General features: G+C 61.8%; 41 protein-coding genes. 17 read left to right on the forward strand and 24 right to left on the reverse strand.

The window, feature by feature from the left end:
- Positions 1 to 309: 309 nt before the first annotated feature.
- Both typA and OB03_RS00785 read right to left on the reverse strand, forming a co-directional pair.
- A complete protein-coding gene (typA, locus tag OB03_RS00780; protein WP_242912783.1) occupies positions 310 to 2,139 on the reverse strand; it encodes a translational GTPase TypA in 1,830 nt (609 codons plus the stop codon).
- Between the two features lie 161 nt (positions 2,140 to 2,300).
- A complete protein-coding gene (locus tag OB03_RS00785; RefSeq protein ID WP_461342891.1) occupies positions 2,301 to 3,368 on the reverse strand; it encodes a YeiH family protein in 1,068 nt (355 codons plus the stop codon).
- Between the two features lie 62 nt (positions 3,369 to 3,430).
- Between OB03_RS00785 and OB03_RS00790 the strand changes: the two genes are divergently transcribed.
- On the forward strand, positions 3,431 to 4,321 hold the full coding sequence (locus OB03_RS00790) for a LysR substrate-binding domain-containing protein (RefSeq protein ID WP_461342892.1): 891 nt from the start codon (positions 3,431 to 3,433) through the stop codon (positions 4,319 to 4,321).
- 5 nt (positions 4,322 to 4,326) lie between these two features.
- Here the strand turns inward: OB03_RS00790 and OB03_RS00795 are convergent, their stop codons facing one another.
- Positions 4,327 to 6,390, reverse strand: a complete 2,064-nt coding sequence (locus tag OB03_RS00795) for an OPT family oligopeptide transporter (RefSeq protein WP_461342893.1) — start codon at positions 6,388 to 6,390, stop codon at positions 4,327 to 4,329.
- Between the two features lie 149 nt (positions 6,391 to 6,539).
- Here OB03_RS00795 and mutM point away from each other — a divergent pair, with 149 nt between their 5' ends.
- The 4 genes from mutM to dnaA all read left to right on the forward strand — a co-directional run bounded on the left by mutM (position 6,540) and on the right by dnaA (position 10,655).
- A complete protein-coding gene (mutM, locus tag OB03_RS00800) occupies positions 6,540 to 7,403 on the forward strand; it encodes a bifunctional DNA-formamidopyrimidine glycosylase/DNA-(apurinic or apyrimidinic site) lyase (RefSeq protein WP_242912775.1) in 864 nt (287 codons plus the stop codon).
- Positions 7,404 to 7,490: 87 nt separating this feature from the next.
- Entirely contained in the window at positions 7,491 to 8,276 is a 786-nt protein-coding gene (locus OB03_RS00805; RefSeq protein WP_461342894.1) for an enoyl-CoA hydratase, read from the forward strand.
- Positions 8,277 to 8,443: 167 nt separating this feature from the next.
- A complete protein-coding gene (gene rpsT, locus OB03_RS00810) occupies positions 8,444 to 8,713 on the forward strand; it encodes a 30S ribosomal protein S20 (protein WP_242912771.1) in 270 nt (89 codons plus the stop codon).
- 496 nt (positions 8,714 to 9,209) lie between these two features.
- A complete protein-coding gene (gene dnaA, locus OB03_RS00815) occupies positions 9,210 to 10,655 on the forward strand; it encodes a chromosomal replication initiator protein DnaA (protein ID WP_461342895.1) in 1,446 nt (481 codons plus the stop codon).
- Between the two features lie 63 nt (positions 10,656 to 10,718).
- Here dnaA and OB03_RS00820 read toward each other — a convergent pair whose 3' ends face one another.
- Positions 10,719 to 11,129 (reverse strand): hypothetical protein, encoded by a 411-nt coding sequence (locus OB03_RS00820; protein WP_242912769.1) that lies wholly within the window; start codon positions 11,127 to 11,129, stop codon positions 10,719 to 10,721.
- A 273-nt stretch (positions 11,130 to 11,402) separates the two neighbouring features.
- Between OB03_RS00820 and dnaN the strand changes: the two genes are divergently transcribed.
- Positions 11,403 to 12,521, forward strand: coding sequence for a DNA polymerase III subunit beta (dnaN, locus tag OB03_RS00825; protein ID WP_242912768.1), 1,119 nt, complete (start codon positions 11,403 to 11,405; stop codon positions 12,519 to 12,521).
- Between the two features lie 19 nt (positions 12,522 to 12,540).
- On the opposite strand, the gene OB03_RS00830 is transcribed toward dnaN, so the two are convergent.
- A complete protein-coding gene (locus tag OB03_RS00830; RefSeq protein WP_461342896.1) occupies positions 12,541 to 12,840 on the reverse strand; it encodes a SemiSWEET family sugar transporter in 300 nt (99 codons plus the stop codon).
- Between the two features lie 276 nt (positions 12,841 to 13,116).
- Between OB03_RS00830 and OB03_RS00835 the strand changes: the two genes are divergently transcribed.
- From OB03_RS00835 to gyrB, 3 genes are all read left to right on the forward strand, one after another.
- Positions 13,117 to 13,572, forward strand: coding sequence for a hypothetical protein (locus OB03_RS00835; protein ID WP_461342897.1), 456 nt, complete (start codon positions 13,117 to 13,119; stop codon positions 13,570 to 13,572).
- Between the two features lie 78 nt (positions 13,573 to 13,650).
- A complete protein-coding gene (gene recF / locus OB03_RS00840) occupies positions 13,651 to 14,820 on the forward strand; it encodes a DNA replication/repair protein RecF (protein ID WP_461342898.1) in 1,170 nt (389 codons plus the stop codon).
- A gap of 139 nt (positions 14,821 to 14,959) precedes the next feature.
- Positions 14,960 to 17,398, forward strand: coding sequence for a DNA topoisomerase (ATP-hydrolyzing) subunit B (gene gyrB / locus OB03_RS00845; RefSeq protein WP_242912745.1), 2,439 nt, complete (start codon positions 14,960 to 14,962; stop codon positions 17,396 to 17,398).
- A gap of 133 nt (positions 17,399 to 17,531) precedes the next feature.
- Here the strand turns inward: gyrB and OB03_RS00850 are convergent, their stop codons facing one another.
- The 4 genes from OB03_RS00850 to OB03_RS00865 all read right to left on the reverse strand — a co-directional run bounded on the left by OB03_RS00850 (position 17,532) and on the right by OB03_RS00865 (position 20,728).
- Positions 17,532 to 17,741, reverse strand: coding sequence for a cold-shock protein (locus tag OB03_RS00850; protein WP_242912743.1), 210 nt, complete (start codon positions 17,739 to 17,741; stop codon positions 17,532 to 17,534).
- Between the two features lie 213 nt (positions 17,742 to 17,954).
- A complete protein-coding gene (locus tag OB03_RS00855; RefSeq protein WP_242912740.1) occupies positions 17,955 to 18,935 on the reverse strand; it encodes an alpha/beta fold hydrolase in 981 nt (326 codons plus the stop codon).
- On the reverse strand, positions 18,932 to 19,834 hold the full coding sequence (locus tag OB03_RS00860; RefSeq protein WP_461342899.1) for a class I SAM-dependent methyltransferase: 903 nt from the start codon (positions 19,832 to 19,834) through the stop codon (positions 18,932 to 18,934). Before OB03_RS00860 ends, OB03_RS00855 begins: the two co-directional genes overlap by 4 nt.
- Positions 19,835 to 19,921: 87 nt before the next feature.
- Positions 19,922 to 20,728, reverse strand: coding sequence for a class I SAM-dependent methyltransferase (locus OB03_RS00865; RefSeq protein WP_242912736.1), 807 nt, complete (start codon positions 20,726 to 20,728; stop codon positions 19,922 to 19,924).
- Between the two features lie 254 nt (positions 20,729 to 20,982).
- On the opposite strand from OB03_RS00865, the gene OB03_RS00870 reads away from it, so the two are divergent.
- Entirely contained in the window at positions 20,983 to 21,453 is a 471-nt protein-coding gene (locus OB03_RS00870; protein WP_461342900.1) for an Hsp20 family protein, read from the forward strand.
- Positions 21,454 to 21,517: 64 nt separating this feature from the next.
- Here OB03_RS00870 and OB03_RS00875 read toward each other — a convergent pair whose 3' ends face one another.
- Genes OB03_RS00875 through gpmA form a run of 3 tightly spaced genes read right to left on the reverse strand, consistent with a single transcriptional unit; the run spans position 21,518 to position 24,196 of the window.
- Positions 21,518 to 22,798 carry a pentapeptide repeat-containing protein gene (locus OB03_RS00875; protein WP_461342901.1) on the reverse strand — a complete coding sequence of 427 codons (1,281 nt, stop codon included), beginning with the start codon at positions 22,796 to 22,798 and terminating at the stop codon, positions 21,518 to 21,520.
- Positions 22,799 to 22,844: 46 nt separating this feature from the next.
- Entirely contained in the window at positions 22,845 to 23,480 is a 636-nt protein-coding gene (locus OB03_RS00880; RefSeq protein ID WP_461342902.1) for a bifunctional diaminohydroxyphosphoribosylaminopyrimidine deaminase/5-amino-6-(5-phosphoribosylamino)uracil reductase RibD, read from the reverse strand.
- A 2-nt stretch (positions 23,481 to 23,482) separates the two neighbouring features.
- On the reverse strand, positions 23,483 to 24,196 hold the full coding sequence (gpmA, locus tag OB03_RS00885) for a 2,3-diphosphoglycerate-dependent phosphoglycerate mutase (protein WP_242912728.1): 714 nt from the start codon (positions 24,194 to 24,196) through the stop codon (positions 23,483 to 23,485).
- Positions 24,197 to 24,399: 203 nt separating this feature from the next.
- Here gpmA and OB03_RS00890 point away from each other — a divergent pair, with 203 nt between their 5' ends.
- Together OB03_RS00890 and OB03_RS00895 are read left to right on the forward strand one after the other, a co-directional pair.
- Positions 24,400 to 25,899, forward strand: coding sequence for a phosphomannomutase/phosphoglucomutase (locus OB03_RS00890; RefSeq protein ID WP_461342903.1), 1,500 nt, complete (start codon positions 24,400 to 24,402; stop codon positions 25,897 to 25,899).
- A gap of 12 nt (positions 25,900 to 25,911) precedes the next feature.
- Positions 25,912 to 27,219, forward strand: a complete 1,308-nt coding sequence (locus OB03_RS00895) for an FAD/NAD(P)-binding protein (RefSeq protein ID WP_461342904.1) — start codon at positions 25,912 to 25,914, stop codon at positions 27,217 to 27,219.
- Positions 27,220 to 27,256: 37 nt separating this feature from the next.
- On the opposite strand, the gene glmM is transcribed toward OB03_RS00895, so the two are convergent.
- Positions 27,257 to 28,606: a phosphoglucosamine mutase gene (glmM, locus tag OB03_RS00900; protein WP_242912722.1), complete on the reverse strand. Its 1,350-nt coding sequence runs from the start codon at positions 28,604 to 28,606 to the stop codon at positions 27,257 to 27,259.
- Between the two features lie 176 nt (positions 28,607 to 28,782).
- On the opposite strand from glmM, the gene glmS reads away from it, so the two are divergent.
- From glmS to OB03_RS00920, 4 genes are all read left to right on the forward strand, one after another.
- Complete coding sequence (glmS, locus tag OB03_RS00905) at positions 28,783 to 30,597, forward strand: glutamine--fructose-6-phosphate transaminase (isomerizing) (RefSeq protein WP_461342905.1); 1,815 nt, start codon at positions 28,783 to 28,785, stop codon at positions 30,595 to 30,597.
- Between the two features lie 102 nt (positions 30,598 to 30,699).
- A complete protein-coding gene (gene galU, locus OB03_RS00910; protein WP_242912718.1) occupies positions 30,700 to 31,578 on the forward strand; it encodes a UTP--glucose-1-phosphate uridylyltransferase GalU in 879 nt (292 codons plus the stop codon).
- Between the two features lie 32 nt (positions 31,579 to 31,610).
- Entirely contained in the window at positions 31,611 to 32,822 is a 1,212-nt protein-coding gene (locus OB03_RS00915; protein ID WP_461342906.1) for an NAD-dependent epimerase/dehydratase family protein, read from the forward strand.
- A gap of 19 nt (positions 32,823 to 32,841) precedes the next feature.
- A complete protein-coding gene (locus OB03_RS00920; RefSeq protein WP_461342907.1) occupies positions 32,842 to 33,720 on the forward strand; it encodes an SDR family oxidoreductase in 879 nt (292 codons plus the stop codon).
- 52 nt (positions 33,721 to 33,772) lie between these two features.
- On the opposite strand, the gene OB03_RS00925 is transcribed toward OB03_RS00920, so the two are convergent.
- The 11 genes from OB03_RS00925 to OB03_RS00975 all read right to left on the reverse strand — a co-directional run bounded on the left by OB03_RS00925 (position 33,773) and on the right by OB03_RS00975 (position 43,011).
- Positions 33,773 to 34,399 carry a DUF1134 domain-containing protein gene (locus tag OB03_RS00925; protein ID WP_242912712.1) on the reverse strand — a complete coding sequence of 209 codons (627 nt, stop codon included), beginning with the start codon at positions 34,397 to 34,399 and terminating at the stop codon, positions 33,773 to 33,775.
- Positions 34,400 to 34,593: 194 nt separating this feature from the next.
- Positions 34,594 to 35,145 carry a TIGR00645 family protein gene (locus OB03_RS00930; protein WP_242912711.1) on the reverse strand — a complete coding sequence of 184 codons (552 nt, stop codon included), beginning with the start codon at positions 35,143 to 35,145 and terminating at the stop codon, positions 34,594 to 34,596.
- A gap of 3 nt (positions 35,146 to 35,148) precedes the next feature.
- The gene (pheT, locus tag OB03_RS00935; protein WP_461342908.1) at positions 35,149 to 37,539 is read right to left on the reverse strand and encodes a phenylalanine--tRNA ligase subunit beta; all 2,391 of its coding nucleotides are present in this window, start codon (positions 37,537 to 37,539) and stop codon (positions 35,149 to 35,151) included.
- Positions 37,539 to 37,928: a hypothetical protein gene (locus OB03_RS00940; RefSeq protein ID WP_242912709.1), complete on the reverse strand. Its 390-nt coding sequence runs from the start codon at positions 37,926 to 37,928 to the stop codon at positions 37,539 to 37,541. Before OB03_RS00940 ends, pheT begins: the two co-directional genes overlap by 1 nt.
- Before the next feature lie 3 nt (positions 37,929 to 37,931).
- On the reverse strand, positions 37,932 to 38,321 hold the full coding sequence (locus OB03_RS00945) for a hypothetical protein (protein WP_242912707.1): 390 nt from the start codon (positions 38,319 to 38,321) through the stop codon (positions 37,932 to 37,934).
- A gap of 11 nt (positions 38,322 to 38,332) precedes the next feature.
- Positions 38,333 to 39,409, reverse strand: a complete 1,077-nt coding sequence (gene pheS, locus OB03_RS00950) for a phenylalanine--tRNA ligase subunit alpha (RefSeq protein ID WP_461342909.1) — start codon at positions 39,407 to 39,409, stop codon at positions 38,333 to 38,335.
- A gap of 140 nt (positions 39,410 to 39,549) precedes the next feature.
- Positions 39,550 to 39,903 (reverse strand): 50S ribosomal protein L20, encoded by a 354-nt coding sequence (gene rplT, locus OB03_RS00955; RefSeq protein ID WP_242912692.1) that lies wholly within the window; start codon positions 39,901 to 39,903, stop codon positions 39,550 to 39,552.
- 106 nt (positions 39,904 to 40,009) lie between these two features.
- Entirely contained in the window at positions 40,010 to 40,207 is a 198-nt protein-coding gene (gene rpmI / locus OB03_RS00960; protein WP_123286286.1) for a 50S ribosomal protein L35, read from the reverse strand.
- A gap of 244 nt (positions 40,208 to 40,451) precedes the next feature.
- Positions 40,452 to 40,973, reverse strand: coding sequence for a translation initiation factor IF-3 (infC, locus tag OB03_RS00965; protein WP_461342910.1), 522 nt, complete (start codon positions 40,971 to 40,973; stop codon positions 40,452 to 40,454).
- Between the two features lie 110 nt (positions 40,974 to 41,083).
- Positions 41,084 to 42,040 carry a glycosyltransferase family 9 protein gene (locus OB03_RS00970; protein ID WP_461342911.1) on the reverse strand — a complete coding sequence of 319 codons (957 nt, stop codon included), beginning with the start codon at positions 42,038 to 42,040 and terminating at the stop codon, positions 41,084 to 41,086.
- Positions 42,037 to 43,011: a glycosyltransferase family 9 protein gene (locus tag OB03_RS00975; protein ID WP_461342912.1), complete on the reverse strand. Its 975-nt coding sequence runs from the start codon at positions 43,009 to 43,011 to the stop codon at positions 42,037 to 42,039. The genes OB03_RS00970 and OB03_RS00975 overlap by 4 nt, the downstream gene beginning before the upstream one ends.
- Before the next feature lie 70 nt (positions 43,012 to 43,081).
- Between OB03_RS00975 and OB03_RS00980 the strand changes: the two genes are divergently transcribed.
- Positions 43,082 to 43,834, forward strand: a complete 753-nt coding sequence (locus tag OB03_RS00980) for an alpha/beta fold hydrolase (RefSeq protein WP_242912678.1) — start codon at positions 43,082 to 43,084, stop codon at positions 43,832 to 43,834.
- Positions 43,835 to 43,855 lie beyond the last annotated feature (21 nt).

Genomic DNA, 43,855 nt, shown 5'->3' on the forward strand with positions numbered 1-43,855 from the left:
GCTCACCAGCAAAGGCTGGCGCGGCCTGCTAGGCCTGCGGAAGTAAGGCCAACCACATCCACCACACAAAAAGGCCAGCGGCTTCAGCCCGCTGGCCTTTTTCACGCACCCGACACACCACCTCATGCGCCCCTTGTTGCCCCTCAAGCAGCTCGCCCCCGCGGGGCGAGCGATAAGGGCTGCCAAACGTCCCTGGTAGCGGGCCGCGCAGCGGCACGCCTTAAGGAACAAAGCAAAAGCCGGAATAGGCTGACGCGCATAAAAAAAGGGCAGCTCCTGAGAGCTGCCCTTTTCTTCAAAGCGGAATGCTTATTCCGGCTTTTGACGCTTCTTGCGGAACGACGGGTTCAGGATTTCCTTGCGAAGACGGATGTTCTTCGGGGTCACTTCAACCAGTTCGTCTTCTTCGATGTAAGCGATGGCCTGTTCCAGCGACATCTTGCGCGGCGGGGTCAGGCGAACGGCTTCGTCCTTGCCCGAGGCGCGAACGTTGGTCAGCTGCTTGCCCTTGATCGGGTTGACGTCGAGGTCGTCCCAACGCGAGTTCTCGCCGATGATCATGCCCTGATAGGTCTTCTCGCCAGCGCCGACGAACATCACGCCGCGCTCTTCGAGGTTCCACAGAGCGTAGGCTGCGGTGTCGCCGTCCGAGTTCGAAACCAGCACGCCCTTCAGACGGCCTTCGATGGCACCCTTGTGCTCTTCGTAGTGCGAGAACACGCGGTTCAGCACGCCAGAACCACGGGTGTCGGTCAGGAACTCGCCCTGATAGCCGATCAGCGAACGCGACGGGCACTTCAGCTGGATGCGGGTCTTACCGGCACCCGACGGACCCATGTCGGTCATTTCAGCCTTACGGGCCGACAGCTTTTCAATGACGATGCCCGAGTATTCTTCGTCGACGTCAATCATGACGTCTTCGATCGGTTCCATCAGCTGGCCGTTCTCGTCCTTCTGATAGACCACGCGCGGACGCGAGATCGACAGTTCGAAGCCTTCACGACGCATGTTCTCGATCAGAACGCCCAGTTGCAGTTCGCCACGACCGGCGACTTCATAGGCGTCCGAACCTTGGGTTTCGGTGATGCGGATAGCGACGTTGGCTTCTGCTTCCTTCAGCAGGCGGTCGCGGATAACGCGCGACTGGACCTTGTCACCTTCACGGCCAGCCAGCGGGCTGTCGTTAACACCAACGGTCATCGAGATGGTCGGCGGGTCGATCGGCAGCGACGGCAGGGCCTCGGTCACTTCCAGAGCGCACAGGGTGTCAGCCACGGTGGCCTTCGACATACCGGCGATAGCAACGATATCGCCCGCTTCGGCTTCGTCCACCGGCTGACGCTTCAGACCACGGAAAGCCAGTACCTTGGTGATACGGCCTTGTTCGATTTGCTTGCCGTTACGGTCCAGACCCTTGATGGCCATACCCGGAACAGCCTTACCCGAGTGAACGCGACCGGTCAGGATGCGGCCCAGGAACGGATCGGACTCGATCAGAACGTTCAGGATCTGGAACGGCTCGTTGACGCGCGCTTGTGCGGCCGGTGCCGGCACGTGGTCGACGATCAAGTCGTACAGCGGGGTCAGGTCGTCGTTCGGCTTTGCCAGATCAAGCGTCGCCCAGCCCGAACGGCCCGATGCGTAGATGACCGGGAAGTCGAGTTGTTCGTCGGTGGCACCCAGAGCGGCGAACAGGTCGAAGGTTTCGTTCAGAACGCGGTCCGGATCGGCGTGTGCGCGGTCAACCTTGTTGATGCACAGGATCGGACGCAGGCCCATACGCAGGGCCTTGGTCAGAACGAACTTGGTTTGCGGCATGACGCCTTCTTCAGCGTCGACGAGGATGACGCAGCCATCCACCATGCCGAGAATACGTTCAACTTCACCGCCGAAGTCGGCGTGACCCGGGGTGTCGATGATGTTGATGCGGGTTTCGCCAGCCTTGCCGTTCCACAGCACCGAGGTGCACTTGGCGAGAATGGTGATGCCGCGTTCGCGCTCTTGGTCGTTGGAGTCCATGGCGCGTTCCGTGGTCGCCTCGTTGGCGCGGAAGACACCCGACTGGGCGAGAAGAGCATCAACCAGGGTTGTTTTGCCGTGGTCAACGTGTGCGATAATTGCGACGTTACGTAGATTCATTATTTCGGGCTCGGGCGGACTGTGTTCGGCCACGGGTAGCCCGTGCCGCTGCAAACTAGCTGCAGATGTGGGAAGGATTTCGGGGGCCTCTTACAACTCTGCGGGCCAAAAGACCAGAGCAGCGATCATCCAGCGAAGCGCTTCATCGGCGAACCGTTCGTTCAACCCATACCCAAAAGTGCAATCGTTCCTATGGCCAGAGCGGCGATCATAAGGGCGGAAATGCCTGCTACAGCCGCAACACGCGGGCCTGCCTTGGCGACAGCACGCGGGTCCACCATCAGCCCCAGAGCCGCCATAGCCATCAGAGTCATTGCCGTCACACCGTGATCCAAAGGCACCAGTACCGACGCCGGAACCCATCCCATCGAGCGAAGGGCCATCAGGATCAGAAAGACCACGATGAACCACGGCACCAGTTGCGACAGGCGCGGACGGCTGGACTTGCCTTCGATGGCAGTATGTCTGCGGGCGTGCATCAGGCCCAGCACCAGCGACACCGGCCCAAGCATGAGCACACGCACCAACTTTACCACCGCACCCGTCTGTATGGCGGCGGTGCCTGCAGGGGCCGCGGCGGCCAGTACTTGCGGAACGGCATAGACGGTCAAACCTGCCAAGACGCCGACGCCCGTCGCTTGATACCCCAGAGCCGCGCCGACAACCGGCACCAGAAGAACCACGGCGATGCCGAGGACGGCGGTGAAGCCGATGGCTGCGGCCACGTCCTCGCCCTCGGCCTCGATAACAGGCGCGATAGCGGCAATGGCCGAGTTGCCGCAGATTGCATTGCCGCATGCCACCAACAGCGCCATGGCATGGGGCAGTCCAAAGGCACGGCCAATCACATAGCCTCCGACAATAGCCACTGCCACCACACCGACAATGGCCAGCAGCAGCCACGGTCCTAACGCCAGGACCGCCGCCCCCGATACGGTCGCACCCAGCAAGGCCACGGCGACCTCGAGCAGGGTCTTGGCACTGAACCTGATGCCAGGCATCCAGCGCTGCGAGGGCGTCCACACAAGGCGCATCGCTGCACCCAGCAGGATCGCCAGTACCAACGCCTCGATCCACGCAAAGCCGACCACCGCCAGCTCGGCTCGCTGAAGGCCATAGGCGACAAGCGCGACCGCCCCCGACAGCAGAACGCCGGGGACCAACTTCGCCGAGTGGTCGAGCTGGGGGATGCTGACGCGGTTCGATACGGCAGGGTTGATATGAGCCATGGGCCCTTATCGCGCCGCACCATCAATCGATCTAATGCATAGTTTTTGACTTAATAATCGCTTTGATCGATCAATATCAGATGACACTGGAACAGTTGCGCATCTTCGTGGCCGTCGCCGAGCGGTTACATATGACCAGGGCCGCCCGCGACCTGAACCTGACCCAGTCAGCGGTCAGCGCCGCGGTGACAGCTTTGGAAACTAGGCACGGTACGCGGCTGTTTGACCGCGTGGGGCGCGGGCTGACGCTTAATAGTGCGGGCGAAGCCTTCCTGCCGGAGGCGCGCGCGGTACTGGCACGGGCGAATGATGCTCAAATGCTGCTGGAGGATCTGGGCGGGTTAATGCGCGGCAGGCTGCGGCTGTGGGCCAGCCAGACCATCGGCGCTTACTGGCTGCCACAGAGGATGTCGGCTTTCAAAAAGCAGTATCCGGGCATCGCGCTGGAACTGCGCATCGGCAACACCCACAATGTCATTGAAGCCGTTCTGAACAGCGAAGCCGAGATCGGACTGATCGAAGGCGAGGAAGAGGCCGCCCGCATCGAACGGATTGCGGTGGGGTCTGACCGACTGATCGTCGTAGCCGGTCCGGATCATCCCCTTTCGGGTCGCACCGGAATCTTGTCGGCAACAGACATCAAGTCACTGGATTGGGCATTGCGCGAAACCGGATCAGGCACCCGAAGCGAGTTCGAAGCCCATCTCCCCTCGGGCATAACTCCGACCGATCTGAGGGTGGAACTGACACTGCCGTCGAACGAAGCCATTCTGACGGCAGTCGGGGCGGGACAGATGGTCACCGCGATATCTGAACTGGCCGCCCGACCCCTGATCGAGGCCGGACGGCTGGTTCAACTGCCACTGGAGTTACCCGAGCGGCCCTTTTACCGACTGCGCCACCACGAACGGGGCATGAGCCGGGCAGCGGAGGCTTTTGTCGCCGCGCTTTAAGGTCCTTAGACCTTGGCCGAGCGTTTCAACGTCCAGCGATAGAGCGCCAACGTCAGCGCCGCAAAGGCGATCAAGCCCGCCCACATGGCCGGCCATGCGCCACCTTCGCCGATAAGGGCAAACGGAGCCTCGTTGCGGCTGCCCACGATCACTGCGGCCGTCAGAACGCCGAACAGGCTTTCACCCACGATCAGGCCCGATGCGAGCAATACGCCCATGCGACGACCAACGGCCGCAAAGCGCGTAGAAGCAATGGCGCGCTCATACAGCCAGCCGCACACCGCACCGATAACCAGCATGGTCGTGACATAGGCCGGCAGATAGACGCCGATGCCCGCTGCCAGTGGCGGTACGCTGTAACGACCGTTGCTGGCTTTGCGCACGGCGATGTCGATCAGGATGATGACTACACCGATCAGACCGCCCACGCCGATCAGATCCCAGCGCAGATCGCCGCTGATGACACCCTTGGCCAGCGCCGAGATCAGCGTCGCCTGCGGGGCGGCCAACGGTTGGGCACCCGAGACGATGGCCGGCGGGCCGCCCTCGAACCCGAAGGCCTGGTTCATCATATCCAGCACGAACGGGATCACCAGAGCACCCGCGCCCACACCGACGATAAGTGCGGTCTGTTGGCGCCACGGAGTGGCTTCGACCAACTGGCCGGTCTTGAGGTCTTGCAGGTTGTCGTTGGAGATAACCGCGACGGCGAAGACGACCGAGGTTACCACCAGCGCAAAGGCGATTACCGACGGATCGGCCGGAACGCCCGAAATCGCCAGGACACCCAGCATAAGCAAGGATGACGCCAGAATAGCCAGAATGCCGACACCGGAAACCGGACTGTTGGACGACCCGATAAGGCCCGCCATGTAGCCGCAGATAGCCGCTACCGCGAAGCCGACGACAACGACGTAAGCCAGACCGCCCACCACCAGCAGAACCGACTGTCCTGCCAATGAGGTGCCTTGGGCAAACAGCGCCAGCAAAATGGCAATGCCGACCAGTGACACCAGCGACAGCAGGCCGACCGTCTTGATCGGGATATCCTGCTCGGTCAGGTCCAACGCCTCGCCATGGCTGCGCTTGTCCTGTGCGGCAAAGGCCGAAGCCAGACCCGAGACCAGAGGGCCCGCAAGCTTGGCGAGGGTCCAGATCGCAGCAACGCCGATCACCCCTGCGCCGATGAAACGCACCTCTTTGGACCATACCGCCATGGCAAGATCCTGCGCGCTGCTTCCCGCAGGCACCGTGCTGGCAACCGAGGCCAAGCCATGGGCTGCCGACCAGTCCATAAAGCCTTGCGACGTCAGCACGGGCACAAAGACAAGCCATGCCAGGATTAGGCCCAGCAGCTGGGTCAGCCCCACAGCCAGACCGATCAGGTGACCCGCACCCAGAAGGGCGAACTGCATCGAGAAACCAAAGCCCGTCGCGCCACCACCCAGAGCAGCAGGCAGTTTGAAGAAGGCGGCCGTCTGCTCGGCGAACACCTTGGCGGCGGCCAGATAGCCAAAGAAAGCCGAGGCGATAGCTCCGCCGATCACAATCCAGAGACCGGACTTGTTCTCGCGCACAGCCTCCTCGGTCTGGCCCTCACCGGGAGAGCCGACTTTCAGAACCTCTGCCGCTGCCACGCCCTCGGGATAGGGCAGGTCGCCCTTGGTCACGAGAGTGCGGCGAAGCGGGATGGAGAAGGTAACTCCGAGAATCCCGCCCAGGGCGCAGATGGCAAATGACTCCCAGAAGTGGAAATTCATCCACCATCCGATCATCACCAGACCGGGCAGGACGAAGATGATGGAGCTCATGGCTCCGCCGACGGACGCCACGGTCTGGACCGTCATGTTTTCCCAGATGGTCGAGCCTTTGAACGCCCTCAACAAGGACATTGAAATAACGGCTGCGGGAATGGCCGAGGCGAATGTCAGGCCGACTTTCAAACCCAGATAGGTATTGGCGGCGGTAAACACGACCGCCAGCAAACAGCCAAGAATGAGGGCGCGGATAGTCAGCTCGATCCGCTTGCCCGAGGGGCGGGACGCATCCCCGCCAATGGGTGTCGTCATGGATATAATCCTTGATCCCGTGCCCCTTGCCGGGTCGGGTTGTGAAAACAACGCTAACCGCGAAAATGTCGCAGTGACAATCCAATATGCAGTGGTCGCTTCACCCTGGCCCGCAGGCACACTAGATTTCAGCCAACCAAGGAGAAGCCATGCCCGAGTTGCCAGAGGTCGAGACCGTTAGACGTGGCCTGACGCCCGTACTGGAAGGCGCGACCCTGAAGCAGACCCTCCACCGCCGGCCCGACCTGCGCTTTCCCTTTCCCGAAAGGTTCGTAGAGCGTCTGAACGGTGCCACCGTCCTGAAGGTGGATCGCCGCGCCAAATACCTGCTGATGCCATTGTCCACCGGTGAGACGTGGGTCACCCATCTGGGCATGACCGGCCGGTTCACGCTGGACGGAGATCCATTGGGTACGTTTGAAGATGTGGTGCCCACCCAAGGTCCCCACGAGCATTTCGTCGCCTGTGCGGACAAGGGAGGCGTCCTCACCCGTCTGGGTTACGCCGACGCCCGTCGCTTTGGCTTTATGGGTCTGATCCCGACCGATGAGGTGGAGACCCATCCGTGGTTCAAAGGTCTGGGCCCCGAGCCGTTGGGCAACAGCTTCTCCGCCAGCCATCTGGCCGAGGCCCTCAAGGGCCGTAAACAGAACATCAAGGTCAGTCTGCTGGACCAGAAGATCGTCGCCGGTCTGGGCAATATATATGTGTGCGAGGCACTTTACCGTTCGCGCTTTTCTCCGACGACCGCGGCAGGAGCTGTTTCAAAGCCAAAGCTGGAGCGTTTGGCGACAGAAGTCCGCAATGTTCTGAACGATGCCATCCTCGCGGGCGGCTCCACGCTCAAGGACTTCGCCAACGCCGAGGGCGGACAGGGCTATTTCCAGCATAGCTTTGACGTCTATGGCCGCGAGGGCGAACCTTGCCGCACCGAGAACTGCAAGGGCGTGATCGAACGCATCGTTCAGGGCGGCCGTTCGACCTTCTTCTGCCCTCGCTGCCAAAAAGGCTGAACGCCACACACGCGACAAACCGGTTTGAGCCATCCGACGGACGGGCTAAACCATCGCCCATACCTGTATGAATAAGGAGAGCCACCTGTGGCCGACGCCTATTCCACCCTGCTGATCGAACGTCACGCCGACGGCTACGCGATCGTTACCCTGAACCGCCCCGAGGCACTCAACGCCCTAAACTCGCAACTGCTGGGCGAACTGGGCGCCTTCCTCGAAGCCGCAGCCACCGATGACAGCATCCGCGCTGTTGTTCTGACCGGTTCGGCCAAGGCCTTTGCCGCAGGGGCCGACATCAAGGAGATGTCGGACAAGTCGTATGCCCAGATGTATCTGGAAAACTTCTTCGCCCGTGCGCACGACCGCGTCGCCGCTTTCCGCAAGCCGATCATCGCGGCTGTATCCGGCTATGCGCTGGGCGGTGGCTGTGAACTGGCCATGCTGTGCGACTTCATCATCGCCTCCGACACGGCCAAATTCGGCCAACCGGAGATCAACCTCGGCGTGGCTCCGGGCATCGGTGGCTCCCAGCGCCTGACCCGCGCTGTCGGCAAGGCCAAGGCCATGGACATGTGCCTGACCGCCCGCATGATGGACGCTGCCGAGGCTGAGCGTGCCGGTCTGGTGTCGCGCGTTGTGCCCGGCGATGAACTGCTGGATGAAGCCCGCAAGGCTGCCGCCAAGATCGCCTCGCAGTCGCCGCTGGCCGTGATCGCCAACAAGGAACTGGTCAACGCCGCGTTCGAAACCACCCTGTCACAGGGTCTGCAGTTCGAACGCCGTCTGTTCCACTCGATGTTCGCTTTCGAGGACCAGAAGGAAGGCATGGCGGCCTTCATCGAAAAGCGTAAGCCGGCTTTCACCAGCCGCTAAGCTCGTCCACAGTTGTCGGGAACCGGGGACTTGAATCCCCGTCCCGACTCAATTCGAGCCGCATTGCGTTGACCAATAAACGGGTTTCCGCTATAGCCGCGCGCTCTAAAGATTTCATCGCCGTGGGCCTTCAGGTTCGTGGCGCATATCGTTCGAAGGTTTTTCAAATGGCTAACAACGCCGGCGCCCGCAAGGCGATCCGCAAGATCGAAGCGCGGACCGAAGTGAACAAGGCCCGCCGCACCCGCGTGCGTACCTACCTGCGTAAGTTCCAAGAAGCAGTCACCGGTGGTGACGCTGAAGCTGCCAAGGCTGCTTTCATCACCGCTCAATCGGAACTGATGCGCGCTGTCTCGAAGGGCGTGGTTCACAAGAACACCGGCTCGCGTAAAGTCAGCCGTCTGGCCGCCCAGCTGAAGAAGCTGTCGGCAGCCTAAATCTCGTCTCTGAGCGGAGCAGTTCCTAAGCGATTGCTCCGCCTCAATTTTTAGACGAAATTTAAATACCCGCATTACGGGTGTTGCAAGAAAATCGAACGATTTCAAAGGCGAGGTGCCAGCAGGTGCCTCGCCTTCTTGCTGCGCGCTGTGTTCTGCGCGGAACATTTTTCGACCCTGTCAGAGCAAAAAAATCCCTTTTCTCTAGGCCCGACGGGGGTTTGCGCGAGTCAACAAATTTAAGTGCAATTCGCGACTCGAATCTGCGTTGATTCCCGCGGCGCGCTGAGTAAGTTCAAGGGGTAACGCACTTCCATCCCCAAGGATGAAGACGAGGGAAATCAAAGGTTTCCCTCGGCGGAGATGTCTGTCTGTGAGAACGACCCCACGCGCCTAACCTCGGTTTGGCGTGACAGGAGAAGTCGTCCCTGATGTCAGCTCCTGAAGTCGCGCTGCAACGGTGAACGATAAAACATTTTTGGCGGGTGACTCTATAATGATCGGGGGCGTTGCTATGGGGCAGATGACCGATCCAGATCGTATCTGGAATGAGGCTGCAGACCGCTTGAAGGCGGAAATCGGTGATGGCCCGTTCAGCTCCTATATCGCCCCTTCGGCGGTACGCGTGGATGCTCAAGGCAATCTGATACTGGTAACCCCCACCGCCTATGCGCGGGACTGGGTTCGTCAAAACGCACTGCGTCGTATGAACGAGCTGTGGCTGGGCCTGGACGGCCTGTCGCGCCGTTTGGACGTTCGCTGCCGCGCCGAGTGCGGCTCCATCCTTCCGTCGTCGGCACGCGAAGTGCCGCGCCTGAACTCCATCAGCATCGCCGCCGCTCCGGCTGCGCCTGTGGCTCCGGCTTTTGCACCGTCGGCTGACAGCGCCCGCGCTGTTCGTGCGGCTGGCCTGCAAGACCGCCTAACCTTCGAGACCTTCGTTGAAGGTCACGGCAACGCCTTTGCCCTGGCCATCGCCAAACAGGTTGCCTCGTGGGCCGATGGCCACTTCAATCCGGTGTTCTTCTGCGGCCCGTACGGCTACGGCAAGACCCACCTGCTGAACGCCATCGCCTGGGAAGCCCAGCGCCTGCGTCCGGACGCCAAGGTCATTTACCTGACCGCCGAGCGCTTCCTGTCGACCTTTGTGCGCGCCATGCAGGACCGCGCCACCGCAGCCTTCAAAGAAAGCCTGCGTTCGGCCGACATGCTGCTGATCGACGACGTCCAATTCGTGGGCGGCAAGGCCTCCACTCAGGAAGAACTGCTGAACACCCTGACCTCGCTGATCGAGGACGGTAAGCGTATCGTACTGTCGGCTGACCGCGCTCCGGTTGCCCTGACCGATATCGAGCCGCGTCTGCGCAGCCACCTTGCTGCCGGCCTGACCTGCCCGGTCGAAGCCGCTGACCGCACTCTCAAGGTGTCGGTGGCCCAAAGCCGTCTGCGCGCATTGGCCAAGCTGGGTGTCGTCTCTGGCGAAGCCCGTCCCGAAGTTCTCGAGCACATGGTTGACCGCACTCCGGGCTCCATGCGCGAACTCGAAGGTGCCGTGAACACCCTGGCCGCTGTGGCCGGTGCACGTATGGCCACCCTGACCGTTGAAGAAGTGCAGACCCTGCTGGGCACCCAGATGCGTGGTGGTCCGGAGCGTCGCATCACCGTCGACGAGATCCAGAAGACCGTCGCCGAGCACTTCAACCTGAAACAAGCCGATCTGCTGAGCGAGCGCCGCACCCGCGCCATCGCCCGCCCGCGCCAGATCGCCATGTATCTGTGCAAGCAGCACACGACCCGTTCCTATCCGGACATCGGTCGTCGCTTCGGTGGCCGTGACCACACGACCGTCCTGCACGGTGTGCGCAAGATCGAGGAAATGCTGTCGCAGGATGAACAAATCGCCCGCGACGTCGAAGCTCTCACCCGCAAGCTTCGCGGCTAAAAAACAAAACGGCCCGGATGGATTTCCGGGCCGTTTTTCTTTGCTGGGTCGAGACCTATCGGTTCACCTCGCACCCACTACCGGCCCGAACAGGTCCGGCTCCTCTGCCACCGCCTCTTCGCAAGCTTGTTGGTCATAGTCCGCCAAACCCGCGTCGGCGAAAGCCTGGCGAATATCGGGGCGATCCAGATCGACGCCGGATACAGACACGAGCGCGGCCATCTCGAACATTGTCGCATTTTCGATCTCGCGCTTGACCTCGATCGGCGTCAGTCCAGCCTGCTCTGCGCGCATGAGAAAGGTATCGATGCGGTTTTGCGCCCCTGGCTGCCCCATTTGCAAACCTCCGGCAGCATAACAAATCTGCGCCTTGACCAAGGTCTTACCCAGCGCCTTGGCCTCGTCGATCACTCGGTCTTTGGCCGATACATCCTGTGTCAGGACCATCGTCGAGAGCAACGCGACTAAAATCATACCACTTCCCCTGCGACCACCTCTGGTCGAGGCTGACCGTGGCATCGACAATACGCCTCTGCGCACTGCTGAGTTGCAAGGCCGTGATCCAATGTTGCAGTCCGAGATCCGCGACAGGCGTGAACACAGCCATTTTAGCCGGTCAGGGCTGTGGAAATCGGGGAATATGGCTGCGATTTGCACTCGACCATTGCTCAGCCCGCTCAATGCGCTAGACTTTTCACCCATAGTCAATTGGCGGCGCCAGTCAGGCCCGCACCCGGGCGAGACCACATGCAACTGACCATCGAACGTTCCGCACTTCTGAGAGCTCTTGGGCATGTTCAGAGCGTGGTCGAGCGCCGCAACACTATTCCGATCCTGTCGAACGTGCTGCTGACCGCTGGTCGTGACCGTCTGTCGTTTGCCGCGACCGATCTCGACATGGAAATGGTCGACGAAGCCGAGGCACAGGTGAACGTCGAGGGTCAAATCACGGCTCCAGCTCACACCCTGTACGAAATCGTCCGCAAACTTCCGGACGGTGCCGAAGTCAGCCTGACCTATTCGGGTGATGATCCTCGTCTGGTCGTGGCCGCCGGTCGTTCCAAGTTCAACCTGCCGGTCCTGCCCGCAGGCGACTTCCCCGTCATGTCGAATGAAGCCTCGGGCGCACGCTACACGCTGCCTAAGGAAGACTTGGCTCGCCTTATCGACAAGACCCGTTTTGCCGTCTCGACCGAAGAAACGCGCTATTATCTGAACGGCCTGTACCTGCACACCGTCTCAGACGGCGGCATTCCGCTGCTGCGTGCTGTGGCCACCGATGGTCACCGGCTGGCACTGGCCGAGACCCCTGCGCCCGAAGGTGCCGCAGGCGGTCCGGGCGTAATCGTCCCGCGCAAGACCGTGGATCAGGTCCGTCGTCTGCTGGACGATGGCGCAGGTCCGGTCGAGGTTCAGGTCTCGGCCCAGAAAATCCGTTTCGAGTTCGGTGAAGCCAGCCTGACCTCCAAGGTCATCGACGGTGCCTTCCCTGACTATCTGCGCGTCATCCCCAAGGGTAACGAGCGCACCGCCGACATCGACAACAGCCTGTTCGCCAAGGCCGTTGACCGTGTGGCCACCATCTCGGCTGAAAAGAGCCGCTCGGTGAAACTAGCCTTCGACAACGACCGCGTGAAACTGACCGTCCGCAACATGGAAGCCGGTCAGGCCGAGGAAGAAGTCGAAATCGGCTACTCCGACGAGCCGTTCGAAATCGGCTTCAACGCCCGCTACCTGCTGGACGTCGCAGGTCAGATCACCGGCGAAATCGCCAGCTTCAAATTCGCCGACGCCGCCAGCCCCACACTGGTGCTCGATCCGGCCGACGTCGGCGTACAGTACGTGCTGATGCCGCTGCGCGTTTAAGTCGCCAGCGCAAGACCTATTAGGGCCCGTCCGGTACGTCCGGGCGGTCCTTTTTGCTGTCGCGGAACTTCCATTTCATCGTCAACACGATGACCGCCATCACCAAGGCACAGCTGTTCGCAAATGTCACCGGCCAAGCCTCAGTTATCACCCCGTAGATAACCCACAGCGCAAAACACGTCACTGTCAACGAATAGGTCTTAAGGCTGACGGCCGATGCATCGCGCGCCTTCCAGATCTTGATGGCTTGAGGTGCAAAACTGGTGATGGAACAGATAGCCGCGGCGGTCCCGACTATGTTGGCGACGGTCTCGCTCATCGCGCGACCATCAGAACAAGATGTCCGATCCCATCCGGATCAGCAGCAACAGTTCGCCTATCAAGAAAGCCGATACAACCGCGATGATGCCATAGGGCGGCCGGGGGCGATGGTGAATGTCGTTCATGATTGTCTCCTCCCCCCACAAAGCGTCCGATCAAAATTCCGTTCGCCCCCGCGCCTCTAAATCCGAAATCGGACACGCGTCTGCTTCCCACAGGTTTACTATTTGCCTCGACCATCCGATCATTCTGGAGGTTGTATAAGGGGGACAGCGTGGTCCAACAGTTCGAAACGAGCAGGTTCGAATACGGCTTGATCATCGCCTGTAGCCTTGTTCCGCCCTCTATGGTTTTCGCCAGTGGGGCACCGGTTATTGCCGGCATCCTGCTGCTTGTCTGTACCCCGCCGGCTCTGTTCGGTCTAATAGGACTGAGCCGTCCGCATCGTGTGAGCCTCACCGAACATGCGTTGACCATTCGCCCGGTGTGGGGCCGCCCACGGACGATTGACCGGCGCGACATTATTGACAGCGAAGAGATCGTTTCTCCGCCCTTTGCCACTTTGATTGCGCGCTATCGCAAAGCAAACAAACGCCAAGGAGCCATCACTATCAGCCATCGCTTTGCAGCGGCAGGACTAGGCATCCGCAGCAAAGGACAGGAGGCGGGGATTAACGCTTCCAGCAAGGCAGCTTGTCTGGCGGAATGGATCCGGGCGACTGCGCCCTAGAGCCTGCGCATTTGTGAGGGGGCGCGCGCTTGGGCTATAGGCTGTCCTGACCGGATCAGGCCCTCCGGTGCCACGACCTTGTTGACGCGTTTGATTTCTTCCCTCGCCATTACGGACTTCCGCTCCTACAGCGCCGCCCGTCTGGACCTGTCCGGCGGGACCGTGGTGCTGTTCGGGCCGAACGGGTCGGGCAAGACCAATCTGCTTGAGGCCATCAGCTTGCTGACTCCCGGCAAAGGCCTGCGCGGGGCGACCGCTGCCGAGATGGGTCGACGCGAGCCAGGCGAGGCTGTGGGCCGTGCATGGGGCGTAGCCGCCACGCTGGACACCGCCGACGGTGAGGTAAAGATCGGCACTGGAATCCAGACCATGGGTCCCTCGGCCCGCCGCATCGTGCGCATCGATGGGGAAACGGCAGCCCCCGGCCGGATGCTGGAACACTTACGCCCCGTCTGGGCCACGCCGGAGCAGGACCGCCTGTTCTCCGATGCCCGCGCCGACCGCCTGAAGTTCTTCGACCGACTGGTGTTTGCGGCCTATCCCGACCATGCGGCCACCATCTCCAACTATGAGAAGGCCCTGCGCGAGCGCATCCGCTTGCTGACCCATGAAAATCAGGTGCCCGATCCCCTGTGGTTGGACGCGCTGGAGGCCCGCCTGTCCGAGGCCGGTGCCCGCGCCGCCATCGCGCGCGTGTCAGCCCTAACCGCCTTGCAGGAAGGCATCGACGCCCGTGCCGACCGCCCCTTCCCCTTGGCAGATCTGGGGCTGGAGGGGCCTGCCGAACAGATGGCGCGCGAGGGTGCCGACGAGGCCGACATCCTGTCCATGCTGGGCGAAGGCTTTGCCCGTGCCCGCACGCGCGATGGTGCCGCGGGCCGCAGCCTGTTCGGCCCGCACCGTACCGACCTGACGGCCATCCACCGCGAAAAGAACCGCCCCGCCGCCGAAGGATCGTCCGGCGAGCAAAAGGCGCTGGTGCTGAACCTCATTCTGGCCCAGACCGCGCGTCTGGCCGAAGGGATCGCCAAACCCGTTCTTTTGCTGGACGAGGCACCGGCCCACCTCGACGAGAACCGTCGCGCGGCCCTGTTCGACGAGATCGAAGCACTGGGCCTGCAAGCCTTTATGACCGGTACCGAACGTCCCCTGTTTTCGGCGCTGGAAGGGCGGGCTCAGTTCGTGGCGATCGGCCCCGACGGCCTCGGTGGCCAGCCCCCGTCGAGCCACGGGGATTTCGCGGCCTAAACGGCGTCAAAAGCTGGCTTTTTGCCGGAAAAATCCTATATGTTGGAGACTTCGGAGCGCGCTGATTTGCGCCTTCGGAATGGCGGCCGAGCCGCCGCCTTTTCCCCGTCCGACCCCCGGACCCTGAGCCGACGTTTTCATGACCGAACAGACTGCTCCCGCGCCAGAGTACGGCGCCGATTCCATCAAGGTTCTCAAAGGCCTGGATGCCGTGCGCAAGCGCCCCGGCATGTATATCGGTGACACGGATGACGGTTCGGGTCTGCACCACATGGTGTATGAGGTGGTGGACAACGCCATCGACGAAGCCCTTGCGGGTCACGCCGATCTGGTCACCGTTACCCTGAATGCCAATGGCTCGTGCACCGTGACCGATAACGGTCGCGGCATTCCGGTGGGCATTCACGAGGAAGAAGGCGTCTCCGCCGCCGAGGTCATCATGACCCAGCTGCACGCCGGGGGTAAGTTCGACCAGAACTCGTACAAAGTTTCGGGTGGTCTGCACGGCGTGGGCGTTTCGGTTGTGAACGCCCTGTCGGACTATCTCGAACTGGTCATCTATCGCGATGGCAAAAAGCATTTCATGCGCTTCGAGCGCGGCGACACCGTCAAGTCGCTGGAAGTTGTCGGCGACGCGCCGGTGCGCACCGAAGGTGCCAAGGCCGGCCAGCTCCTGACCGGCACCGAAGTCACCTTCTATCCGTCGGTGACGACCTTCAGCTTCATCGACTTCGATTTCAAAACTCTGGAACACCGCCTGCGCGAGCTGGCGTTCCTGAACTCCGGCGTTTTGATCAAACTGCGCGACGACCGACTGGCCGAGCCGGTCGAGAGCGTCTTGCACTATGAGGGCGGCGTCGAAGCTTTCGTGCGCCACCTCGACAAGTCCAAGACCCCGATCCTGAAAGACGTCATTGTCATTCGCGGTCAGAAGGACGGCATCGAACTGGATCTCGCCCTGTGGTGGAACGACAGCTACCACGAGACAATGCTGTGCTTCACCAACAACATCCCGCAGCGTGACGGCGGCACCCACTTGTCGGCCTTCCGTGCGTCTCTGACGCGCGTGATGTCGAGCTACATCGACAAGGCTGGCGCGGCCAAAAAGGAAAAGGTCAATCCGAGCGGCGAAGACGCCCGCGAAGGCCTGACCTGCGTCCTTTCGGTCAAGGTGCCGGACCCCAAATTCAGCTCGCAGACCAAGGACAAACTGGTCTCGTCCGAAGTGCGTCCGGCCGTAGAAAACCTCTGCTCGGAAGGTCTGTCGGAGTGGTTCGAAGAGCATCCGACCGAGGCCAAGATGATCGTCTCCAAGATCATCGAAGCTGCAGCTGCCCGTGAAGCCGCCCGCAAGGCCCGCGACCTGACCCGCCGTAAATCGGTGCTGGAAATCAGCTCGCTTCCCGGCAAGCTGGCAGACTGTCAGGAACGCGATCCGGCCAAGTCCGAACTGTTCATCGTGGAGGGTGACTCCGCAGGTGGCTCGGCCAAACAGGCGCGTAACCGTGAGAACCAGGCCGTTCTGCCGCTGCGTGGTAAGATCCTGAACGTCGAGCGCGCCCGCTTTGATCGCATGCTGTCGTCCGACACCATCGGCACGCTGATCCTCGCGCTTGGCACCGGCATTGGCCGCGATGACTTCAACGCCGACAAGCTGCGCTACCACAAAATCATTCTGATGGCCGATGCTGACGTCGACGGTGCGCACATTCGTACGCTGCTGTTGACCTTCTTCTATCGCCAGATGCCGGAACTGATCGAGCGCGGGCACATCTACATCGCCCAGCCGCCGCTCTATAAGGTCTCCAAGGGCAAGCAGCACCGCTACGTGAAAGATCAGGCCGAAATGGACGCCTATCTGATCGAGGAAGGCTGCGCCGACGCCACGCTGGAAACCGGGTCGGGCGAAGTCCGCGCGGGTATGGATCTGCAGGAACTGGTCCGCGAGGCCAAGGCGTTCAAGGCGGGCGTGGACCGTCTGGCCGCACGTGCTCCGGCCTTCGCCATTGAACAGGGCGCTCTGGCGGGCCTGTTCGACGAAGCCAATGGCGAACTGCTGACCCGTGCCGAACAGGCCGCGCTGCGTCTGAACCTCTACAACGAAGAGGGCGACGGTCCGTGGTCCGGCGCTCTGGCCGAACAGGGCGGTGTGGCTTTCACCCGCGTTCGCCGCGCGGTCAGCGAGACCATCGTTCTGGACGAAATCCTCGGCCGTTCGATGGACGCCCGTCGTCTGGGCGAACGCGCTGTGGCCTTCGACAAGCTGTTTGAAAAGCCGGCCATCTTCCGCCGCAAGGACAAGACGGTAACGGTACGCGGTCCTCTCGACCTGCTGGCCGCCGTTCTGGACGCTGGCAAGAAGGGCATCGCCATCCAGCGCTATAAAGGTCTGGGCGAAATGAACCCCGAGCAACTCTGGGAAACCACGCTGGACGTGAACGCCCGCACCCTGCTGCAGGTCAAGGTCGAGCACGCCGACGAAACAGACGACCTGTTCGCCAAGCTGATGGGCGATGTGGTGGAGCCGCGTCGCGAGTTCATCCAGGCCAACGCGTTGGATGCCGCCGTCGACGCCTGATCGGGCGCCAAGGCTACGAAGGAGAAGGGCTCGCTAAGGCGCGCCCTTTTTCTATGCGCGACCGACAGCGGGCATAAAAAAAGGCCGCCCCGGTTTCCCGGGACGGCCCTTTATCGTTCAGCGTCAGTGCAAGTTAGAGAACTTGCAGTTGACCGGCCGAAACCTTGCCGCTGCGGCGATCGGTTTCCAGCTCGTACGAGACTGCTTGACCGTCGTTCAGGCCGCGCAGACCAGCAGCTTCAACTGCCGAGATGTGCACGAACACGTCGCTGCCACCAGCGTCAGGAGCGATAAAGCCGTAGCCTTTGGTGGAGTTAAACCATTTTACGGTGCCGTTAGCCATTTTATGACCTCCAGTGGGTTGAGCGCGGAGAACTATTCTTCGGGCCCGTCGGGTCTAGGGAAACGGCAGATCTCAATGCGTCGCAAAGAAGAAAAGGGCGTTACGCAGAGATATCGACGCGAGTGATTTGACCCCTTTAAGCGTCCTAATCAAGACCATTCGTATCACCTGAGCGAATTTTTCGCGCGGTGTTCAACGGCCCCGAAAAGTGGCCTAAGGGGCCAAATAGTCAGCTAGCTCGTCAAATTCTCTCAGGAAAACAGCACGATGCTCGTCGACTTCCATGATGACTTCGTGCTTGGCCGAAGGGACCTCAACATAGCGCCCCCGACCAAGGCGACGGGCGGCCCAACGCGCGGTTTGCTTCCAGACGACCGTGTCTTCACCGGCCTGTACGACGCAAACCGGTACCTTCACCGACTTCAGGGCCCGCGACTTGAGAGCCCGTTCGCCTGCGTCCAGCGCAAAGCCCAGCCAACCCCAGGTCGGGCCGCCGATTGCCAAATGCGGACAGGCAAAAATCTGCTGCTGCCAGAGGCCGTAGCGGGTCGCGTCCGACGTCAGAGCATTGTCATCGAAGGTGTGAATGAAGGGGTCATCCACATTGTCGAGCACATAGTCGCCGCCCTTGCCGTTACGCAGCGCCCAGCGCACAGCCAGTTTGACCGACCACATCGAACGCTTGCCGGTGCGAATGCGCAGCATGGGGCTACATAGCAGGGCACCGGCGAACCGGTCGTCGCCACCTTCAAGCGTCAGCAGGTTGAGCGCTGCGCCCATCGAGTGCCCGACCATGATCCACGGCTTGGGAGCCTGCTGCTCATAGGCGTCCATCAGGCGGGCGTAATCGTCCAGAAACTCTTCAACTGCGCGGGCGTGGCCCTTGAGCCGGTCTGGCAACAGCCGGGCCGACAGCCCCTGACCGCGCCAGTCGTGCGCCAGAACGCAGAAGCCGCGCGCGAGGAAGTTGCCGATCAGCTCGTAGTATTTCTCGATCGGTTCGGTGCGACCCGGGCTAAGAACCACCGTGCCGCGCGGCGTTTTCGATTGCAGCACACTGGGGTGCCACAAGGCTGCGCGCAGGCGTAGTCCGCCCGCACCGCGGAACCAGTCAGCTTCGCCACCCGGAGGCGCGCTGGCCCCCGGTACTCCCATCAATGGTGCTTGAGCGGAGAGCGGAGATTGGCGGCTCACTCGGGTTTCCTGAATTTGAGAGTCATGCGGTCGGACTCGCCGATCGCGTCATATTTGCTGTGGTCGAACTCGAAGTTCGGCGGCTCGCCCGGTGCCGAAGAGCGGCGGGTCGGGGGCAGGGTCTCGACACCGAAGGGGTGATCCTTGGTATCGTCGGGATTGGCGTTAATTTCCGAGGACTCGACGAAGGCGAAGCCCGCCTCCCGAGCCAGCTGGCGCACGAAACCTTCCTGCACATAGCCATTGGCCGCTGCAGGGTCCTGATCCTCGTCCGGCCCCAAACGGTGCTGTTCGATGCCGAGGATACCGCCCGGACGCAGTGCGGCAAATGCATCCGCGAAGGCCTTTTCGGCAATACCTGCCGCCATCCACACATGGATGTAGCGCATGAACAAGACCATGTCGGCAGTACCGGGCTCGTCCACCACAGGCCCCGATCCGACGCCGAAATGGGTGAAGCCGACATCACCGTACAGTTTACGGTTCGAGTCCAGTCGGGCCTTCAGAGCATTGTTCACCGCTACCTGAGCGGGATCGGCACCCTCGCCCTCGACAAAGCCAGCGACGAAGAGCTTGCCGCGGCCCTTGGCGATATAGGGAGCCAGAATGTCCGTGTACCAGCCGCCACCCGGCCAGAACTCGACCACCTTCATGGCCGGCTGCAAGCCGAAGAAGCGCAGCGTTTCCATCGGGTGACGCCACTGGTCGCGGGCCTTGTCCTCGGTCGAGCGCCACGAGCCTTCGACGGCCCATTCCAACGAACCTTCGGGCGGACCATCCACGACCGGCTCGGGTGCCGGTGCCTGCTCTTCCTTCTTGCGGCCGCAACCCGCGACCAGAAGCAGGCTGCTGGAGGCAGCCCCGCCAAGAAACAGGCGTCGTGATGTCCATACGGTCATAAAGTTCCTCCGCCCATGGCCGGATAGTCCGGCCACAGACTTACGTCAGGTCGTGTTCGCCGCGCTTCTCGCACAGCGATTAGGCCATCATTGGGCCGTAAGGGGTTTGCGGAAGCGAAGCGTCATCCGGTCGCTTTCACCGATCGCATCGAACGCAGCGCGCTCTTCGGCAGTGAGAGTACGGCCATCCTGCTCGGAGCGGCGGATGGGCGGCAAGGTCCAGACACCAAAGGGATGATCGTGATCATCGGCGGAGTTGGCGTTCAGGTCGCTGCGGGCATCCAGTTCAAAGCCCGCCTCGCGCGCCATACGGATCACCCAGCTCTCGGGCACGTAACCGGTAGGAGCGACCGTTTCGACCGCAACACCTTCGCCGCTGCGGTGCTGCTCCACGGCCAGCACACCGCCCGGTTTCAAGGCCTTATAGAAGGCTTGAAGATAGGGGCCGACGCGGCCATCGCGCGACCAGTTATGGAATGCGCGCGCCACGACTACGATATCAGCCGTGCCATCTTCGACACCCATGCCGTCCAGCGGACGGCTCACGCCCACATAGGTCCCACCGGTCGCAGCGGCGTAGGGCTCGAGAATATTGCGCCACCATCCTGCGCGGCCCGGCTCGATCTCGACGATGGTCTGACCGTGCTGCAAGCCCCAGAACGTCAGGGTCTCCATCGGATGACGATACACGTCGCGCGCCTTGTCCGCCTCGGGGCGCGTGGGTGCGGCGATCGCAGCCTGAAGCTGGGTGTCCTCACCCACGTTCGGCATTTCCATCGACAAGCCCTGCCGGTGGGGCAGTTGGGCCGGAAATTCGGTAGGGGCGGTTTGCGCGATAGCCGATCCTGAAATCAGGACGGTGGCTGCCAAGGCACCAAAGACGAGCGGTCGCATCGAGATCTCCGTGTCGGCGTTCAAAAAGGCGTGGCGCGATTGTTAAGGTGCTTCGCGCTTACGGCAAGGCCGCATCACGTCGTTTTACCCCTTGAACGGCAAAAACGGCTTCCTAACTTGCATATTGAAGGTGCCGCTTACGGGCCTTCCGGTCCGAACGAGGCCTAGAAAGGCTCGCTCTGGCTGATCCCTCATGTGGCTCGGGGCAAAATCGCCGCGCCACCCAACCTTGCTGACCTTTCAGGAGGATGCAGATGCGTACCTATGACATTTCCCCGCTGTTCCGTACCGCCGTCGGTTTTGATCGTCTGGCCCGTCAAATCGAAACAGCCGCCCGCACCAGCCAGGAAAACGGCTGGCCGCCCTATAACATCGAGACCACCGGCGAAGATGCCTATCGCATCGAGCTGGCTGTCGCCGGTTTCGCGCCGGAAGAGCTGGAAATCGAAGCCAAGGAAAACCTGCTGACCGTGACCGGTAAGAAGGCTCCGCAGGACGAGACGGTCCAGCGCACCTTCCTGCATCGTGGCCTTGCCGAGCGCGACTTCGAGCGCCGCTTCCAGCTGGCCGACTATGTTGTGGTGAAGGGTGCCGCTCTGAACCACGGCCTGCTGACCATCGAACTTCAGCGCGAACTGCCGGAATCCCTCAAGCCGCGCCGTATCGAGATCGCTGACGGTTCGACCCTGATCGAAAGCAAGGTCGAGTCCAATAAGGCCGCGTAACCGCACCTTCCTCCCCTGCTTTACGGGCGGTCCCTCTTCGGAGGGGCCGCCTTTTTTTTAAGGGTCAGGCTTCGGCAGCCGCGCGCAAGGCCTGCGCGTCCATTCCGCGCAAGCTTTCCATGCGGGTCTGGCGGAGGTTCACTCCGCGAAGTTGGGCATCAACAATGCGGGACCGTGAGAGGTCGGCATCCGTCAGATTGGCACGGCGCATATCCGCCCCCGTCAGATCGGTGCCACGCAGATTGGCTCCTGTCAGGTCCGCAGGAAGCAATCGGTCAGCGGCCAGCAGCAGTGGCCCCAGTTGGGCATCTCGCAGGTCCGAACCGTTCAATCGCGCACCGGCCAGCCTGGCTCCGCGAAGATCGGCGCGGCGCAGGTTCACGGAGCGCAGATCGGCCCCTTCAAGTTGTGCGCCTTGAAGCTGCACACCTTCCATATCCAGCCCGTAGAAGACCGCGCCCCTTGCCGACAGGGCCGTCAGGTTCAGCCCCGCAATCGATCCCAGCACCCGCAGGTCGACACCATCGAACACCGACGGCTGACCCTCGGCACCGCCCGTCTCGCACCACTGGGCATGGACACGCAGCATATCGGCGGCGGGCAGGGCCGCGATGGGTTCGGCAGACGAGCCTTTATCGGTCAGCGCCCCGTCCATATTGGCCCCGTCGGCGCGCCACATGGTCGACTTCACCCCGACCAAAATAGCGCCCGACATATCCGCTCCAGACAGATCGGCACCCGAAAGATCGGCACCCGCGAGGTCAGCGCCGCGGAAGCTGGCTTGTTTAAGGTTTGCCCGTACCAGCTTGCAGTCTTTCATCACTGCGTCGGTGAAATCGGCCGCTATGGCGACGATGCCGGTCAGGCGCGAGCGTTGGAGGTTGGCCCCCGAAAGATTGGCCCCCTGCGCCTCGGTGTCGGCGCGTTTGCGGGCCTCAAGGACGCGATAACCCAGCTTGGCATCGGAGGCGGCAATGGCCCCTTCGCGCAGGTCTGCCTCGAACATGTCGGCCCCGGACAGATCGGCACCGCGCAGGCATGCCCCGCGCAAATCGGCGCGTCGAAGGCTGGCACCGGTGAGGTCGATATCCTGCATATCCGCGCCAAAGAAGTTGGCGTTATCCAGTTTGGCGTTTGCGAGTTTTGTGCCGATCAGGCTGGCCGCCGTGAAGTCGGCATCGGTGAGATTGCGTCCGCTCAGGTCCAGCCCGCTGAGGTCCATCCACGCAAAAACGGCGCGCGCACCACCGGGCCGCGCCTGCCACAAACGGTCGTGCTTTTGGCAGATGATATCTACCTCGGCCTGCGTCGGTCGCTTGCGGATGGGGGCGTCTGCTTCACTCATGCGGCCAATATGGCTACCGGTGCATTAAGGAAGCTTTGCCGCAACCCTATTCGGTGAGCAGACCTTGCTCGCGTAGGGCATCGGCCAACGGGCCTTCGGTGGTCCAGACGCGGGTATAGCCCGCCTCGCCCAGCCGGTTCAGTTCGTTCTTGAGATCAGCCTTGGGCGAAGCTGCAAAACGGGCGTCAAAACCCGTGCCTTCGGTTGCAACGCGCACCATGGGGCGACCGGTTTCCAGACGGTGCAAGAAACCCTCACAGAGATAGAGGGATTCTTTTTCCGCCACGCCGGCATCCACCTGAAGGCCTTCACCCCGCAGACGCTCTACGCCACGGCCCGACGCAAAAGGGGAAGGATCGAACGCACCGATGACCACGCGGGCAATACCCGCTTCGGCCAGAAACTGGGCGCAGGATTTGCGGCCCGAGGAACGCGCCCCGCAGGGCTCCAGCGTTACATAGGCAGTCGCGCCCTTGGCCGCCTCTCCCGCCGCAGGTACTGCCTGCTCTTCAGCGTGGGGACGACCGCCCGCAGCAGTGGCAGCCTCGGAAACGATCTGGCCATCTTTGACGATCACACAGCCAACCGCCGGATTGGGCCAGGTCTTGCCCATGTTTTCCATCGCCAGCTCAATGGCGCGGCGCATGAAGACTTCGTCCTGTTCCAATCCGGTGTTGCTCATGTTCAGGCGATTTCCGGCAGCGGCGTAGCGCGGCTCTGATCAAGGAAGCGGGCCGAAACCGGCTTCAGATTGGCATCCAGTTCAATGTCCAGCGGATTGCTGGTCGGGATTTCGACCTCGACGATCTTGTCGTCGGCAACGTTGAACAGCAGTTTCACGATGGCGCGCAGCGAGTTGCCGTGCGCAGCGATCAGGACGTCCTCACCGGCCTTGAGACGCGGCGCGATCTCGGCATCCCAATAGGGCTGCACGCGGTCCAGCGTGGTCTTCAGGCTCTCGGTGTCCGGAATGTCCTTGCCGACATAGCGGGCGTCGTTGGCAAAGCTGTATTCGCTGTCGGCGGCCAGCGGCGGCGGCGGCACATCATACGAACGGCGCCAGATTTTGACCTGATCGTCGCCGTGCTTGGCAGCCGTCTCGGCCTTATCCAGACCCGTCAGACCACCGTAATGGCGCTCGTTCAGACGCCAGTCTTCAATGACTTCAACACCCGTCAGGCCCGCAGCCTCCAGGGCCATCGCACCGGTGCGCTTAGCGCGGTTCAGAACCGAGGTGAACATCACCGACGGTTTGAAACCGGCCTCGGCGATCAGTTCGCCACCACGATGGGCCTGCGCCTCGCCTTCTGCGGTCAGATCGACATCGACCCAGCCGGTAAAGCGGTTTTCGAGGTTCCACTGGCTTTGGCCGTGGCGCAGCAGGATCAGACGCGACATTGAGCACTCCGTTATCTTAGGGCATGGCTATGGGCCGTGGCTCCATCGGTCAAGGCTGTATTGACGACTTAGCAGAACCGTCACCCTTGGTGCGCGCTTCTAACGGTTGCCAGACCGTCGCTGCCGATGGTCTAAGAGGCCCCATCATAACGGCGCGATCACCCCGGTGATCCAGCCCGATCCAATAGGCTACGGATACCCAAATGCTGAAACCCCGTCAGGACCTGAAGCCCAACACGGCCGCGTTCGAGACCGAGGCACTGGTCAAACCCACGGGGTTCCGCGAATACGACGCCCGCTGGATCCTTGAGAAAGAGATCAACCTTCTGGGTATTCAGGCGCTGGGTCTGGGTTTGGCGACCTATATCCACGAGCAGAATATCGAGCCCAAGATCGTCATCGGTCACGACTTCCGCAGCTATTCGCTATCGGTGAAACAGGCCCTGACCATCGGCCTGTTGCAAGGCGGTATGGAGGTGCGGGATATCGGCTTGGCCCTGTCGCCGACCGCTTACTATGCACAGTTCGCGCTGAACGCGCCCTGCGTGGCCATGGTCACCGCCAGCCACAACGAGAACGGCTGGACCGGCGTGAAGATGGGCGCGAACAAGCCGCTGACCTTCGGTCCTGACGAAATGACCCGCCTGAAAGAGATCGTGCTGGGCGGTCTGGGTGTGGAGCGTGCCGGAGGCACCCTGACCCGCGTCGAGAATTTCGCCGAGCAATACATCGCTGATGTCGCCACCAAGGCGCAGATCAAGCGCCCGCTGAAAGTCGTTGCAGCCTGTGGCAACGGCACGGCCGGTGCCTTCGCGCCCGAGGCGCTGCGCCGCATGGGCGTCGAGGTGATCGAGATGGATACCGAGCTCGATTACACCTTCCCCAAATATAATCCGAACCCCGAAGACCACGCCATGCTGATGCAGATGGCGGCCAAGGTTCGCGAAACCGGTGCTGACCTCGCTCTGGGCTTCGACGGTGACGGCGACCGCTGTGGCGTGGTGGATGATACCGGCGAGGAAATCTTCGCTGACAAGATCGGCCTGATGCTGGCCCGCGATCTGTCGGCCGTCTATCCCAACTCGACCTTCGTCGTCGATGTGAAGTCGACGGGCCTCTACAAGACCGACGAAGTCCTGAAGGCCAATGGCGCGACCACCGTCTATTGGAAGACCGGCCACTCCTACATCAAGCGCAAGACCGCCGAGATTGGTGCGCTGGCGGGCTTTGAAAAGTCGGGCCACTTCTTCATGGCGGGTGATCTGGGCCATGGCTATGACGATGGCATCGTCGCCGCCGCGGCCATCCTGTCGATGCTGGATCGCAATCCCGACAAGAGGCTGTCGGAGCTGAAGCAGGCTCTGCCGCCCGCCTACACCAGCCTGACCATGTCGCCGCATTGCGATGACGAGCTGAAGTACGACGTGCTGGCCCGCATCGTAAAGGAATACGAGGAACTGGCCGCCAGCGGTGGCTCGATCCTTGGCCGCAACATCGTCGAGGTCATCACCGTCAACGGCATCCGTGTGCATCTGGAAGACGGGTCGTGGGTTCTGGTCCGCGCCTCCTCCAACAAGCCGGAACTGGTTGTGGTGGTCGAAAGCATGCAGTCCGAAGACGACATGCGCGCACTCTTCCGTGAAGAGGTGAAGCCACGTCTGGCCAACCATCCTGAAATCGGGGCATTCAATCAGGAAATCTAAGCGGATTTTCTGATGACGACGACGCGTGCCCTTCCTGTCCTGATTATCGGCGGGGGTTTCTCCGGCTCCATGCTGGCGGCCCGCCTTGCCGAAAAAGGACAGGCCAGCGTCGTGATTGAGAGGTCAGAACAGCTCGGCCTCGGCGTCGCCTATTCCACCCAAGAAGACGTGCATCGCTTGAATGTGCGGACCGCCAATATGGGCGCGCTGGCGGATAAGGTTGGCGATTTTCAGCAATGGCTGGAAGTCCATCATCCAGACCATGCCGACCCCGAAGGCTTTGCCCCGCGTCGACTGTACGGTGCCTATATTCAGTCTCGACTGGGGGCCGTGGAGAAGTCCCATCCCGACCTGATCCGCTGGGTTCAAGGACAGGCCACCGCCATCAACGGCACCACGGTGACGCTGGCCGACGGCACGAAGATCGAGGGCCGCGCCGTCGTGTTAGCCAGCGGCAATCCACCCCCGCGAACCAGCCGAGATAGCGACAGCGCCCGCTCCATTCCCGACCCATGGGCCAAGGGGGCGCTGGAACAGATCGGTATGAGCGACGACGTGCTCGTCCTCGGTACAGGGCTGACGATGGTGGATGTCTTCCTGAGCCTGAACGCGGCTGGTTGGGAGGGTAAGGCTGTTGCTCTCTCCCGCCGTGGTCTGGCCCCGCGTGCCCATATCTATGGCCGTCACCAAGCTGCGCCTCTGCCGGATGCCGCTCTGACCGGGTGTCTTTCGCGCCGCGTAAAGGCCGCCCGCGCTGTGGCAGTCAGCAGCGACTGGCGTGATGTGATGGACGGCTACCGATCCCGCACGGCGACACTATGGGAAGCGGCGGATACAGACACCCGCGCCCGCTTCCTGCGCCATCTGCGTCCGTGGTGGGATGTCCACCGCCACCGCATCGCGCCGGATGTCGCCGCAGTCATCGATCAACTGGGCGAAGCAGGCCGTCTGGAAATCGCGGCAGGGCGTGTGAAATCCATTACCGAAAACGACCGAGGCCTCGATGTCGTCTGGAACCCGCGTGGTACCCATGGCGAGCGTATTGCGTCGGTCCAATGGGTCATCGACTGTACCGGTCCGGGCCATGATCCCGCGCGTGACCCGCTAACCGCGCCCTTGGTCGCAGCGGTCCGCCTCAGCATTGATCCGCTGGGCCTCGGACTTCAGGTTGCACCTTCCGGTCAGGCTATCGGCAAGAACGGGACCGAAGACCCGACCTTCTTCGTCCTTGGCCCACCGGCTCGCGCCGCATTCTGGGAAACCATCGCCGTGCCCGACCTGCGTCAGCGCATCGAGGAGCTGGCTCAGCAACTGGCATAGAAAAAGGGAGACCCGTGCGAGCCGCCCCTTCTTGGTTCTATCCTGCCTTTGCGACCGCGTCGGACACTTCGGCAACAACCCGTTTGACCAAGGCCTCGTCGTCGCCCTCGGCCATGACACGGATCAGTTTTTCCGTACCGGACTTGCGCACCAGTAGACGCCCCGAGCCGTTCAGCTGGGCCTCGGCTTCGGCCATGACCTTTTTGACGTTCTCGGTCTCTAGCGGAGCTTCCGAGGTGTAACGCACGTTCTTCAGCAACTGCGGCACCGGCTCGAACTGGCGGGCCAGTTCGCTCATCGGCACGCCTGCCTCCACCAGAACCGCCAGAACCTGAAGCGCCGCCATCAAGCCGTCACCGGTCGTGGCATGGTCCTTCAGAATGATGTGGCCAGACTGTTCGCCACCGATGTTGAAACCGCCCGAACGCATGCGCTCCATGACATAGCGATCGCCCACCTTGGTGCGCTCCAGCGTCAGACCCTCGGCCTTCAGGCGGCGCTCCAGACCAAGGTTGGACATGACGGTGGCCACCACGCCGTTGCCGTTCAGACGGCCGCGTTTGGCCCAGTCCAGACCGATCAGGGCCATGATCTGGTCGCCGTCGACCACATGGCCCTTTTCGTCGCAGATGATGACGCGGTCGGCGTCACCATCCAGCGCGATACCAATGTCGCAGCGATAGCGTTTCACCGCCTCGGAAACAGTCTCCGGATGGGTCGAACCGCACTCGGCATTGATATTCAGGCCGTTCGGCTCGACACCGACCGGGAAGACCTCGGCACCCAGCTCGTAAAGCGTCGTCGGAGCCACGCGGTAACCCGCACCATTGGCGCAGTCGATGGCAATGCGCAGCCCCTTGAGGCTGAGACGCTTGGGGAAGGCCGATTTGGCGATTTCGATATAGCGCGGCGGAGCATCGTCGATACGCTTGACGCGGCCCAGCTTGTTTGACGGTGCGAGGTTCTCATTCAGAGTCTCGTCCATCATGGCTTCGATCTTCAGTTCGATCTCGTCGGACAGCTTATAGCCGTCTGGGCCGAACAGCTTGATACCGTTGTCGGCATAGTCGTTGTGCGAGGCCGAGATCATGATGCCCAGATCGGCGCGCATGGAGCGGGTCATCATGGCCACACCCGGCGTCGGCAGCGGACCGAAGGTGCGCACGTCCATGCCCACCGAAGCCAGACCCGACACCAGCGCCGGCTCGATCATATAGCCCGACAGACGCGTGTCCTTGCCGATCACCACCAGATGGCGGCGGTCGTCACCGGTGCTGAAAAATCGGCCCGCAGCCAGACCCACGCGCAAAGCGACTTCGGCCGTCATCGGGTGCGTATTGGCGCGACCGCGAATACCGTCGGTGCCGAAATATTTTCTCTCGCCCAAAGGCGTGATCCTTCACAAACCGGGGTGTTCGGAAACCTTCCGAAACCCATTTTTTGATGCCCTTACGGCGCACAATGCTTATGTGCGATCCCTAAGGCGAAAAGCTGAACCTTCTCGCTTACCTCAAACTGGGGCACCGACGCAAAACCGGACCCACTTTTGTCGGAGTACAACCCATGTGCGGCATCATTGGCGTCAGCGGAACCGGTCCTGTTGTTCCTCGTCTGATCGATAGCCTGAAGCGGCTGGAATACCGTGGCTACGATTCCGCCGGTATTGCCGTGCAGGACGACACCGGCATCCGCCGTCGTCGAGCCAAGGGCAAGATCCGCAATCTTGAAGCCGTACTGGCCGAAGACCCCATCAAGGGCTCGGTTGGCATCGGCCACACCCGCTGGGCCACCCACGGTGCACCGACGCAGGCCAACGCCCACCCGCACAAGGCAGGCCGCGTCTGTCTCGTGCATAACGGCATCATCGAGAACTTCGCCGAGCTTAAGGCCGAACTACAGGCACAAGGCCATGTGTTCGAAAGCCAGACCGACACAGAGGTCGTCGCCCACCTTCTGGATCACAATATCTCCTCGGGCCTTGCACCGCTGGAAGCGTTCAAGGCTACTTTGGACCGCCTGACCGGTGCCTATGCGCTGGCCGTACTGATCGAGGGCGAGGATGAACTGATCCTCGGTGCCCGCCGTGGCAGTCCGCTGGTCGTCGGCTGGGGCGAGGGCGAGATGTACCTTGGCTCGGACGCTCTGGCCGTCGGTCCATTCACCCAGAAGATTTCCTATCTGGAAGAAGGTGACTACGTGGCTATGACGCGCACCGACGCGCGTATCTTCGACGTGACCGGCAAGCCCGCTGATCGCCCGATCGTCAAGGTCGCGGCCTCCAGCGCCCTCGTTGAAAAGGGCAGCTTCCGCCACTTCATGGAAAAGGAAATCCATGAACAGCCGGACAGCGTCCAGCACACCCTGTCCGAATACCTCGATCTGGTGACCGCCAAGGCCAAGCCCGCCACGGTCGATTTCGCCAATATCGACCGCATACAGATCATCGCCTGCGGCACCGCCTTCTATGCGGGTCAGATCGGTCGCTATGCGTTCGAGAAATATGCCGGTCTGCCGTGCGACGTCGAAATCGCCTCGGAGTTCCGTTATCGCGACCCCGCCCTGACCAAGGGCACGCTGGCCGTCGCCGTCAGCCAGTCAGGCGAGACGGCGGATACTCTGGCGGGTCTGACGTGGTGCAAGGCAAAGGGGCTCAAGACCGCCGCTGTCGTTAACGTGCACACCTCGTCGATGGCGCGTGAAGCCGACGTCCTGTGGCCGACCCATGCGGGCCCGGAAATCGGTGTCGCCTCGACCAAGGCCTTCACCGCACAGGTCGCCGCCCTGCTGTCGCTTGCTATCGCGGCCGGTGTGGCCCGTGGCCGCATCAATGCCGAGCAGGAAGCCGAACTGGTTCGCGCCCTGTTCGAGGCTCCGCGCCTGATTTCCGAAGCCCTCTATATGGATGCGCCCATCCGTAATCTGGTGCAGGAACTGGCAAAGGCCCGCGACGTGCTGTTCCTCGGTCGCGGTGCAATGTTCCCGCTGGCTATGGAAGGTGCGCTGAAGCTGAAAGAAATCAGCTACATCCACGCCGAAGGCTATGCGGCAGGCGAGTTGAAGCACGGCCCCATCGCCCTGATCGACGAATACACTCCGACCATCGCACTCGCGCCTTTGGACGAGTTGTACGAAAAAACGGCCTCAAACCTTCAGGAAGTCGCAGCGCGTGGCGGCCCCGTCATCATGATCGCGCCAGCCAATGCGCCGGAACTGCATGGTGAAGGCATCCAGCGTATCGCGGCCCCTGCGGTTCACCCGATCGCAGCCCCTCTGGTCTATGCCGTACCCATGCAACTGCTGTCCTATTTCACAGCGGTTCAGAAGGGCACCGACGTGGACCAGCCGCGCAATCTGGCAAAATCCGTCACGGTCGAATAATCCGTGAACCTCCGGTGCGAACGGCTGTTTACAGAACAGCCGTTTGACCGGGGCCAGAATGCCCCTATGACTGGCACCATCATAGGCTGCTCTGGATTATCTATGTCGAGTTCACACGCCCGCCTTCGCAAGGCGGTTTTGCCAGTTGCCGGTCTGGGAACGCGCGTTCTTCCCGGCACCAAGACCACCCCGAAGGAGCTGCTGAACGTCGTAGACAGGCCCATCCTGTCCTACATCGTCGAAGAGGCGCGCGAAGCGGGCATCGAGCACATCGTCTTTGTCACCGGGCGCGCCAAACAGGCCATCGAAGACTATTTCGACCATCAGGTTGAACTGGAAGCCCAGCTAGAGGCCAAGGGCAAGACCGAGATTCTGGACGTGATGAACGGCGAGCTGGCCCGCGCCGGCGAGATGAGTTTCACCCGCCAGATGAAGCCCAAGGGTCTGGGCCACGCCATCTGGTGTGCCCGCGACATCATCGGCGACGAGCCCTTCGCTGTTATCCTGCCGGACGTGATTGTCGACAGCCAGCCGGGTGCACTCAAGCAACTGGCAGACCTCTATGCGCAGGTCGGCGGCAATGTCATCGGTGTGGAACAGGTCCCCGACGACCAGACCCACAAATACGGCATTGTCGACCCCGCCGAGCGCAACGGTCGTTCCATGACCATGAAGGGGATGGTCGAAAAGCCGACCAAGGGGACTGCCCCGTCCAACCTGTCCATTTCGGGTCGCTATATCCTCCAGCCGGAAATCTTCGATCTTCTGGCCACGCAGGAGGCTGGTGCCGGTGGCGAAATCCAACTCACCGATGCCATGGCCCGTCTGATGCAGCAGCAGGAGTTCACAGCCTATGAGTACGAAGGTGTGACCCATGACTGCGGCGACAAGATCGGCTTGCTCCGTGCAAACGTAGCGCTGGCTCTGAAACGCCCCGATCTGGGCCAACAGGCCCGCGAAGCGATCGAGGCCCTGCTGTAGGCAGGCCCACAGGCTGAAACGGAGGTTAGTCGATGCGCGTGATGGTTCTCGGTGGTGATGGTTTTTGTGGTTGGCCCACGGCCCTTCACCTGTCCGCACAGGGGTGGGACGTTCTTATCGTCGACAACCTCAGCCGCCGCAATATCGACAACGAGCTGGGCGTTCAGTCGCTGACGCCCATCACCTCCATCCAGGACCGGATCAAGGCCTGGCACGAGGTGTCGGGGCGCAGCATCGCCTTCGAAAACCTGACCGTCGGTAAGGACTATGAGCACCTGCTGGGCCTGATCAAATCGTGGCAGCCCGACAGCATCGTTCACTTCGCCGAGCAGCGCGCCGCGCCCTATTCGATGAAGTCGGCGCGGCACAAGCTGTACACTGTCGACAACAACCTGAACGCCACCAACCACCTGCTGGCCGCGATGGTCGATAGCGGTCTGGACATCCATCTGGCCCACCTCGGGACCATGGGCGTCTACGGCTATACGACCGCCGGGCTTAAAATCCCCGAGGGCTATCTGAAGGTGACGGTCGATACGGACTTTGGCCCGACCGAGCAGGAAATCCTGTTCCCGCCGAACCCGGGCAGCATCTATCACATGACCAAAACGCAGGACGCTCTGCTGTTCCAGTTCTACGCCAAGAACGATCAGCTGCGGATTACCGACCTTCACCAGGGCATTGTCTGGGGTGCCCAGACTGAACAGACCAAGCTGGACGAGCGTCTGATCAACCGCTTCGACTATGACGGTGACTATGGCACCGTGCTGAACCGCTTCTTGATACAGGCGGCGGTCGGCTATCCGCTCACGGTCCATGGCTCGGGTGGTCAAACCCGGGCGTTCATCCATATTCAGGATACCGTGCGCTGCGTTGAACTGGCGCTCAAGAACCCGCCCGCGCGCGGCGAACGGGTCAAAATCCTCAACCAGATGACCGAGAGCCGCCGTGTGCGCGATCTGGCCCAGATGGTCGCCGACATCACCGGAGCTACCGTCGCCAACCTGCCTAATCCTCGTCAGGAAGCGGATGAAAACGAACTGGTCGTAGCCAACGACGGCTTCAAGGCCCTTGGCCTTGATCCCATCACGCTCGAACAGGGTCTGATGGCCGACGTGACCGAGATTGCGCGGCGATATGCGGACCGTTGCGATAAGGCAAAGATTCCTTGCGTTTCAGCATGGAACGAAGGCCGCGCCAAAGCACTGGACACAGATAGCGCGACCGTATCGCGCCCATCCTGATCCGAAGGTTCTTTCCTCTATGACGACGCCCGCCTCTACGCCCACCCTGCTGGTTTTTGGCACGGGATATGTCGGGGAGGCTGCGGGTCGCGAGGCATTGGCCAGAGGCTGGCGCGTTTATGGCACCTCGCGCCGCAGTGAGCGCCGTGACGCGCTGGAGGCGGCAGGCTTCATCGCGGTTGATCCGTCAGATGAAACCGCGCTGGCGCAGGCGGGCGTTCACGCCTCGCATATTCTGGTGACGACGCCACCGGATGCCAATGGATGCCCGGGTCTCGGTGCGCTTTCTCATCTGCGGGCCGCAGACGCATGGCCGGACTGGATCGGCTATATTTCCTCGACCAGCGTCTATGGTGACCGTCAGGGCGGGTGGGCGTTCGAGGGGGATGCCTTGAATGCGGCAACCCTCGAAGGTGCGCGGCGTGTGAAGGCCGAACGCGACTGGCTGGACAGCGCTCGCGGTATGGGTCTGACGGTCCAGATATTTCGTCTTCCGGGCTTCTATGGCCCGCACAGCAACATCCTGGAACGTTTGATGCAGAAGCGCGCCAAACTGGTGCGCAAACCCGATCAGGTCTTCAACCGCATCCATATCGACGACGTGGTTTCGGGACTGTTTGCCTCGATGGAAAGCCCGAGGCCCGGCGGCATCTATAACCTGACCGACGACACGCCTTCCCCGGCAGACAAGGTAACCGAATGGGCTGCGGCCCGTCTGGGCGTACCCCTGCCGCCCGAGGTGGATCTGGATGACCCCAGTGTCAGCGACGCGATGCGCCGCTTCTATCTGGACTCCAAACGCATCGCCAATGCGCGCGCCAAGGCCGAGCTGGGCTGGCGTCCGCGCTATCCATCCTATCGCGAGGGGTTGGAGGCGCTGGTGCCCACGCTTGAATAGAAAAAGGCCGGAGCATCGCTCCGGCCTTTTGATCTTTTAATCCGTGATCCGCTTAGAACGGCAGGATGTTGCGCTGGCGGCTGTAGCTCATGGTGCCGACGTTGGCACCCAGACGCAGGCCCACACCGGTGCGAACCGGAGCCAGCACGATGCCATCCGCGCGCTGATAGTTTACGCCCAGACCGGCAACGGCATAGGCCGAGCCTTCGACGCCCGGATAGCGGCGGTAAAGCATGTCGGGGTGATACAGGCCGTACACGAGGGTGAAGACGCGGCTGGCGTTGCCACCCCAGTCCCAACCGATGGACGCACCCTGCCAGAAGACTTCCTGCGAGGCCGACATGTCCTTCATGTGCAGAGCGCCGCGGCCGTAACGCAGACCGGCCACCACAGCACCGGCCGCTTCTTCACCGGCGATATAGGCGGTCGGCGCACCGCCTTGGTCCGAGAAGATGCGCTCGATTGCGCCGCCAATAGCTTCGGAGGCGATACCCAGTTCGCGCGAGCCTGCAGCGACCAGTTCATCGAAGGTATAGGCCTGTGCCGTCTGGTCCGACGCGATCGGATAGTTGGGATTGCCGGTGTTCTGGCCGCGCGTAGCGCAAGCACCCAGGCCCATCGGCAAGGCGCCCGCAGCAGCGATGCCGAAAGTGGTGCGGATCAATTGGCGGCGATGCATGTCGTCAAACTCCCGAAGATTGGACGGCGGCCCGATACGTTGGGCGGCAGGAAGGAACCGTCGCGACCTTTTGCGGCAGACTTGGGGCTTTAGGGTTAACCAATCATTGCAATCGCCAAGATGGAGCGCTGAACGCAAGAAAAAGGGCCGAAAGCGCGAGGCTTTCGACCCTGTTTTCCGACGGTGATCGGTCTTCAGTGTTTGTCGGTCTTGGACGCGACCCAGTCCATCAGGGCCAGCAACACACCCGACGTCACGAAGGTAAGGTGAATGATCACTCCCCACATCAGCGACGCCTGATTGATGTCGTAGCCAGGCTTGCCCAGGTTCATGAAGGCCTTCAGCAGGGAGATGGCCGAGATCGCCACGATGGAGGCAATCAGCTTCATCTTCAGGCCCGAGAAATCCACCGTGCCCATCCAAGGCGGACGGTCCACGTGGTTCTCGTCCAGATCCAGTTTGGAGACAAAGTTCTCGTAGCCGGAATAAATGACGATCAGCAGCAGATTGCCTGCCAGCGACAGGTCAACGAGGCTGAGAATCGCAAGGATGGCCGTGTCCGCCGTCATGTGACCTTCGCCAAACACGAAGGCCTGCGGCAGGAAATGGATCACTTCCTGTACGAATACCGAGAGCAGCATGACGAGCGCCAGCACCAGCCCCAGATAGAAGGGGGCCATCAGCCAACGGGCGCGGAACAGGTTGCGCTCGAACGTCGTCTCGGCCCAAGGCTTCTTCTCGGACATGCATCAGCTCCGCAGGACCGCGCCGGCCTTGGTGGCGGCGGCGACGATCTTGGCCACGACGGCTTCGATTTCAGCATCGGTCAGGGTGGCTTCACGCGGCTGGAGTTCGACCTCCAGAGCGATAGACTTCTGGCCTTCCGGCACGCCCTTGCCGCGATAGACGTCGAACACGCGAACGTCAGTGATCAGCGCCTTGTCGGCACCGGCCACAGCCTTGAGCAGATCGCCGACGGCCTTGGCTTCCTCGACCACGAAGGCGAAGTCGCGGGTCAGCGGCATCAGGTTCGACAGAGCTGCCGCACCGCGAGCCTTGCCGCCCTTGCCCTTGGGCTCCGGCACATTGTCGAGCACGATTTCAAAGGCCAGCATCGGACCATCGGCATCCAGCGTCTTCAGCACCGAAGGGTGCAGCGCGCCGAACTCTACGATGATGTTCTTGGGGCCCAGTTGCAGACGGGCCGAACGACCCGGGTGCCACCATTCGCGGTTCTGACCCTGAACAAGCTGCAGCGAGCCAACCGGCGCACCGATCAACTCCAGCAGTTCCACAAGATCACCCTTGAGGGTGAACAGGGCATCATCGCCTGCACCCTGCCAGTGACGGTCGGCGTGCGGGGCCACAAGGCCGGTGATGGTAGTGCGCTGATCCTTCGGACCATCGCCCAGATAGATCGGGCCGATCTCGAACAGAGCCGCATCGGCATGACCTCGCGCGGCATTGCGTGCCGCCGCTTCGATCAGGTTCGGCAGGGCCGAAGGACGCATGCAGTCGAGGTCCGAAGCAATCGGGTTTTCGAGAACCAGCTTGTCGTCGCCACCGCCGAAGAGTTGCGCCTTCGACTGTTTGGTGAACGACCAGGTCACGGCCTCGGCATAGCCCATCGACGCCAGAGCGCGACGCGCAGTGCGGACACGGGCCTGACGCGCGCTGAGGATGCCACCGGCGGGCGGTGCCACGAACGGCAGCGGCGTGGATGGCAGCGAGGCGAAGCCTTCAATGCGGGCCACCTCTTCCACCAGATCGGCTGGACCGTGGGCGTCACGACGCGCCGTCGGCGGGGTAACGGTCCACGGGCTGCCGCGCACGACCTTGAAATCGAGTGCCGTCAGGATTTCGGCGATCCGGTCTTCGGTCAGGTCCATGCCCGACAGGCGCTTCACAAAGGCCGGATTGAAGGCAAAGCCCTGCGGCGCAGCTGGCGCTTCACCTGCAACCATGATGTCGGAAGCTTCACCGCCGCACAGATCGAGGATCAGCTGGGTGGCCAGTTCCAGACCCGGCACGACCGAGTGGGTGTCGACGCCGCGCGCGAAACGATACTGTGCATCGGAGTTGATACCCAGCGAGCGGCCCGTCTGGGCGATCACAATCGGCTCGAACCAGGCGCTCTCGACGAAGACATCGACCGTCTCGTCAGAGCAGCCGGTGCTCTCGCCACCCATCACGCCACCAAGGCCGATAGCGCGGGCACCGCCGTTGTCCGCGATCACGCAGTCAGCGGCAGTCGGCGCGTATTCCTTGCCGTCCAGAGCCAGCAGGGCATCGCCGTCCTGACCGGCACGCACGACGATTTCCGAGCCTTCCAGCTTGGACACGTCATAGACATGCAGTGGGCGGGCGCGGTCGTAGGAAATCAGGTTGGTGATATCGACCAGAGTGTTGATCGAGCGCAGACCGATAGCCGTCAGGCGCTGTTGCAGCCACTTCGGCGACGGGCCGTTTTTGACGCCACGGATCACTCGGCCAGCGAAGGTCGGGCACAGTTCCGGCGCAGCAATGCGAACCGAAATGCTCGATGCACCCTTGCCGGCGACCGCTTCAATAGCCGGCGTCTTGAGCGTGCCTACACCGGCCGCCGCCAGATCGCGGGCGATGCCTGCGACACCCAGCCAGTCAGGACGGTTCGGGGTAACTTCGAAGTCGATCACCGGTTCCAGACCGAAGACGTCCGCTGCCGAGGTGCCGACAGCCAGATCGTCCGAAAGTTCCAGAATGCCGTCGTTCTCGTCCGGCAGTTGCAGTTCACCGCCCGAGCACAGCATGCCGTTCGAGACGATACCGCGCACCGGCTTTTCAACCAGCGTGACATCAAGGCCCGGCACATAGGCACCGATCGGCGCATAAATGGTGGTCAGGCCCGGACGGGCGTTCGGCGCGCCGCAGACGATTTCCTTGCGGCCGTCCTTGGTGTCCACCTGGCAGACCTGAAGGCGGTCGGCGTTCGGATGGCGTTCGGCCGAAACAATCTTGGCCACGCTGAACGGAGCCAGTTTGGAAACCGGATCGACAACGTCCTCGACTTCCAGACCCGCCATGGTCATGGCGTCCGCAACTGCGTTCACGTCAGCCGAGGTATCGAGATGATCCTTCAGCCACGAGAGGGTGAACTTCATTACGCAGCCCCTCCGGTCAGGACCTGCTGGACCTGCTCGAGGAAATCGGGCGTGCCCGTGAAACCAACGCGGATGAACTGGCAGTTGACGAACTGGCAGTCCTTGAAGGCGATGGTGCCGGTGACCTTTTGCGGGCCCATCGGTTGCAGCAGCAGATTACGGATATCGCCCTGCGCGTCGCCCATGTTGCAGCCGTCGAAATTACACGCGCCCAGCGGCAGCAGTACAGCCGGACCTTCGATCATGCAGTTGCGGTAGGTCTTGCCCTCGATCACTGAGTCGCCGGTACGGCTGGCTTCGATAGCCAGCGCCGGAAGCCAGATGTTAAGGTTTTCATAAACCGGACCGGCACCGATAGCCGGGATGGTGATGTCTTGGTTGTTGGACATAGATCAGCCCTCGCGTGCCAGCGTCAGGCCTTCGGCCATGCTCTTGATGAAGTCGGGGTGGCCGGTGAAACCGACCTGCGAGAAGCGGCAGTTGATGAAGCGGCAATCCTCGAACGGAACCGCACCCACCAGAACCAGACCCTTCGGCGCATAGAACAGCGAGTTCAGATCCCGAACGGCTCCCATGTTGCAGCCGTCAAAATGGCACTCGTTGACCGGCACCATCAGGGCAGGACCTTCGAACAGGCAGTCGGTGAAGGTCTTGCCCTTGATGACCGGCTGGCCAGCGTTCTGGTGTTGGACGGCCAGCAAAGGTAGCCAGATGGCTTCCTTCGTGAACTCCGTCTTTTCTACAACGGCGCGGCCGGCTTCTTCGGAAAAGATATCAGTCATGGAAATATTCCTCAGCTCAGGCCAGAGGCCGGGTTAGGGGCCTGGAAGGCCGAGAAGCCGTAGTGCGACAGCCAGCGCGTATCGGCATCAAACATCGGACGCAGGTCCGGCACGCCGTATTTCAGCATGGCCAGACGATCCACGCCCATGCCGAAGGCAAAGCCTTGGTATTCGTTCGGGTCCAGACCGCAGGCGATCAACACGTTCGGGTGAACCATGCCGCAGCCCAGAATCTCGAGCCAGTCTTCGCCGGTGTTCAGCACCAGCTTGCCGCCTGAACGGTCGCAACGGATGTCCATTTCGGCCGACGGCTCGGTGAACGGGAAGTGGTGCGGGCGGAAGCGGGCCTGCACATCGTCCAGCTCGAAAAAGCGGGCCATGAAGGTCTCGAGCGTCGTCTTGAGGTGACCCATGTTGACGTCGCGGTCGATGACCAGACCTTCGATCTGGTGGAACATCGGGGTATGGGTCGCGTCCGAATCCTTACGGAAGGTGCGGCCCGGCGCGATGATGCGGATCGGCGGCTTTTGCGACATCATCGTGCGCACCTGAACTGGCGAGGTATGTGTGCGCAGAACCTTGCGCTCGCCCGTCTCGGCATCCGGCTTCAGGAAGAAGGTGTCGTGCATTTCGCGCGCCGGGTGCTTCGGCGGGAAGTTCAGCGCGGTGAAGTTATGGAAGTCGTCCTCGATGTCCGGACCTTCGGCGACGGCAAAGCCCATCTCGGCGAAGATGGCGATCATCTCGTCCATGACCTGCATGGTCGGGTGGACGCCGCCCTTGCGACGCGGGCGCGACGGCAGGGTCAGGTCGACACGCTCGGCCAGCAGACGGGCGTTCAGCTCTGCGGCCTCAAGCTCGGCCTTCTTGGCATTGAGCGCCGTGGTCACACGGTCACGCAGGCCGTTCAGCACCGGCCCGCGCTCGCGGCGCTCGTCGGGGCTAAGTTGGCCCATGCCTTTCAGTAGGAGGGAGATAGAGCCGGACTTGCCGAGGGCGCCAACGCGCACCTCTTCAAGGGCCGCGACAGTCTCTGCCGCGCCGATGGCTTGGGTGATTTCGGTTTCGAGTTGGACGAGATCAGTCATTTGCGCTGTGCTTTATCGGGCCGTGGCCCGTTCGTCACCCTCTTAGCAGAGGGCATAGGGGCCAGAATGCAAAAACGCCCGCTCCGATGACCGGAGCGGGCGCTTTTTAAGCAGATCGTGCTTTCTCTTAGGCCAAAGACTTAGGCCAGAGCAGCGCGGACCTTCTCGGCGATTGCCTTGAAGCCAGCTTCGTCAGCGGCGATGGCAGCCAGAACCTTACGGTCCAGAACGATGCCAGCCTTGTCGAGGCCGTGGATGAACTGCGAGTAGGTGAAGCCTTCAGCGCGGGCAGCAGCGTTGATGCGCTGGATCCACAGAGCGCGGAAGTTGCGCTTCTTGGTGCGACGGTCGCGGTATGCGTACTGACCGGCACGGTCAACAGCAGCCTTAGCCGTACGGATGGTATTCTTGCGGCGGCCGTAGAAGCCCTTGGCTTGCTTCAGGACCTTCTTGTGCTTGGCGTGGGACGTAACGCCCCGGGTAACGCGAGCCATGTTGTTTTCCCTTTTGGGGGGTCCCTATCGTTCGTCGCTCGGCGCCGAACTGCGTCAGGGACACAAATTCAAATTCAGTGCTTTTAGGAGATCAGATAGCCGCGCCTTAGGCGTACGGCATGTAGCTCTTGATCTTCTTAGCGTCGGCGTCGGCCATAACCGAAGTGCCGCGGTTTTGGCGGATGTACTTCGAGTTGTGGCTGATCAGACGGTGACGCTTACCAGCGACGCCAGCCTTGACCTTGCCCGATGCAGTGAATTTGAAGCGCTTCTTGGCGCCCGACTTCGTCTTAAGCTTCGGCATTTTGACTCTCTCTGATTGAGGGTCGCCCCCATCATTTCCGAGGAAAATCAGGCGACGTCCGTTTCAGAACCGCCCAGGCAATGCCTATTCGCCCGGCGGTTCGTAGATACGAAGGGGCGGGTCATAAGCCCCCAGGGCCCAAAAAGCAAGCGCTTGGGGCCTATGGCGATACACAAACACCCCGCGACTTACATCGCGGGGTGTCCATGAATATCGGTCCGGAAGTTCCGGATAATCGGTGATCTTAGCGCGGAGCCAGGATCATGATCATCTGACGGCCTTCCATCTTCGGCGCGAACTCGACCTTTGCGACTTCGTCGAAGTCTGCCTGCACCTTGTGCATCAGCTTCATACCGAGATCCGGGTGAGCCATTTCACGACCGCGGAAGCGCAGGGTCACCTTGACCTTGTCGCCCTCTTCGAAGAAGCGGCGCATGGACTTGGCCTTAACTTCGTAGTCGTGGGTGTCGATGTTCGGACGCAGCTTGATTTCTTTGAGCTCGACGACCTTCTGGCGCTTGCGTGCCTCGGCCTTCTTCTTCTGCTCTTGGAAACGATGCTTGCCGTAGTCCAGAATCTTACAAACCGGCGCTTCCGGATTGTTCACGATCTGGACGAGATCCAGACCTGCCTCTTCAGCTGCTTCAAGTGCAGCGGACAGCGGCATGATACCCTGCTTTTCGCCGTTCTGGTCAATCAGCAGAACGCGAGGTGCACGGATATCTTGGTTCATCGGCGGGCCGTCCTTTACGGGCGGCGCTTGCATTGGACGGCGAATGGGCGTCGTTTCCTTATGTGGTCAAAACTGTATTGGAACCCGTCGCGCTTCCCGACAGGCCTCCAGCGGCGCGAATATGGCGATGTAAGGCCGGAAATTCAAGGCGCCGTCGTTGCGACCTTGGCCGCTCCTGCAAAGCTTTCATGCAGTTTGAGGACTTCTTCATATACCTGATCAACGCTCAGGTTCTGGATGGAGGCGAACTCGCCGCGGACCGAAGCGGCTGCCAGCACCCGGCCTTTCGGTCCCCAAGGTGCCTTGTGCCACCACTCACTGGGCCCAAACAGGCCCAGCGTCGGCACGCCCGCAGCCGCTGAAACGTGCATCAGGCCGCTGTCATTGCCGATGAAAAGCGTGGCGCGGCTGATCGCTGCGGCGGAAGCCAGAATGTCGCCTTTGCCGACGGCATCGATACCGCGATCTCCGGATACAGCCAGTGACGGTGCCGCCGCATCATGGTCGCCTGGACCACCGACCATCATGAACCGCCAACCGTCGAAACGCGGCTCGGTCATCAGTTTTTCAACCAGCGCCGCCCAGCGTTCCTTTGGCCAACTGCGATCCGCGGCGGTTGAGATTGGCGCAAAGGCGATGATGGGCGAGGTATCGTTACCGATGATCTCGTCCGCCTTGGCACAGGCAGCTTCATCGAGAAAGATTTCCGGCTCTGCGACCTGTTTGGCCTTCATCATGTTGGAGAAGGTGACGACCTTCATCTCGCCCTTCTCCAGCGCGCGGCTGTAGAGGCGGCGTTCCTTGGCCCGCAAGAACAGACTCATCGCCGATCCCCGCACATCGGCGACCATGGCCCACTTCGTGCCAACCGTCTGTTTCCACAGCGTGCGCCAGTGGCCGGAGAGCTTCTGCTTCTTCCAAGGGATGACCTTCACAACGCCGGGTGCGGCGCGGAACAGGGCGGCAGCGGTCGGGCCGACAGCGACGGTGATCTCGGCATCCGGAATCTGGCGGCCGATCTCGCGGATCGCGCCGATAGACATGATGGCATCGCCGATGCGGTCAGCACTGATGAACAGGACCTGCGGACGCTCGGTCATTTCAGCGCTCCGGCATAGTAGGTGTCGTAGAGTTTGACCGTGGCGTCGAACACGGCGTCCACCGTCAAGTCTTCAATCGGGGCGAACTGACCACGAGTGTTGTTGGACGCCACCGTCGCGGTTTTCGGCCCACGCGGACCATAGAGCCACCATTCGGTCGGACCGAACAGGCCCAGTGTCGGCGTGCCGGTGGCTGCCGAGACGTGCATCAGCCCGCTGTCATTGCCGACGAACAGTGCGGCGCGATCAATGGCGGCGGCAGAGGCGATGATGTCGGTCTTGCCCACACAGTCGATGCCGCGATCACCGGCTTCGGCCAGAGCGGGAGTGGCCGGCGGATGATCACCCGGACCACCGACCGGCATGAAGCGCCAGCCATCGAACCGCGGCTCTGCCTTCAGCTTGGCAACCAGAGCCGCCCAGCGGTCAGCCGGCCAGCTCTTGCCCTTCTGGTGGGCGATGGGCGCCAATGCGAGGATTGGACCGGCACCCGCGCCTGACCTCAGTTGCGGATCGACGACAGCCGCAGCCTCGGCGCGGGCGCGGTCGTCGATGAAGAGTTCCGGCTCCAGGCTTTGCGGGGCCGACATCAGGCGGGTGATGACCTCAACCTTCGGCTCTCCGGTTTCCAGCTTGCGCGTATAGACAATGCGCTTCTTGGCTCGCAGCAGATAGGCCGTAGCCGAGCCGCGCGTGTCGATGACAACATCCCAGCTTTGGCCGCGTACAGCGTTCCAAAGCTTGATCCAGTGACCGCCGCGCTTTTCCTTGTTGATCGGGATGATCTTCGCCACCCCCGGCGCGGCCCGATAGAAGGACGACGCCATACCCGACGTCACCACGGTGATCTCGGCATTCGGCCACTGGCGACCAATTTCTCGCACGATCCCCAAGGCAATCACGCTATCGCCGATACGGTTCGGACTGATGAACAGGACGCGCGGATTTGCGCGGGAGGGCGATTGGGACACGCGGATCGGCCTTCACTTTGCTATTGGGGGATGGCTACCCGTTTTCGGTCCCAAGCGCGAGAGGAAGACCATGGATCAGATCAAGTCCTTTGCCCGTCCCGATGGCGAGACCATCGCCTATAAGCAGGTCGAGGGTGATGGTCCGGTCGTGATCTGGGTCGGCGGCTTCCGTTCCGACATGGAAGGCACCAAGGCACTGGCGCTGGACGAGGCCGCCCGCAAGGGCGGCTGGAACTATGTCCGCTATGACCATTTCGCCCACGGCGTCTCGTCCGGCGAGTGGAAGAAGGCCATCATCGGTCGCTGGCGCGAGGACTGTATCGCCCTGATCGACATGCTGGCCCGTCCGGTCATTCTGGTGGGGTCGTCGATGGGCGGCTGGGTATCGCTGCTGGCGGCTGTGGCGCGTCCGCAAGCGGTGGTCGGTATGGTGCTGGTCAATCCGGCTCAGGACTTCACCGAGCGGTTGATGTGGCCGGACCTACCCGACCATATTCGTCAGGCCATCATGCGTGACGGCGAGGCGCTGATTACCGATCCTGGCCTCGGCAGCTATGAACTGACGCTCAACATGTTCGAAGAAGCCCGCAACTGGCTGCTGCTCGACAGCCCCATCCGCATCCCAGCCCCGATCCATATCCTTCAGGGCAAGTTGGACGAGAGCGTGCCGTGGCGCATGCAGCTGGCCCTGCTTGAAAAGCACGAAGGCGGCGATGTGCGTCTCGACATCATCAAGGACGGTGACCACCGTCTGTCCAAGCCGCAAGAACTGGACCGCCTCGTTCAGGCTGTCGCTGAAATGAGAAAGACCGCCGGCGCGTAACGCCGACGGTCTCAAACTTCC

The organism is Brevundimonas sp. GN22, assembly GCF_054824005.1.

Bases quoted from the DNA above. Each gene is read 5' to 3' on its own strand.
- typA (WP_242912783.1), bottom strand. From the start codon at position 2,139: ATGAATCTACGTAACGTCGCAATTATCGCACACGTTGACCACGGCAAA.
- OB03_RS00785 (WP_461342891.1), bottom strand. From the start codon at position 3,368: ATGGCTCATATCAACCCTGCCGTATCGAACCGCGTCAGCATCCCCCAG.
- OB03_RS00795 (WP_461342893.1), bottom strand. From the start codon at position 6,390: ATGACGACACCCATTGGCGGGGATGCGTCCCGCCCCTCGGGCAAGCGG.
- mutM (WP_242912775.1), top strand. From the start codon at position 6,540: ATGCCCGAGTTGCCAGAGGTCGAGACCGTTAGACGTGGCCTGACGCCC.
- rpsT (WP_242912771.1), top strand. From the start codon at position 8,444: ATGGCTAACAACGCCGGCGCCCGCAAGGCGATCCGCAAGATCGAAGCG.
- dnaA (WP_461342895.1), top strand. From the start codon at position 9,210: ATGATCGGGGGCGTTGCTATGGGGCAGATGACCGATCCAGATCGTATC.
- OB03_RS00820 (WP_242912769.1), bottom strand. From the start codon at position 11,129: ATGATTTTAGTCGCGTTGCTCTCGACGATGGTCCTGACACAGGATGTA.
- dnaN (WP_242912768.1), top strand. From the start codon at position 11,403: ATGCAACTGACCATCGAACGTTCCGCACTTCTGAGAGCTCTTGGGCAT.
- OB03_RS00830 (WP_461342896.1), bottom strand. From the start codon at position 12,840: ATGAGCGAGACCGTCGCCAACATAGTCGGGACCGCCGCGGCTATCTGT.
- gyrB (WP_242912745.1), top strand. From the start codon at position 14,960: ATGACCGAACAGACTGCTCCCGCGCCAGAGTACGGCGCCGATTCCATC.
- OB03_RS00850 (WP_242912743.1), bottom strand. From the start codon at position 17,741: ATGGCTAACGGCACCGTAAAATGGTTTAACTCCACCAAAGGCTACGGC.
- OB03_RS00860 (WP_461342899.1), bottom strand. From the start codon at position 19,834: ATGACCGTATGGACATCACGACGCCTGTTTCTTGGCGGGGCTGCCTCC.
- OB03_RS00865 (WP_242912736.1), bottom strand. From the start codon at position 20,728: ATGCGACCGCTCGTCTTTGGTGCCTTGGCAGCCACCGTCCTGATTTCA.
- OB03_RS00870 (WP_461342900.1), top strand. From the start codon at position 20,983: ATGCGTACCTATGACATTTCCCCGCTGTTCCGTACCGCCGTCGGTTTT.
- OB03_RS00875 (WP_461342901.1), bottom strand. From the start codon at position 22,798: ATGAGTGAAGCAGACGCCCCCATCCGCAAGCGACCGACGCAGGCCGAG.
- OB03_RS00880 (WP_461342902.1), bottom strand. From the start codon at position 23,480: ATGAGCAACACCGGATTGGAACAGGACGAAGTCTTCATGCGCCGCGCC.
- gpmA (WP_242912728.1), bottom strand. From the start codon at position 24,196: ATGTCGCGTCTGATCCTGCTGCGCCACGGCCAAAGCCAGTGGAACCTC.
- OB03_RS00890 (WP_461342903.1), top strand. From the start codon at position 24,400: ATGCTGAAACCCCGTCAGGACCTGAAGCCCAACACGGCCGCGTTCGAG.
- OB03_RS00895 (WP_461342904.1), top strand. From the start codon at position 25,912: ATGACGACGACGCGTGCCCTTCCTGTCCTGATTATCGGCGGGGGTTTC.
- glmS (WP_461342905.1), top strand. From the start codon at position 28,783: ATGTGCGGCATCATTGGCGTCAGCGGAACCGGTCCTGTTGTTCCTCGT.
- galU (WP_242912718.1), top strand. From the start codon at position 30,700: ATGTCGAGTTCACACGCCCGCCTTCGCAAGGCGGTTTTGCCAGTTGCC.
- OB03_RS00915 (WP_461342906.1), top strand. From the start codon at position 31,611: ATGCGCGTGATGGTTCTCGGTGGTGATGGTTTTTGTGGTTGGCCCACG.
- OB03_RS00920 (WP_461342907.1), top strand. From the start codon at position 32,842: ATGACGACGCCCGCCTCTACGCCCACCCTGCTGGTTTTTGGCACGGGA.
- OB03_RS00925 (WP_242912712.1), bottom strand. From the start codon at position 34,399: ATGCATCGCCGCCAATTGATCCGCACCACTTTCGGCATCGCTGCTGCG.
- OB03_RS00930 (WP_242912711.1), bottom strand. From the start codon at position 35,145: ATGTCCGAGAAGAAGCCTTGGGCCGAGACGACGTTCGAGCGCAACCTG.
- pheT (WP_461342908.1), bottom strand. From the start codon at position 37,539: ATGAAGTTCACCCTCTCGTGGCTGAAGGATCATCTCGATACCTCGGCT.
- OB03_RS00940 (WP_242912709.1), bottom strand. From the start codon at position 37,928: ATGTCCAACAACCAAGACATCACCATCCCGGCTATCGGTGCCGGTCCG.
- OB03_RS00945 (WP_242912707.1), bottom strand. From the start codon at position 38,321: ATGACTGATATCTTTTCCGAAGAAGCCGGCCGCGCCGTTGTAGAAAAG.
- pheS (WP_461342909.1), bottom strand. From the start codon at position 39,409: ATGACTGATCTCGTCCAACTCGAAACCGAAATCACCCAAGCCATCGGC.
- rplT (WP_242912692.1), bottom strand. From the start codon at position 39,903: ATGGCTCGCGTTACCCGGGGCGTTACGTCCCACGCCAAGCACAAGAAG.
- rpmI (WP_123286286.1), bottom strand. From the start codon at position 40,207: ATGCCGAAGCTTAAGACGAAGTCGGGCGCCAAGAAGCGCTTCAAATTC.
- infC (WP_461342910.1), bottom strand. From the start codon at position 40,973: ATGCAAGCGCCGCCCGTAAAGGACGGCCCGCCGATGAACCAAGATATC.
- OB03_RS00970 (WP_461342911.1), bottom strand. From the start codon at position 42,040: ATGACCGAGCGTCCGCAGGTCCTGTTCATCAGTGCTGACCGCATCGGC.
- OB03_RS00980 (WP_242912678.1), top strand. From the start codon at position 43,082: ATGGATCAGATCAAGTCCTTTGCCCGTCCCGATGGCGAGACCATCGCC.